The sequence below is a fragment of the Acinetobacter sp. ANC 3903 genome (genome assembly GCF_002135315.1).
In the GTDB taxonomy this organism is placed as follows: domain Bacteria; phylum Pseudomonadota; class Gammaproteobacteria; order Pseudomonadales; family Moraxellaceae; genus Acinetobacter.
Map to the genome: position 1 here is coordinate 1 of NZ_NEGA01000004.1, position 57,127 is coordinate 57,127.

Consider the following 57,127-nt stretch of genomic DNA (forward strand, 5'->3'; position numbering starts at 1 on the left):
TCGGCGTGACCCGGGCAGTCTACGTGAGCATAGTGACGAGATGGAGAATCGTATTCTACGTGTGAAGTATTAATGGTAATACCACGTGCTTTTTCTTCTGGTGCAGAGTCAATTGCTGCGTAATCTTTCGCTTCACCGCCGTAAGTTTTTGCACAAATAGTTGCAATCGCAGCAGTTAAAGTTGTTTTACCATGGTCGACGTGACCAATTGTGCCCACGTTTACGTGCGGCTTATTACGTTCGAACTTAGCCTTAGCCATGTTTATATTCCTCGTTTACGTCGAACACAATTCTGAGTAAAACTCAGCATCGACTTATCGCTTTAAAAAACCAAACACCCAATACTTGAAAAGCAGACTAATAAGCCTGCTTTTTAAAATCTTTGCAACAATGTTGCCAAACTGTATTTGGAGCTCTTATCGAGATTTGAACTCGAGACCTCTCCCTTACCAAGGGAGTGCTCTACCACTGAGCTATAAGAGCAAATTTTTGTACTTCAAAATGGAGCGGGAGACGAGGGTCGAACTCGCGACATGTAGCTTGGAAGGCTACCGCTCTACCAACTGAGCTACTCCCGCACGATGTTGGTACAATCCACTATTTGAAGTCTTAAAATTGGTGGTGAGGGAAGGATTCGAACCTTCGAAACTTTCGTAGCGGAGTTACAGTCCGCCCCCTTTGACCGCTCGGGAACCTCACCATTTTTACACTTACATCAGTGTTTGTTCTTTACTTTGTACTCTAAGATGGTGCCGGCACACGGATTCGAACTGTGGACCTACTGATTACAAGTCAGTTGCTCTACCAACTGAGCTATGCCGGCGTTTCTTAGTGTTTCGTACGTTTCGTATCGGAACGGTGTGCAGTTTAGCAAAACTTAGAATCCGTGCAAGTGTTTTTTTCAAAAAAACCGTCAAAAACTCATAAAATCAACCCGTTTGATGATAATTCAACCGCTTTGATCACTGCGCGAGCTTTTATCTGGGTTTCATTCCATTCAGATTCAGGATTTGAGTCATAAACCAGCCCTGCTCCAGCCTGAACATAGACCTTATTTTCACGAATAACACAGGTTCGAATGGCAATAGACATGTCCATTTCCCCATGCCAGCCTAAATAACCGACAGCGCCACCGAAAATTCCGCGTTTGACCGGCTCAACTTCGTCAATAATTTCCATGGCACGAATTTTTGGTGCGCCTGAAAGCGTACCAGCCGGGAAAGTGGCTTTAAATACATCCAGCGCATCGACATCATCACGCACTTCACCCTGCACATTTGAGACAATGTGCATGACATGGGAATAACGTTCGATCACCATTTTATCTGTGACCTGCACTTTCCCGATTTTTGACACACGCCCAACATCGTTACGTCCCAAGTCAATCAGCATAAGATGTTCGGCAATCTCTTTTTCGTCTGAGAGTAAATCTTGTTCAAGTGCCAAATCTTCTTCTTTGGTTTTACCGCGCGGACGTGTACCCGCCAAAGGACGCACGGTCGCAATCCCATTTTCCAGACGCGATAAAATTTCCGGTGACGACCCGACGATATGGAAGGGTTTTTTATTTTCTAAGGTCTTCCCTTGCACCAGAAACAAATAAGGCGATGGATTGAGATGACGCAGTGCACGATAAACCTGTAAAGGTTCACCATCGAAGTCCGATACCATACGATGCCCCGGAACAACCTGCATGACATCACCGGCTTTAATGTATTCCTTCACCTTGGCAATGGACTCGATAAACTTGTCGTGCCCTGTTAAAGACTCAAAATGTGGTGCTGTATGTTTTTTTGCCTGCAGGCTAATTGGGGTTGCCAGGATCTGTTCCAATTTGTCTAACTGTGCTTGAGCCTTAGCATAGGCTTCAAGATCATTAATATCTGCATGCACAATCAGGAACAAGGTATCTTTTAAGTTATCAAACACAATCACGGTTTTAGACAGCATCATCCAGATATCAGGCAAACCTACCGGATCGGCCTCAGGCACATTTTTTAGGCGCGGTTCAATATAGCGTACTGAATCATAGCCAAAATAGCCCACTAGCCCCCCGGTGAAGCTCGGTAAATCAGGCAAATCCTTTTGTGTTGGCACATGGAATTGAGTCTGAAAATCACGAATATATTGGAATGGATCGCTACATGGCTGGCTTTCAATAGAGCCATCCGCCTGCTGAATGGTTAAAACACCGCGATTGCATGAAAATACCGTGGACTCACCCAAACCGATAATGGAATAACGTGCCCAGTTTTCTCCACCTTCGACCGATTCAAATAAATAAGCTTGGCTGTGGTCTTTCAGACGCGCAAATACCGACAGGGGTGTTTCGGTATCGGCCAAACGCTGGCGATAAACTGGAATCAGGTTGTAACCGTCAGATTTTAACTGCTCGAATTGAGTTTGAGTTGTCATGAGTATGCTCTATATGTTTTCGATATGGCTGGTTTAGGTTTGTTTTGCTGTAGTCTGACTTAGTTTCGCCATCGAAAAACCATACAATCTCTCATTCCGCTATCCTTAATTTTCAATTATTGCGCAAGTAATTCCGTTAAATCATCAACCACTTGCTGTGGCTGGCAATCATGAATATCTTCACCATGATTATAGCCATAGCTAACCACAATACAATCAACTCCTGCACGTCTTGCCGCTTCCACATCATTACTGGAATCACCAATCATGAGCGTTTCTGCTGTAGTGACAGCATATTCATTCACACAAAACAGCAATTGCCGTGGATGCGGCTTGCGCTCTTGAAAACGGTCTCCGCCAATCACATCGACAAAATAGTGACTTAAACCCAGCGTTTCGACAATCGTACGTGCCGGCTGTTCAGGCTTATTGGTGACACAGATCATTTTTTTATTGTTTTTCAGCCCCCACTCCAAGAACTCAATAATGCCGTTAAAAGGCTGGGTGTCTATACAAGGATCTGCATTATAAATGCTTAAAAAGGTATCGAGTAATTGTTGATGCTGGGCTGGATCCACCTGTCCGGTTAAATATTTCAGGGTACTTTGACAAAATACCGAGGTCCCCTTGCCAATCCAGGTGCGAACCTGTTCCTCCGTCACTGCAGGTAACTGCAAGGCATTCAGACTCATGTTCATAGCCCGATACAGATCTGACGCTGAGTCAACCAAGGTGCCATCCAAGTCAAATAAAATCAGTTCACGGCTTTCCAGTTTTGCTACCGACATCTTTTCCCTCTCACGATTTACCTTAACCCACACCCAAATAACTCAAATAACCCACATAATTAAGGCATGCGATTGCATGCCTTAATTGTATGTCGCGCACAGGCTTATTTAAAGAATAACCAGGCAATGATTGCAAGAATAATCAGTACAATAATCGAGATTAAACCCAGTGATGCATTCTTCTGCTCTTCTTTGGCTTGCTCAACACGTGAAACCGGTGTTTCAACCGCTATTGGTGTTTGCTTCTCGGGAATTGCACTCAAGTCCACACTTTCAGGAATTGGTGCAGGTTTCGGGATGGCAACCCCTTGCGGCATACCATCGCGGCTCAGCTGAACATTGGCATCACGTTCAGTCAGTTCAGGCATGCCCTGATCATTCATCTGTTCGGCTGCAGTCTTTGGCGCTGGTTCAACTGGTGTTGCTGCCGCAGTTTCAGAAGCTGCAACTGCCTCTGAAGGCTGCTCGCTGGTCGGAACAATTTCCGTTTCAGCCAATGCTGGCTCAATCTCTTTAGCCGGTGCAAGTACAGAGAACTTCAAGCCTGCAAACTGAATGATATCCCCTTCTTTTAACAAGGTTTCATGCTCAATGCGCACATCATTGACGAAGGTGCCATTCGATGAATTCAAATCTTGCAGCCATAAGGCCTGGTCTTTGAGCAAAAAAACTGCATGTTTGCGTGAAATTTCCCCAGCTTGCAATACAATGTCTGCGCTCTGATGGCGACCGACCAACATATCACGGTCGATGCTAATTTCCTGTCCCGTTAATTCACCGGTAATTGCTTGTATTTTCCAAGTCATGAAATGCACTTCTCTTTGTGATTTTAAATCATCATATCACGGCAAATATTCAATTCTTTACCCACTCTGTTAAGAACCGGAACGAATCTTGGTCGTGGTGACCGTATTTCTGGTTTTTTCTACTACTGATTGCGGCACAGCTATCGCCTGTTTTTGCACAACTGGCTCAATTGCCACTGGAGTAGTAAACGTAGCTGCTTTCGGTTGTGCCTGGCTTGCCGAAGGTACAGTTTGATAATTCGGCACTTTCGGCACTGACGGTGTAACCGGAATTCGCTGCTGATAAATATCTTCTACATTTTCAGGTAATTTTGCAAAAGTACCATCCCGATCCATGGCCAATTGCAAGCTATATAACTGGCTATAGCGCTGCTGCGACAAACGGCGCACATCAGCACTATCTCCCACAATTGTGGGGTGGATAAACACCAGCAAATTGCGTTTTTCATTGGATTTGGCATCGGCACGGAATAAACGTCCCAGACCTGGGATTGCCCCCAAACCCGGTACCGACTGACGGCTATGAATCGAGTTATCGGAAATCAAACCACCCAATACAATGGTTTGTCCATGCTCTGCCAGAATCGAAGTCTTGATGGCACGTTTACTGGTAATTAAATCTTGAGCTTCACCTTTGGGTTGCACCGCAGAAACTTCCTGCTCAACTTCAAGACGAACTGAACCGCCCTCGCCAATATGCGGCACCACCTTTAAAGTGACGCCGACATCCTTACGTTCTACCGTGGTATAAGGATTGGCAACACCGGCTGCACCCGTGGATACTGAACCTGTCACAAAGGGGACGTTTTGCCCCACGACAATATAAGCCTGCTCATTATCCATGGTTACGATGGAAGGCGTAGAAAGCAAGTTGGACTTGGTTTTGCTCTTTAATGCCTGAATCAATGCACCATAAAGTTTGCGTGAACCGTTATCGCCTTCTTTATAATCCCCCAGCAACAATGAAGTGCCTGTGCCCAATTTGGCCGCAGCACCTGCTGCCCCACCCGCCACATATCCGGCAGCAAGCGAAGCGAGACTGGCCCCCGCATTGCTAAAGTTGATTAAACCAATACCGCTGTTCAGATCACCCAATGCCCATTGCACGCCCAATTGGTCGGCATCATTGCCTTCCAATTCAATGATGGCAGCTTCAATCAGTACCTGCTGACGACGGATATCCAGCTGCTGAATGGCCGATTCAATTTCACGCATCAGTTGCGGATCAGCTTTGACCACCAATGAATTTTGACTGTCATCGGCAATAATACTGACACCATTGGCATTAAAACTGGTAATGCCTTTAGTATTATTATTCGAGCTTCCACCCAAATTAATGCTTGGGGTGGAAATACTGGAAGAACTATTGCTTGAAGAACTATTGCTTGAAGAAGTACTGCTTGAGTTGTTATTACTCAAATTGCTCATCATATTATTATTGTTTGATGAGGAAGCTGATGAGCTTGATACTGATTGACCAGATACCAATCCCTGTAAAATTTCTGCAAGATTTTTGGCACTGGCATATTTTAAGCGAAAGACTTTTAAGCCCCCCAACCGATCTGCTGCCGGCACATCCAGCATTTCAATCATCTGACGGATGCGCTTGCGGGTTGCGGTATCTCCTTTAAGCACAATCCGGTTGGTTCGGGTATCAGCAATAATACGGATACGCGAGCCTTTTAAATCTCGTGCTGCACCAGTAGAGCTCATGGACTCCAATAAGCCGATCATTTCTTCAGCCTGACTGGATTGCAGGGTCACGGCTTCAATATCATTTTGCCCGGTACCATCCAGGTTACGGATGATGGTTGCCAGCTGAGCAATATTACTGGCACGGTCGGACACAATCAGCGCATTGGTTCCAGCCACAGCTGACAAATTTGCAAACTGCGGCATTAATGGACGGATTGCAGGAATCAGGTCATTCGGGTTGGTATTTTCCAGCCAGATCACTCGGGTCACGATCTGATCACCAGTCGCGCGGTGCTTGGCATCATAAGGAATACCGGAACTTTTCACATTACTGTCGGGCACTAATTTTATGGTATTGCCAGAAGGAATGGCCACCACACCATTAACGTTCAACACCCCTAGAAATAAATCGTAAACTTCGGCTTTATTTAAAGGTTTATTTGAAATAACCGTGACATTGCCGCGCACCCGTGGATCAACAGCAAAATTTTTCCCTGTAATATCGGCTACTTCATTAATAAATGCAGTTAAATCAGCATCACGTAAGTTGATTTTCCATGTTTGCGCATGAGTAGAAGTACTCACCATAGCAATAAGAGGTGCCGCTGCGAATAAAGCCCAAACTGGACGATGATGATTAAATAAAGCCATAAAGTTCCGTGCTTCCTAATCCTGTAAGGTGACGATACATCACTTAAAAATTTTGTTGTATGGTCATCACTTGATCACCACGCTTTATTTCTATTTTGACCTGACCTTCACGTCGAGCCTGTTCCAGCAACTGGGCATCACTTTGCCCCTGCCCAACAGCCTGTCCATTTAGAGACATGATCCGGTCCCCAGGTTGCAGTCCCAGCTTACTGCGCAATGCTGCTGGCGTTCTGGCGGTCACTTCATAGCCCCCACTCGCTGCATTGACCCCCATATCTTTTAAATACTGATCACGGTCTTGCTGTATCTTCTGTACCGCTTGCCCTAAAGCATTTTGTTCCTGACTGGGCATGCTCGGTGTGGTCTGATTATTTGTCATAGGTAAGCTGGTTGCTGCAGGCTGAACAATGCTTTGATCCAGACCATTTTCAATGCCTTTAAATTGTAGTTCTCGCGTCGTGCCATTGCTTTGACGCAACACCACCCGATCCCAATATACTTCAGCCAACTGATAAGAGGTGGGTGCAATACTTTCACCAACCCGATAGCGATCAGCCTGATCATTGACTTTAATCACTGCCGACGAAAATTGATTTGGATGACCAACCACCACACCTTGTAAAATCAGATTCAGATTATCTTCTGCAGCCGCTGTTCGACCTGCTTCCTGAAACAGTGCAAATGAAGAAATATTTGGCACCTGCGGCTGCTGTGAACCCAGCTCAACCCGTTCCAGCTGCATCACCTGAGGTGGTGCTACCAGCAACCAGAAAATGTTCGCCAACTTCCAGCATAAATACAAAATCAGCAGGATCAATAATAAGGGGGCTATCCGGTCTGTCTGTTTCCAATTTAATTGTTGAATTTTTTCCATCCACTGATTCATTAGAAGCCACCTTTAAACAAAGGTTGGCGCGAACTGATCACATAGGTGTCCAAACCCGCTTTACCATCATAAGAAGCAACATTCAGTAGCAGACGCTGAGTCAATTGCACATCAAGCATCAAGTTTTGATCCAGCTCCAATGCCATCAGCTTTTGATCACGCTGATCCCGAATATCAAAGACCAGCTTATTATTTTCATCCGCTAATCTTCCTTTCAATGAAGGGATATTCATCCGATCCTGGCGCTGGGCATAGGTATAAAGCAGCTCGCCACCGACCCATTGCAACTGACCTTCGGCCTGAGCAAAGCCTTGTTCTTTTTTGAAATTAAAATTTATATCCTGTAATTGAATAGCATTGGCTGGCCACTGCCATTCCACCAGATGTTTCAGGGTTTCCGGTGCAACCTGACCATTTAAATCATGAATAATTATTTTTTTGCCAAAACCATAACCGACAATACCATCTAGCTGGGTATGTCCACTATGTAACTCTATATTTGCCCCTAAACGCAGCAAAAAAAGGTCTAGGGGGCGTGTTTTCCAACTTAACGACCCGGTTAAATTTCCCTTATGCCAATCTGCTTGCCCCTGCCAGATGTTACCGCTGACATTGTGTAAAACCTGGTTGTTTTTATAAAATTTAGAAATAAGCCAAGCCGCTGGAATCTGGAGTAATATGAAAATAAAAAAAACGCTGATGGAAAAAATCCACCACGTGATGTATTTGGGTTTGTTTATCATCCCACCACGACCCACATATCAATTATTCTGCCCTAAACGCCAATATTATATTTCTACCCCCATTATGCACACTTTTTTCTCAACGCCAATTCAAAGATATAAAAAAACCAGGTCTAAAGACCTGGTTTTTTTATATTGCATCTAATTAGATGAGCATCTCATACCTATTTAAATCAGATGAGAAAATCTTCCAATTTTGCACCACTTTCAAGTTCTGCAACTAACCAGCGAGGTTGTTTACCACGACCTGTCCAGGTATCAGCTGCATTCTTTTTGCTGCGGTAACGCGGCTCTACAGATTTGCGTGTACTTTTCTTACGTTTAGTGGCGCCAAACTCTAAAATTTGTTCAATCGTTAAACCTACGTTATCGGCAATATCTAAAATTTGCTGATAAGCATCTTCAACCGCTTGATCTTTTTTAGAAGCAATTAATGCTTCAGCTTCAACTTGTAAACGCTTTAACTCTTCAACAGATAAATTACTAATGTCCGGCATCATATTAACTCCACAATAAGTTTATATTTTTTTATTTAAAACCCGCTCATAATATTTTTATTATTTAAAACATTCAATACAATTTTTTAAATAAACAACAATCTTTAAAACAGATTTCACATTTCCTTCAATTTATAGAGCATCCACTTTAAATATTTTTTAAATTAAATGATTCACACTTAATTCAGTTTTTGTCATTTTATGACGAATAATTTCAGGTATTTCCGTTTTAAGCATGGTCTCTTTATTTACACAGACAATAACCGCCTCTGCCACGGCAATATTTTGTTGTTGTGACTCACTCCATAATAAATAACTCATTCTAAATGCACTATTACGAATTTCTTCTACGCGAACACCAATTTTAAGCCGGTCTGGATAAAATAACGGACTGATATATTTGCACTGATTGGATGCAACCACTGTATAAACATCATGTTCAAAAATATTCAGGGCATCCATGTAGAATATGCGGGCACTTTCGATATAACGATAATACATCACGTTATTTACATGCCCAAAGGCATCCATATCGCCCCAAGCAACAGACTGATCATAAATGACCGGATAATCGGACAAGGTCAGCATATTTTTACCTTTATATCTTTATTTCAACAAAATTTGCATTATTTTCAAATATTAAATTTAACTGCTTAATTAAATCATCCTGACCTTTTAAAGTGGACTTAATTCTTAAATAATTCATCATTACATTATCTGGGTATAATTCAAGTAATTGATCAGCTTCAGCCGTTCTTGCAGTTGCGCTATATACATGCCATTTTGCAAATGTAAATACAGGCAAAGAAGGATATTTATTTTCCCAATAGTCAATCCGCTGCTCAACCATTAAATAATCAGGATTTTGCTTTAATAATTGCTGCTGGAACCATAAATAAAAAACGTCCTGATTAAATTGCTCATCCAGTAAATGCAACACCAATGCTTCATGCTGCTGGCTCATTTCCGGCATCCGTGATAACAGCTTTAACCATAACACCTTGGTCTCATAATCACGGCTATAAATTTGGTCTTGCAAGTCTAAATAACGCTGTTGCAAATTTTGCAAACTTTCGACATTGGCCTGATCAAAATGAAGTAATAGCTGCTGTAGCCATTCCTGCTTTTTTTCTGTCCCTAAATGTCCATATTTAGTCGAGCGTAAATACATCCAGGGAAACTGAATGGCAAACTTTTCCCATAAACTGGTTAATCTTAAATCATAGGCACTTTTCACATCGTTTAACCAGGGTGAAAGCTCATGCTGATTTAAGAATTCAAGATGGGTTAATGCCTGCTCGGCATCATTTTGTGACAGGTAAATTTCTATGCGCTGGATTTCCGCCAATTCAAATGCCATGGCATTGCTTTGATTTAAGATTGCCAAGGCTTGTGGATATTGCTGCTGGATCCAATATAGTCGCGAACCGATAATACCTTTTAATAAACCCGATTGAGAAAATACGTTTTGAATAAACTGGTGTTGGTCTTGTGCGGCTTCTAATAACCAGATGACTGCCAACTGTTCATAAGGATGCAGGTTTTTAAAATTAAATACAGTTTCTAGCTTGCGTTGTTCGCGGATTAAATAGCGTTTAATCAGTAACCACAATAGCTGAATAAATAGACTTAAACTGGCCAGAATAATAAAAATCATCCAGATATTGGTCTGAATTTGCCATTCGCGCCAATATAAATAAACATAACCCGCACCATAGCCATAACTTAAAACACTTAAGCCGGCAATAATAATTAAGCTGATAAAAGCATAGGCCAGTAAAATCTGCTTCATTAATTCATTACCCCAATAATGCGCGCGTATTTAAACCAGGCGTAGGCTTAATGCTAAATCCTTTGATCTTCTGGATATTTTGAATCAGCTGTCGCGTTTTCTCATCTGGAATCTGATTCAGTAATTGAATAATTTCTGTCAGTGATTTTTGATATTCCAAATATTGCCCCTGTTTTAAGGCCTGTTGCGCAATTAACAATCTGAGCTGTGCTTCTTTTAAAATGAGCGGACGCTGCATTAATGCTTTAGCAGGGTGTTTTGCAGGTTCAATCACCAGCCAGCGTTGCCAGAAATATTTATCCGATGCCTGGCTCGCACTTAATTGTGGCGCTTTTAATTCCTGAGCCAAAGCAGCATCAAGCTGCTGGATTAATTCATCCACTTTAATTTGCTGAGCCACCCGTTCACTAACAAACTGCTGAATCACCTGATGATCTTTGGCAATCACCTGATGCAAACTTTGCTTCAATGGCACAGCGAGAGCATAGTGTTCAATATTTTGATCTAAATAGGTTAATTTATCTAAAGCCGCCGTAAATTGTTGTTGCTTCAACATAAATTCAATCAATTCTAATTGCTGTTTAATCGCAACAATAGGATCAATACTTGCAGCTTGAATGGTTTTTAAATCCTGTGCTGCCTGTGAGCCAGCCGCCGCAGATCCATCAGTCAGCGTTACTTTGCGCTGTAAAGCGACAAATTGGTCATTTAAATTGGCATTGTTCTGTTCAATTCGATGCAGACTCGCGCTTAATTCCGTTTGTTGTGCAGTAAGATTAAAGATGTCATAACTTAATTTGGCAATCCAGAGCAGACTTAAAATAAGTAATAAAATGAGTGTTTTCTTCATGTGTTCCCTTGCACAACAACAAGCTTCTGCAAAATTGAATCTGTTTTTAAATCAGGTAGTCGCGTGATATTAAAACATGTTGCGTGATTTTTTTTATAATTCGAAACAACTTGATACAAGCGCTCACCTAAAACCAGATAATGCCCTTTTGCAATCAGCTGTTTTTGATCTTGCATGAGCTGAATCCAGTTCAACCAACCCGCTTCGCTACTGACCACCATAGCATACTGTGCTTGTTTTTCTAATAAAGATAATATGTTTGCCAATTTGCACTGAGTAAATACAGGACAATGGCGCTCGTATAAAACAAAATTTAGAATTCGTACGCCTTGCTGCTTTAACTGATCCATCATAAACAGGCGTCCCCCTTCGCCACGCCAAAAAGCCAGACACTGACCTGAATTGAGGGTTTGTAAAACAGGAAGCTGTAACATTCCTTCCGATGTTTCAACTTTAGGGACTTCAGCAGAAATACCATATTGCGCCAAAGCCTGGGCCGTGCGATCCCCGACCGCAATCCACTGAACATGCTGCAACTGATCCAGCGTTATGCAGGATTGTTTTAAATAGTCCATGCCGATTTGAACGGCAGTGGGACTGACCACCACAATCACCTGAACCGCAGGCAATTGCTGGTAAAGTTCAGATAAGTCTGCAGACCAGGGTCGAGGCAGCAATTGCAACAAAGGTAAATCCAACACCTCAATTTGAGCCATGCGTAAAGCATGACTCAATTTTTCTGCACGGTCCTGTGGGCGTGTATTGATAAACAGCATATTAATAGAGGGCTTTCAATAAATCGCCAGCGCCTTGTTCAACTAATTTTTGCGCTAAGGTTTCACCCAGTTCTACAGCCTGTTCAGGTGTTCCGCTCAGTTCAGCTTTTAATAAAGTCGCACCATCTACACTGCCGACACGACCTTCAATGTGTAATTGTCCTTCAATTAAAGTCGCATGTCCTGCAATCGGCACTTGGCAGCCTCCTTCCAGATAGGCATTGAATGCACGTTCTGCACGCACACAGACATCGGTTTCCTGATGTAACAGCGGTAAAATCAGATCCAGTACCGCCTGATCTGCCGCACGGCATTCCAAACCCAGTGCACCTTGTCCTACCGCTGGCAAACTTACTGCAGCTGGCAAGCTATGGCGAATCCGTTCCGCCAAACCTAAACGTTTCAAACCTGCACTTGCCAGAATAATGGCATCATAGAGGTCTGCATCCAGTTTGGATAAACGCGTACCGACATTGCCACGCAAGTCAATAATCTCTAAATCAGGACGGGCTTTTAGAATTTGACTTTTACGACGCAGGCTCGATGTACCCACTTTGGCACCTTGTGGCAAGGCATCAAAACTTGCATAGTGATTTGAGACAAAAGCATCCAGCGGATCTTCGCGCTCACAGATGACTGCAAGCTCAAGCCCTTCAGGCAAGGCCATTGGCACATCTTTCATTGAATGGACCGCCAGGTCTGCCCGACCATCCAGCAAGGCAGCTTCCAACTCTTTAACAAATAGTCCTTTTCCACCAATTTTAGCCAAAGGCGTATCCAAAATTTTGTCACCCTGGGTGACGAAGGTCACTAACTCAACTTTAAGATCAGCATGCAATGCCTCTAAACGGGCACGAATATGTTCCGCCTGCCATAAAGCAAGCGGGCTTTGTCGAGTTGCAATCTTCAAAATCTTCATAAATTCAAGAAACAGTTAATAAGTGCGATAGTGTAAACTTAACGTGCTGACTAGAAAATGCAAGTAAATTTGCACTGTTGTTGTCACCTAAAATTATGCCGACCAGATTTACATTTTTTGGATGCGTTCTCTTAAATTGGGCAGATGACGTCGGCTTACCGCCAGTCGCTCTTCCAGTTCACGGCAACGCACCTGATACTGCCCTGAACTGATCACTTCAAGACCATCCAGAAAATGTACTGAAACCAAGGCATTGCGATGAATTCGAACAAACTGGTCGCCAAATTCATTTTCCAGATCTTTTAAAGTTTCATCAATCAGTACACTGCCATTTTTATGCCGTACCGTGACATATTTTTGATCTGCTAAAAAATAATAAATATTTTCTACAGGAACCAGCTCTACCCCACGGTAGGTTTTTGCCACAATCTGGTGGCGTTTTATATTGAGTTCGTCCATATCTTCTTTTTGTTTTAAAGTGCTCATTTGTGCTTGAGTCAGTTTTGTTAAATGATCTAATACCTGTTGCAATTCCTGCTGCATCACCGGTTTTAGTAAATAGCCTTCTGCATGTGACTTAAATGCGTCCAGCGCATGTTCATCATAAGCCGTACAAAAAACAATGGCGGGCATAGGATCGAGCTGGCGTAAATGTTCGGCGCAGCTCAAGCCATCCATTTCAGGCATTTGAATATCTAAAAGTACTACGTCTGGCTCATAGAATTGAGTCATTTCAATTGCTTGCCGCCCATAACTTGCAGTGGCAACCACTTGGTGTCCCAGTTGCGTAACTAAACGTGACAATCGCTCTACAGCGAGAGGTTCATCATCGCAAATCAGGATGTCCATTTCTCCTCCTTCACAGTCAACATCATTTTTTTTATAGGTTAACTATGATCTTTTATTTATATCGATATTGCACAACTGTGGTAAATATTCCCTTCCCCGCATATGTCTGAAAAGTTGCCGAGCGACCATAATAAGCCTCAAGCCGCTGCTTCACATTTTCGACTGCAATACCATGTCCCTGTCTTAAGTTTATTTTATCCTGTGTATAAGGGTTAGTAATGACTATATTGACTTGATTTTGCAATATTTCAATCAATATGCTTATCGTACTCTTTGTTAGAAATTTTTCAACTCCATGAAAAATACTATTTTCCACTAAAGGTTGTAAAGTTAATAAAGGAATTTGTATCTGAGAAAAGATAACTTCATCGTCATATTTCCATTCTACCTGTAAGCGATCACCCAAGCGAATCTGTTCAATCGCCAGATAACGCTGGCACAGTTCAATTTCATCTTTTAAGCGCACCAGTTTAAGTTCTTTAAAACTGGCCCGAAATAGCTGTGATAAATTCAGTAACATTTGCTCTGCTTTATCCGGATCAATGGTAATTAAGCTAATTACAGTATTGAGGCTATTAAATAAAAAATGCGGATGGATCCGCGCCTGCATGGCCTGAATACGCGCATTCAATTCACTGTTTTGCTGCCGTGCCCACTGTTCACGCATATACAGATAGCGAAAACAAAAGCTTCCAATCAGTACCCCATAACTGAGATGTAGCACCACACCATCCAGTAAAACATCGCTGCTTAAATTGTGGATTTGAAAATTTTGCCCAAAGGAAATAAAACCGTTCAGCACCAGCGTGGTTAGTAGCACAATCATCTGTAGTAATACAAAACCCACAACCAGGCTTTGCCCAAAACTGAAGTGCTGAATTTTTTTATGCAAGCGCTCAAACAAGGCAACAAAAGCCAGCAACACCCAATCAATGAACAACATATATTGCAGCAGACGATCGACATTCAAGGCCGACCAGGATTGTGCTTCTGCCAGAGCCAGGATGACCGCCAAAATATTACTGGCAATAAATAATTCAATTAGATGTTGCCAATCCCCTATTTTCGTAAAAAAATAGGCGGAATTATTTTCCCCATCATTGGTATACGTCGAAGTTGGATCGACTTGTTTTTCGGCAAGTGATTCTGAATTTGCTATACTCTCATTCAAATTACTGCTTTTTATTTTATTGAGCCGATATGACCACATCTTCTAATTCCTCAAATCCGTCACAAGCCCAAACTTCGGGTATGTGGGGCGGTCGTTTCTCTGAAGCTACTGACGCATTTGTTGCTGAATTTACAGCATCTGTTCAATTTGACCAACGCTTTTATAAACAAGATATTGCAGGTTCTATTGCGCATGCAACCATGCTTGCCAAAGTTGGGGTTTTAACCGAACAAGAACGTGATGACATCATTAACGGTTTAAACACCATTAAAGCTGAAATTGAAGCAGGTGATTTCGAATGGCGTATTGACCTTGAAGATGTACATATGAATATTGAGTCGCGTTTGACTCAACGTATCGGCATCACAGGTAAAAAATTACATACCGGCCGTAGCCGTAACGACCAGGTAGCAACAGATATCCGTCTATACGTGCGTGATGAAATTGATGCCATTCTTCAATTATTAGAAAAACTGCAAAAAGGTATTTTGGGCTTGGCGGCTAAAAATACCAACACCATTATGCCTGGTTTTACTCATCTTCAAACGGCTCAGCCTGTGACTTTCGGTCACCACTTAATGGCCTGGTTTGAAATGCTGGTACGCGACTCAGAGCGTTTAATTGACTGCCGTAAACGTGTAAACCGTTTACCACTTGGTTCTGCTGCACTTGCGGGTACAACCTACCCAATCGAACGTGCTTACACGGCTGAACTTTTAGGTTTTGAAGCAGTATGTGAAAACTCGCTGGATGCTGTATCTGACCGTGACTTCGGCATTGAATTTAATGCTGCTGCATCTTTAATCATGATGCACTTGTCACGTATGTCTGAAGAAATGATTCTTTGGACTTCTGCTCAGTTCAAGTTCGTAAACATTCCAGACCGTTTCTGTACCGGCTCGTCAATCATGCCACAAAAGAAAAACCCGGATGTTCCTGAACTGATCCGTGGTAAGACTGGCCGTGTCTATGGCGACCTCATGAGCCTATTAACCTTAATGAAAGGTCAACCATTGGCTTATAACAAAGACAACCAGGAAGACAAAGAACCATTATTTGATGCCATCGATACCGTTCGTGGTTCACTCATGGCTTTTGCTGACATGATTCCTGCATTAGTTCCAAACATTGACATCATGCGTGAAGCTGCGCTTCGTGGTTTCTCAACTGCAACTGACCTTGCCGATTACCTGGTAAAAAATGGCGTTGCTTTCCGTGATGCGCATGAAATTGTTGGTAAAGCGGTAGCGCTTGGCGTTCAGGAATCTAAAGACTTGTCTGAATTGACACTTGAACAACTGCAACAGTTCTCTGACTTGATTCAAGCTGATGTATTTGAAAAAGCATTAACACTTGAAGCATCGGTCAATGCACGTAACCACATTGGTGGTACTGCACCAGCACAGGTGGAAGCTGCAATTGCACGTGCCTATACACGCTTAGAAAAACTTTACGCTTAAGGAAGAATGATATGTCTCGACAAGTTTTTTGCCGTAAGTATCAAACAGAAATGGAAGGTTTAGACTTTGCACCGTTCCCGGGTGCAAAGGGTCAGGAATTGTTTGAAAGTGTGTCTAAACAAGCCTGGCAGGAATGGCTTAAACACCAGACCACCTTGATCAATGAAAAACGTTTAAACGTGTTTGAACCGGATGCGAAAAAATTTCTTGAAGAACAACGTGAAAAATTCTTTAGCAATGATGAAACACTGGAAAAAGCCGAAGGCCTAAAGCCTGAGTAATGTTTAGAGCGTTGCTCTAAACATTAGGCAAGACAAGCACCGAAGGTGCGCGTAGGCAAACATTTGAAAAGCTCCTTAAATGGGGCTTTTCTTTTGTAAAGAGCACTGCTCCGCCACGCCGCAAGGCCTAAAGCTATGCTTTAGGTGAGCAAGACAAGGACGAAGTCCGCGTAAGCCGTAGTTTGAAAGAATATCTGATGAGGCTTTTTATCCTGTAGAAAAATCCGAATAAGACATTAATTCTCTATTTTATTTTTAATTTTAAAAATTCCACTTATCTCATAAATCTTTTTAACATTTAGAAATAACTGTAATTCAAAACTACATTTTTAAATAAATGTATACATTACAACACAATAAACCACATGATTTAGCCGCTTTCCTCTCCTATACTTGGTCTCAAGTAGATGGTTTCCATCTTATTACAACTATAAATATCCCCGATTTCAATCCTAGGTTTCCCCCAAAATCTAGGATTTTTTTTGTCTGCCTTTGTTGATTGTTTTTCCCAAAAAGTAGCATCTAAATAAAAAACGCCCATCAAGGACGTTTTTAAATTTTTTAAAGCTAAACTCAAGGCTGTTTTAAATAAGGCCAGGCAGCTTTTAAATAGATAAACATTGACCATAAGGTCAAAATCACCGCAGTGTAAAGCAATGCATAAGCCAACATTTCAAACGGTTGCCAATTCAGTAAAAACACCGAAATCGCAATCATCTGGAAAGCTGTTTTATATTTACCCACGGTGGATACAGCAACACTGGTACGCGCCCCCAGCTCGGCCATCCACTCACGTAAGGCAGATACTGTAATTTCACGTGAAATAATCACAATCGCTGCAAAAGCCATAGATATGCTCGGTTGCCATTGCACCAGAACAATCAGGGCAGCCGCAACCATGAGCTTATCGGCTACAGGATCTAAAAACCGGCCAAATGCAGATGTTTGGTTGAGTGAGCGCGCCAAATAGCCATCGAACCAGTCGGTTACTGCAGCAATCACAAAAATGGCCGTTAAAATAATGTGACGAGTCATATTTGTATCATGACCTACATCACCAACTGCAGGTGGCCAATATGCCACCAGCAAGAAAACGGGTATTAAAGCGATACGCGCCAAAGTCAAGATATTCGGAATATTCAGGATGCGACCTGTAGTCATAGACACCGCCAATTTTTCCCCTGTATGTACAATGAAAAACCACACATATTTTGAGGATTGATTCATCGTTAATTAGAGTCACTTTATACGAATTGCCCTAAAGTGTCACTAGGAAAACACGGTAACTGTCTGTCTGGAAATCGCAATCAGCCTATTTTCTGCATCCCAAAGATGGGCATATTCAGTGGAATAACCATCTGCGGCATAATCGGTAAATACTTTATATTTAAACCAATCTTGCAACTGATTTTTTAAAGGATGCACATAGGTCACATGCCAGGTCAGCGAACTGGCTGGCGCCATGCTGCTAAACATCGGCAGGACCCCGGGAGGCCACATATCAAAGGCCACCATCAAATCGGCAATCGTCATTTCCCGATTCTCATGCAGATCCGGATTAAACCGCATCCAGCCACTAAAATCAGGCTTCACACTTCCAGTGCATGGATACTGCCCATCTACCCAGACCAGGTCCATCTGGTCAAAACATTCCGGCGCTAGAGGATGATGTACCGCAATATTTAATTGCTCAGGTGCCGGAAACTCTGGTGCAATGCGTTCCTGTTGTACCGAAATCGCCGACTGGCGCTGGGTACCAAAACTGGCAATCAAAATACTTTGCACCACATCATCCTGCCAGAGTCGCACTTCGACCGTGGTCACAGACTTGCCTTGACGCAAGATTTCAGCGCTTAATCGAACCGGTGCCATTTGCACAGGACCAACAAAGGTTACGCTGGTGCTTAATAACTGTTTTTCCGCATCTGCAACGGCGAGCAATGCCTTGTGCATCATCATCCCGGCCACCAGTCCTCCATAAATGGTGCGCCCCTGTAACCAGCCTTCGGGAATATTGGCCCATTCATCCTGTTCAATTGCTGTAAATAATTGGCGCAGTGACATCCTTCGTCCTTTGGATTTTTTGACTGACTCTATCTTTCACTTATTTTTAAGTGTTGTGAATGATCAATGACTCAAGCGTCAGTGAGCACTTTGGCCAATTTGCCTGCATTTATTCATGCAGCACCTTATAAATTGTTCTGGCCATCACGTCTCCAAGGCCGGGTACCAGCTTCAAGTCATTTTCCGAGGCTTTCAGTACCCCCTGAATGCCGCCAAAATGAGTCAGCAGATCACGACGGCGCTTGGGGCCAAGACCCGGAATTACTTCCAGTACCGATGAGCCACGTTTCTTGTCGCGTTTGGCACGGTGTTTGGTAATGGCAAAACGGTGCGCTTCATCGCGTACCTGCTGAATCAGATGCAGCGCTTTATGGTCTTCAGGTAACTGGATTTTTGTGCCATCGGTAAAATGTAAAGTTTCCAGGCCGGGTTTACGCCCCTCGCCTTTGGATACTCCGACCATAAAGGCATCCAATCCTAGCTCCTGCATCACTTGCATCGCCATATGCAATTGCCCTTTACCGCCATCAATCAGCAGCAAATCTGGCAACATGGCTTTTTTATAGCGACGGGTCAGCGCTTGGCGCATGGCTGCATAATCATCACCGCCGGTAATATCATCAATGGAAAACTGGCGATAATCACGTTTCCGTGCACCGCCCGAATCAAATACCACACAGGACGCAATAGTGGCTTCACCCATGGTATGCGAGATATCAAAGCATTCAATCCGGTCAATCGGACGTCCCACCACCTGTTCCAGCTGATGAAAGCGTTCATTCAGTTCAAAATGGTTGGCCAGCTGCCCTTTAATGGCATGCTGCACATTCATATTGGCCAGTTCCAGCCATTCGGCCCGGGTTTCCCGAACATTGTGCTTAATCTGTACTTTCTTGCCGAATTCCTGTTGCAGTGCCTGTTCCAGCTCTTTGCGATCCGGAATTTCAACATTCACAATCAGCTCGGCAGGCACTTCATCGGCCACCTGAAAATAAAAGTTCGCCATGAAGTCAGACAGCATCTGTCCCAGATCATCACCTAACATATCCGGGAAATAACTTTTACCACCGAGCATTTTGCCATTACGTACATGCATGATTTGCACGCAAGTCACCCCGGCATGATAGGCAATGGCCAGAATATCGGCCTCGCCCTTGAGTTTATAAATCGCCTGTTGCGACTGCACATCGCGCAGCAGCGCCATACGGTCACGATAAAATACCGCTTTTTCAAATTCCAGTGCTTCTGCTGCCGCTTCCATTTTGGCAATCAGTTCTTGATTCAGCTCTTTGGTATCTCCCTGTAAAAAGCGAATCGAGTTATTGACATCTTCCTGATAATCTTCAGGCGAAATCAGCCCCACACAAGGCGCGGTACAGCGTTTAATTTGGTACTGCAAACAGGGACGTTTGCGCTGGGCAAAATAGCTGTTTTCACACTGCCGCACATTAAACAGTTTTTGCAGTACCACCAAGGTATCGCGGGCATTATAGGCACTGGGATAAGGCCCAAAAAACTTGCCCACCTGATGCTTGCCTTTGCCTCGCCCTGAAGCAATGCGCGGATAAGGCTTGTCACTGGAAACAAAGATATAAACGTAGGATTTATCATCGCGCAGCATGATGTTATAAGGCGGACGATGCAGCTTGATCAGGTTCTGTTCAAGTAATAAGGCTTCGGTTTCCGAACGCACCACCAGCGTTTCAATATCATAAATCCGCGCCACCAAAGCCTGAGTCTTGGGATGTTCAATGGTTTTCACGAAGTAGCTGGACACACGGTTTTTCAGATTTTTGGCCTTGCCGACATACAACAGTTCGCCGTCCTTACCCAACATGCGGTACACGCCCGGTAAAGTGGTCATATGGGCTAAAATCTTTTCAATATGTTCTCGTGCGTTTTCGTTCACATTCAGCCTTAGTACAATTGTCTTTGCTTTGCTACATGATGTGATGGTTTTCACGCCATTTTCAAGCCAATGCCCTGTTTTTATCGCGATCATACAAAGTTCCAGCAATCACCTGATTGCTAAAAGCTATAAGTAAATTGCACGTATTTTGCTATGCTCAAGCCATCTGAACAATTTGGATCAAACTGAATGACGACTCCCAATCACGCCATGCATATCGTCAAGCCAACTCCTTCAACGCATAGCATATCTGAAAAAGATAAACTGATTGGCAAGTCGCGTTTTCATTTTGAACCGCTTAAAGTCATGCAGCTGTTGAAGCAGCGCATTATTGGACAGGATGCGGCACTGCATGAAATTGAAAAAATGCTGCATGTGGTCAAAGCCGATTTTTCCAGTCCCGAACGTCCATTGTCCGTGACCTTAATGCTTGGTCCAACCGGTGTAGGCAAGACCGAAACGGTACGCTTAATTTCTGAGGCTATTTATGGCCGTCCGGATGCCTTTTGCCGCATCGACATGAACACTCTGGCACAGGAACATTATGCGGCAGCCATTACCGGCGCACCTCCGGGTTATGTCGGCTCGAAAGAAGGTCATAGCCTGTTTGATGAAACAGCGATTGCCGGCAGTCATACCCGCCCGGGGATTGTACTGTTTGATGAGCTGGAAAAAGCTTCCACAGAAGTGATTCGTGGCCTAATGAATGTACTCGATACTGGCAAACTGATCTTGACCTCCGGCACCAAAACCATCGACTTCCGTAACTGCATGATCTTTATGACCAGTAATGTCGGGGCACAAGCTGCGCAGCAATATCTGGACAAACTGAATTTTCTACCTCAGAAAATGCAGGATCTCTGTCTGAAAAAAGTGCCGACCAAAACCATCATTGAAAAAGTCATGTTTAGAAAATTCGATCCCGAGTTTTTAAACCGGATTGATCGCACTCTGCACTATCACGCCGTTCAGGAGAATGCCCTGCCAAAACTGGTGGAGATTGAACTGGAAAAACTCAATCAACGCTTGCAGCATCAAAAGCGTGCGGTGATTTTAACCGATGCAGCCAAAACCCACTTCTATAAAGGTCATGATATCCGTTTTGGCGCACGCCATTTAGCCCGCAGAATGCGAACTGAACTGGAACCGATTCTGGCCATTTACTTTTTAAATTATCCTGAAAAAGCTCAGCTCACGGTGAATTTTGCTGATGGTCAATTGATGATTCAAGCTGAATAAGCTTCTGAATAGCCTTCTAAATAGCCTTCTACATACCCGGCTAAACTCTCTATGCAGTCAGACATTCGGCAGCGTATTTGACTGCAAACTGCGTTCACTTTTATTTCAATGAAATACGCATCAGCGCTGCTATTTGCAATCTTTTGCTTAAAACCTTGCCACAAGCATGACTTGACTGAGCGCTAAATTTAGCTCAATTGACCTTTTTGACCAAAACAAAGCCATAAAAAACTTGAAATCCGGTACTTAGCCCGGATATAAATAGTCACGAAATTATTAAAAAATCCTAATTTAAACAAAAAGTTCATCACATTTTTACCCAGCACAGTAAAAATAAAGCTGCCCACTACAAGGGTTTGTTGAAAAAAAATTGATGACCCTTGCGTCACGGCTTGATACAACTTGTTATGTTCTTTTTGGATATAGTTATCGTAAGATTGGCGAAGCATAAATGTACGCTGAAATTGCGTACACGCTTCACAACATCAACTTAGAAGTCCTCCAAAATAAAGGAGATCAGGCATGATCCACGCTGGCAATGCCATTACCGTCCAAATGCTTTCGGACGGAATTGCAGAATTCCGCTTTGACTTACAAGGTGAGTCGGTCAACAAATTTAACCGTGCAACAATTGAAGATTTTAAAGCTGCAATTGAAGCGGTTAAAGCAAATAGCGAAGTAAAAGGTTTAATCGTTACCTCAGCTAAATCAACATTTATCGTTGGCGCTGACATCACTGAATTCGGTGAAAACTTCGCACAAGGCGAACAAGCGATTGTGGATTGGGCATTGCCTGTTCACGGCATCTTCAATGCATTTGAAGATTTAGAGATTCCTAAAGTTGCTGCAATCAATGGTATGGCATTGGGCGGCGGCTTTGAAATGTGCCTGGTGTGTGACTACCGTGTAATGTCAGAAGCGGCTCAAGTCGGTCTTCCTGAAATCAAACTCGGTATCTTCCCTGGCTTCGGTGGTACGGTTCGTTTAAGCCGTGTAATCGGTATCGACAACGCGGTTGAATGGATGGCGATGGCTAATCCTAAAAAACCTGCTGCTGCGCTGAAAGATGGTGCTGTTGATGCTGTGGTTGCTGCGGACAAACTACAAGACGCTGCGATTGACCTGGTAAAACAAGCAATTGCTGGCCGTTTGGACTGGAAAGCTAAACGCCAGGAAAAACTTGACCCTGTTAAGTTGAACATGCTTGAGCAAATGATGGCATTCAACTCAGCAAAAGGTGCGGTTCTTGCAAAAGCAAACCCTGCGCAATACCCTGCGCCTAAACTTCTTCTTGATTCATTACAGGCAGGTGCAAGCCTTCCACGTAACGAAGCATTGAAATTTGAAGCTGAAGGTTTTGCAAAAGCTGCAGTAACACCACAAGCAGGCGCGTTGATCGGTTTATTCATCAACGACCAGATCGTGAAGAAAACCTCTAAGCGCTATGAAAAAGGTGCGCATCCTGTCAACCAGGCAGCTGTACTTGGTGCAGGTATCATGGGTGGCGGTATTGCTTACCAGGCGGCAAGCAAAGGCACACCAATCATCATGAAAGACATTGGTAATCCGCAACTTGCTTTGGGTATGAAAGAAGCAAACGGTTTACTGACCAAGCAAGTTGAACGCAAGAAAATGACCCCTGCAAAAATGGGTGAAACTCTTGCGCGCATTCGCCCGACTTTAAGCTATGACGAGTTTAAAGAAGTGGACATCGTGATTGAAGCAGTAACGGAAAACCCTAAAGTGAAGGGTATCGTACTTGCTGAAACCGAGAAAAACGTTCGCGAAAACACGATCATTGCATCAAATACATCTACGATTTCAATCACACGTTTGGCTGAAAACCTGCAACGTCCTGAAAACTTCGTTGGTATGCACTTCTTTAACCCTGTTCACATGATGCCATTGGTAGAAGTGATTCGTGGTGAGAAGACTTCTGCTGAAGCGATTGCGACCACTGTTGTTCTTGCTCAGAAAATGGGTAAAACACCAATCGTAGTGAACGACTGCCCGGGCTTCCTGGTAAACCGCGTATTGTTCCCTTACTTCGGTGCATTTGACCTTCTACTTAAAGACGGTGCGGACTTCCAGCAAATCGATAAAGTGATGGAAAAATTCGGCTGGCCTATGGGTCCTGCTTACCTTATGGACGTTGTCGGTATCGACACTGGCGTTCACGGTGCAGAAGTGATGGCTGAAGGCTTCCCTGACCGTATGAAACCGGACTTCAAAGGTTCGATTCAAACCATGTACGAAGCAAAACGTCTGGGTCAAAAGAATGACGTTGGTTTCTACAAGTATGAACTTGACCGTAAAGGCAAAAAAGCCAAAGTGGTTGATCCAACTGCGTATGAGCTTGTTGCATCTGTTGCAACTGCGGAAAAACGTGAATTTGACGCTCAGGAAATTATTGACCGTATGATGCTGGCTTTCTGTAACGAAACTGTTCGTTGCCTGGAAGACAACATTGTAGCAACTGCTTCTGAAGCAGATATGGCGATGATCATGGGTGTTGGTTTCCCTCCATTCCGTGGCGGCCCTGCACGTTACATCGACCAAACAGGTGTTGCTGAATACGTTGCACTTTGCGACAAATATGCACACTTAGGTAAGGCTTATGAAGCGCCACAAATGTTGCGTGACATGGCTGCTAACAACAAAAAATTCTACGGTTAAGGAGCAACGTGAATGGCTACTTTAAATCCGCGTGACGTTGTCATCGTTGATGGCGTACGTTCAGCAATGGGTAAAACCAAAAACGGTATGTTCCGCAATGTACGTGCTGACAGCTTATCTGCTGAATTAGTTCGCACATTGGTTGCTCGTAACCAGTTTGATGTCAACGAAGTTGAAGACCTGATCTGGGGCTGTGTCAACCAGACGCTTGAACAAGGCATGAACATTGCCCGTAACATTGGCTTATTGGCTGACTTGCCTAAAACTGTGGCAGGCCAAACAGTCAACCGTCTGTGTGGTTCTTCTATGCAGGCCATCCACACGGCTGCGGCGCAAATTGCAACGAATCAGGGTGATATCTTCATCATTGGTGGTGTTGAACACATGGGCCACGTAGGTATGATGCATGGCATCGACCTTAACCCGGAAGCGTCTAAGCATTATGCGAAAGCATCTAACATGATGGGCTTAACCGCTGAAATGTTAGGTCGCATGAACGGCATTAGCCGTGAAGAACAGGATGCGTTCGGTGTTGAATCGCACCGCCGCGCTTGGGCTGCAACACAAGAAGGTCGTTTCAAAAACGAAATTATTGGTGTTGAAGGTCACGATGCAAACGGTTTCAAAATCCTGTGCGACATCGACGAAGTGATTCGTCCAGATGCCAATCTTGAAGCATTCCAGGCTTTACGTCCAGCATTTGACCCGAAAGGCGGTACGGTAACTGCTGCAACATCTTCAGCGTTGTCTGATGGTGCTTCTGCAATGTTATTGATGTCTGCTGAACGTGCGCAAGCGCTTGGTCTTAAGCCACGTGCTGTGATCCGCTCTATGGCGGTTGCAGGCTGTGATGCTGCAATCATGGGTTACGGTCCGGTTCCAGCAACGCAAAAAGCGCTTAAACGTGCTGGCTTGTCAATTTCTGATATTCAGACTTTTGAATTGAACGAAGCGTTTGCTGCACAAGGCTTGTCGGTTCTTAAAGGCTTAGGCATTTATGACCAGCAAGACCGTGTAAACCTGAACGGTGGTGCGATTGCACTGGGTCACCCATTGGGTTGTTCTGGTGCGCGTATCACGACTACTTTGCTGAACGTAATGGAACAGCAAGATACACAAATCGGTCTTGCGACTATGTGTATCGGTCTTGGTCAAGGTATCGCAACGATTATCGAACGTGTTTAATTCTTAAATACTAAGATAAAAAACCCCGCTTATTGCGGGGTTCTTTGTCTGAGAATTTCTTTAATATATAATTTATCTGTTAAATAAGTTTCAAGCTTTTGTATACAATTATCCAATATACGAATAACTAAAGCATGTCGCTCAATTATTACATTGGCAGTTTTCACATAAGCAACTGTAGGTTTTTCTCGACCATGAGCTACAGCATTCCTTTTTTCCACAATTTCATCTATAGCTATTTGATCAAGCCTATTCATTTCCAGATCTATACTAAATAAATTATAGATATCAATTAAAACCTTTGACCAACAGTTAGTAATGTTTTGATTTATATAGTCTAATTTTAGATCTAGAATTTTATCATCGTGGTGGATTTTCTCGTAAATTTTAGCAATTTTAGATAAATTATTTGATTTTGCTATTGATACCGATTTAAAAGAGTTAAGTTCATTAGTAAATATAAATGGATATAATTCACTTGAAATTTGAACATATGAAAGATCGTAACTTTTTATCGTATCGAAAAACTCATTAAATAAAACAGTTAATGTTTTTTCAATAACACCATAAAGATAAACCGGAACTAATCCTTTTAATGAATTCAAATATTCTCTTACATGCTGAACACCCTCTCTTAATGATTTATCTTCTAACTCTTTTATCTTTTGAATAAAAATTAAAGATTCATTAGAGTATTCTCTTAAGGTAGCTTTTGATTGTTCCAACATTTCGTGCAGCCTAGACTAAATTAGACAATACGTATTCAAGTCTCTTATTTAGCTTCGATTGACTATTCGTAGCACCTGTGGTGTAAGATTTTAGCTCTACATCATTTAATAAATTATTCAATTTAAATTTATCTATTGACTGTTGTGAGTGTTTCAAATGACTGGCTACTCCTACACTGATAGCCTCAAATAAAACTACGGGTGTAATAGTTTTTCTATTACCTCTTACAATCCCTTCTTCAAGTAATGAGTCAAGTATAAAAAAAGTATCTTCAAAAATTTTCTTATAAGCAACTTGGTCAAAAGTATTAGTAACTTGATATTTCATATAATCATTGAGAAAGTCTTTCACATCATGAACAAATTTATCTTTCCATTCTAAATATGCAAAAAATCTTAAAACCATTTCTTCATACATTGATTCTTTGGACTTAGCTCCTAACTTAACTACATTTCTAAAGTGGGTGTTTTTCGAACATTCTTTTAATAAATCATTAAATGGACCCTGATATACGCAATTTCGTATTTCTTGAGGTTCTAAAATAATTCCTCCTGTATTTAATCTTTCAAATAAATCATACCTTACGCCCTCATCACTTTTATCATTTAGAACAGTGACTTTGATAGGTCTATGTTTAAACATAGTTTGTATAGTAGTAGGCAACTCAGTAAAACAGAAACCATTAAACTCAGTAAGTTTTTCTAAACCTGTTAATTTTAATGGGGTATATGAAATTTTATTTTTACCTTTATTCGCTAGTAAATTTAAAGCTTCTTTATCTCCTATGAATCTAATGAGTGTTGTTAGACGTTGTAGTCCATCTACTACTTCCCAAGAAAAATCATTATTAGTAGCCATAAATAAACTTGGTACAGGGATTCCTAATAATAAAGATTCAATTAATTGAGATTGCCTTACATCATCCCAAACAAAATGTCGCTGATACTCTGGAGATATTCTTAAGGTATTCTCTTGAAACATATCAACTAATTGTCTTACAGCTAAATCATAAGTATCAAATGACACTTCCATGCGATTTTTTGATAATTGTTGTTGCATTGCTAGATCATTTTTAGCCATTCTTCTTCCAACCAAATGATTTATTTCAAAAGTAATTTTAAATTATATCTATTTAAAACTAATTCTACTAAAGAATTAACTAAGAGTAGATTTTGGAAAAAGTTATATAACAAATAGAGAAGCGGCGCATAACTGTTACTCTTTTGTAAATTTAATTGAATATTCAATCATTAAAATCCTATTCATCAGCCAGTTAAGCTCCATAGGAGTATCATATTTCTATCCCTTCCCTCCTTTTTCTCCTATTGGATTTAACATGACTAAACTACTGAAACAGCGATAAAAACTGAGAAAAAAGCTAATTTTCCTAGTTTAAAAACATCTGATTTAAATTTGGAAAGCTAGACCAAGGTAAATCTTTTATTCAACCTTCTGCGCCAACAACGTTGCAAAATGCTGTTTAATCCGGTTCCCCTGTGCATCCACACGATGCAACTCACCGACATTTTCATTGTATTTGACAATTTTCCAGCCTTCATACAAAGCACTTAGCTCCCCTGGCTTAAAGGCAAATGGAAAATCAGCCTGTGCCGGAAGGTCGTCCGTATCCATCGCACAAACAATCAGGTTATAGCCTCCCGGAACAGTCGCTTGTTGCATCTGCGCAATCAGCGGTTTCACCGTTTGGGCTTCTAAAAACATCATTACCACAGTACAGCAAATAAAGTCATAACGGCCGGTAATACTTGGGTCTGCATTTAAATCACGCTGTTGCACCTGGATATTATCAATCTGCTCGCTCTGGATAATTTGTCTTAAGGTTTGCAGGCTGTTTTCATTGACATCCCAGGCATCCACCTCAAAACCATGCTGACTTAAATACAGCGCATTACGTCCCTGTCCGCAGCCGACATCCAGGGCACGGCCACCTTGTAAATACGGCGTAGCGGCTAAAATTTCCGAATGCGTAGGTGAAAGCTGATATTTTTTGGTGAAGTAATCCTGTGGCAGACAGTAAAATTGCAGCTGACATTCAACATCATCACTGGCAGAAACAATTTTATGCCACGCTTGCGGTTCAATAAATGGAGGCTGCTGCTCTGGGCTAAACACATGTTCAGACTGTACGCTACCCGACTCATCCAGCATGGCAAAATGCAGCTCACCCTTGAATACCGTCAGTTTTGCCCAGGTGCCGGCTTTGGTATTGTGCTGATTTTTAAAACCTTGCGGAATACTCTGCTGTGTCCAGACAGGAAGTTCTTTATAACAAATAAGCTGTTGCATAAAAGACTGCGCTCCAAAGCATCGGTGGTCGGGCTGAAATCAATCAGTTGATGATCTATGTTTTTAGCATAGCCCGTTCCGCAGCAGATTGAAATAAGCCAGCGACATGCCATTCAGGCAAACCAAAAACCCTATAGAAAAGCAAAAAACTGCCCGATACGGACAGTTTTTTGGGAAACTTTAAAAAGCGAGATAAATATTTTTTTAATGCAGCAGTTGTTCGCGCAACCATTCGATATATTTTTCTTGATCCATAAAGTCGGGGGCGCTACCAGTATCCAGACTGTAATAATGCTGATTAAACTGAATCACAATCTGCTCGGTATGATGCCAGTCTTCAATCATTTTAAAGTATTGATTAAAGAAAAAACGGTTTTTACCCCAATTGTTCAGACTTTCCAGTTTCGGGTATTTTTTATTTTCAACAAATTCACTGTATACATGCTGAATATCATCAAAAACGTGTAGGGTTTTCATGACTCACCTGCCTAGATTTCATGTCGTGATCTTTGCGACTGTTTTAATCTAGCAACCGAATTTGAACGGCAAATGACAGTCCTATTGCAAAACTGTCATGTTTGAAAAAATAAGATTCCTGTGTTCAACTGCATGAGCGTTTTACCCGGTAAAGCCCAAGAAAAATCCAATCATTACAATTATTAAAAATATCAGTTTCTATTTAATCAAACCCGTATAGGACTAAGAACTCACAAAGCAGTGTAACCCATTTGCAACATCATGTTATCACTCTGTAAATTTAGTGGAATATTCATACAATCAAGCACATCCGAACCGTTCTGTTAAAACAAGTCAGTATCTTGAGCGTTAAAATAACCAGTACAAAAACCCTCTTTATTCTCACTATTGAGTTTACCAACATGAATACTATTAAAACTGCTGTAGCGATCGCTTTAGTTGCAGGTACTACATCTGCTATGGCTGCTACTGCTGTAGAAACAACTCCAGCCGCTAAAGTTGCTGCTGCAAAAGCACAAGTAAAAACAGATGCTGCAAAAACTGCGACTGCTGTTAAAACCACTGCTGTTGCGACTCAAGCAAAAACTGCTGCCGTAGCTAAAACTGCTGCTCATACAACAGTAGCTGCCAAAGATGCTGTAGTGGCAAAAGCTGCTGACGCAAAACAAGCGACTGTTGCTAAAACTGTTCAAGCAAAAGACGCTGCTGCGCACAAAACTGTAGCTGCCAAAGATGTTGTAGTCGCAAAAGCTGCTGATGCAAAACAAGCGACTGTTGCTAAAACTGTTCAAGCAAAAGACGCTGCTGCGCACAAAACTGTAGCTGCCAAAGATGCGATAGTAACTAAAACTGCTCAAGCAAAAAAAACTGCCGTAGCTAAAACCACTCAAGCAAAAGATGTAACTGTAGAAAAAACTGTAGCTGCGAAAGATGCTGTGGTAGAAAAAGCAGTTGAAGTGAAAGATGCGACTGTTACAACAACCACTGAAGCAAAAGATGCAACTGTAGAAAAAGCGACTGAAGTTAAACAAGCTGTTGCTGAAAAAGCGGATGCGGTTAAAACTGAAGTAAAAGCTGAGAAAAAATCATTCTTCTCTTGGTTTAAAAAATCTGCTGCTTAATCTTGCCTGAACGCATATGAGCGCTAAAAAAGATGCCATCTGCTGGCATCTTTTTTTATTTCAGCAGCTTTTTTTCTTTCTGGTTTAAGCAAGTCACGTATCTTAATACAGATTAAAAAATCCTGAATTAAAAACGGGTATCTCTTCCTGTTTGGTATTGTTCACACATATAGCAAAAGCCTGATTGCTTAATTTCGCCGAGTATTTTCCAACACACCCAATGAAATTTGTTCTCGAGCGATTTGTACATTCACGGCATTACGGTTTATGCCAAAAGGCTCAAGCAGTACATACAGGCCTTCTCGTGGGTCTGATGATTGCAAACCCCGGGCAATGGCCAGAACATATTGCTGTAGTGGCAATGGCAGACTGTTGATGTCTGGCATAGGGGGTTCAGGAACCAGATCTATAGTCATCACAATAGTAGGATCTACCACAAAATTCTGGGCATCCATTTGGATTTGCATAATCCGGTGCTGCAAGGCTTTCTCTCGTTGATGATCATGTGGATCATACATGACCTGTACTGTTTCGGCTTCAGCTCTTAACTCCGAATCCGTTAAGGGGCTTAATTCAGGTGCATCAGCTATATCGGCAAAAGTAGATGAAATGGAAAAACTTCCGGCAATCGCTACGATTGCACAGGACAATTTTTTTAGCAGGTTCATGGCAGTTCTACTCAACAATGAATTGAAGTAAACAAACAACCGTCGACACCTGTAATTGTATAGCGTATGCGCCTTTCAGCCAGTTAGCCCTGACTAATGGTCTTGCAGGACATTCTAACTTTCGTTAAAAAAGCTGCCCATTTCACCACTTAAAAAACAGGAGAACTGCGTCGATAAAAAAGCTCTACGCTGGATCATGTTTCTATAAATCAGATTTTTATCTTCCCTTGCTTATGCTGCCCTGCTGACATAAAAATTCCGTCATAATCTTTATTTTTCTCGCATTCCAACGCGTAAAAGTACAGGAAATGTTACATCTAAGGGTTCGGATGCAGCTTGCAAAGCCTCTGAAATCGGCTGTAATGGATCATGCGTGTTGTGATCCTGATAATGTTTCAGCGCTGACCAGGTTTTCAAATAACTGAGCAGTTGCTGTCCTGTCCACTGATAATGTAAATGCAGTTCCGGTACAGTTTGTTCCTGAAAAGGAAATGGAATGGTTTGATACAGCTCATCAATATAACGGCGTTCACTGTCCCAATAGCCTTTTAAGGTTTCAAAATACAGCTGCTGAACCAAACGGTTAATCGCAGCATCCTGTACTTCAATGAGGCCATAACCAATGGCAGCGAACACGCCTTGCGGTTTAAGCACCCGTTTAATTTCTTTATAAAATGCCTCAAAGTCAAACCAGTGAATCGCTTGTGCCACAGTCACCAAATCGAGGGACTGCTCTGGAATAGTGGTCTGCTCTGCCGCTTGTACCTGATAGCTGACATTTTCAAAATAAGGCGCTTGTTGTAACTGAGCCTCGCTAATATCTGTAGCCAGCACATGCTCGAAATATGGAGCCAGAAGCTGGGTAAACTGACCTGAGCCAGCGCCGCAATCCCAGGCAAAAGTTCGTTCTGGTACATGACGTAAAATTTCTTTGACAATTTGGATGGAATAGCTCGGACGGGCCTGCTTATAGCGCAAACTATTGCTGGAAAAAAGATCTTTCATTTAACGATGCTCAAATATTTTTATCAGTTTAATCAATAATCTGATCGATTCTAAAACTGGTCTGGGCAATGGGCACCAGCTGATCATTCAATTGATAATATTTAACATCGTATGTCCCCACTTTCCAGCCTTTTACCGGATTAAAACTGACCCAGTTCTGTTCCCGATTGGCACTGATGCGCTGCGGCATAAAAAACAGCACTTCACCTGTAGCCTGGTTGCTCCAGCGAACAAAAACCTGCTGGTTATTCGGCGTTTTTCCTAAAGTATCAAAATGGGCAAAAAGCTGTTGTCCGGCATAAATCTGTCTCGGCAGCACGTTATTGGTTATATATTGTTGCTGCGCCGTAACGTTGGCCTGACCGGTCATAGCTTCATTAGGATTATTTTTTGCATCGACAAATTCACCGACCAGACGTTTGGCAAACTCGTGCTTGTTGTGGATAGCAGATAAATCATAATCCGGAAAAGCCTGCGACAGATACTTATCGATCTGCTCGGGTGTGGCCTGATCGATAACACTATTGACTTGGGTTTTCTGTTTTTTCAGCTGTTGCTGCAATACCTGATGATTATCAGGTTGCGCTTGCGTGTTTTGCTGAATAGTCTGGATAAAATTTTCCACAGCCATATCCTGAGTATGCTCAGGAACAGATGGTTCAGATTCAGGCTTGGATGGGGCAACAAAATAGCCCAATCCAAAACACAGCATGCCAATCAGCAGTGGCATCACAAATTTCATGCGGCTTAAATACACGACTTAGTTGCAGCGAATGGTTTCAGTCAGGTTTCCGACCGTTATATTCAAGCTACCTGTAGGAAATAATGCCCCTGCAGCGACTTGCTGCCTGGTCAAATTGGTTCCTGAAAGCAGTCTTAATCCTTCCGAAGTACAAAGTCCGGTTTGGGTATCATTGGTCAGTCTTGCCACACAGCCATTTACCGTCACTTGATGGATATTTGCTCCAGGTTGAGCACATAGCTGAGTAATAACAACTGAAGAAGGTGATTCCAGCTCACAGGCTGAACAGTCCTGATTTGCGCCACCACAGGCATTGGCCGCTTTTTCACTGCGGCAAATAAAAGTTTGCGTACCAAAGGTAAAGGTTTTCTCAAAAGAAGAGTTGAAGTGATCTTCAAATCCACTACCACCACAAGCCGTGACCAACACCGATAAAAAAGTGAGTACGGGGAGCGCGATTCTTTTCATTGTGGAGTCTCCAATAGTTATTGCTTTGATTCTATAAGAAAGAAATCCTCAACCTGTGGAAATGTAAAGCGAGAAAATTATTGCATTTTCGGTGTCGGTACCACAGGTAAAGGAGGATTATTCACAGAACGTTCAAGCGTACCAATATTGATATTGTTCAGGTTAATCTGTAGATGCGTACCACGTTCGAGGGGCTGCATACTGTTGCTACGGTCTATGCCAAAGGGTTGCAACATAATATACAAGCCTTGCGTAGGATCACTCGACTGTAAACCCTGAGCAATATTCAATACATGTTGTTGCAGTAAGGGAGGTAAGGAAGTTAGGTCTGGCTGTGATTGTAAGGGCTGAATTTCAAGATTGGCAACCACATGGCTGTCTATCATAAAGTTTTGGGCTTCACGTGAATTACGAATTATTTGATGCTGTAAAGCACGGCGATTCATCTCATCATTCTGATACGGCACAATCCCTGTTTCTTTACGTAATTCTGGCTCAGCCAACACTTGCAGGGTCGGCAAGGTCACAGTGTCATCCGCATGGGCCATCATGCTTTCTATACAACCGAACATCAACACCAACGCAGAGATTTTTAGAAGATTCATAAGCTTGACTCGTAACGTAATTTCAAGGCAATGCAGCTTCACACCATGCAAGGAAAATGCTTCTCACTGCAACTGTATACGTTATAGCCTACATGAAATTCCGTTTTTGCTCACATTAACTCAGATAAACGGTGTTTTAATCACCACAATGATTAATGATATTTGATTCTTATTGCTGTTTTATCGCAGCTTGCATGCAGATATAAAAACTATACCCAACAGGCAGGCAAAAAAAATCCCCAAACAATGTTTGAGGATTTTTTGAATATGGTGGCGAGACCCAGGATCGAACTGGGGACACACGGATTTTCAATCCGTTGCTCTACCTACTGAGCTATCACGCCAATGCCGTGTATTAAGCCGTATCTGTCATCAATAGTCAATATAATTCATCACATTTTTATTTGATCGAATATTTTTTACCCAAAAAAAATCCCTGATGGGATCAGGGATTGAAATCTTAAAATAGATTTTAAATATGGTGGCGAGACCCAGGATCGAACTGGGGACACACGGATTTTCAATCCGTTGCTCTACCTACTGAGCTATCACGCCGATGCCGCGTATTAAACAGTTTAAGTGTTTTTCAGTCAAGCAAGTTTTTGGCTTTTTAAAGCAAACGTTTATTTTTACAGCAATTTGGCGTTTATTTGCTTATTTTTTATTTAAAACTCAAATCATTATTTAATAGATCTCTTTCATAAATCAAAAAATGTTCAATATTTAGATATTTTAAATCAGTACGGCCTCATTTGATTGATTTAATTTTTTTTACCTTTTCGTAGGCAATCTCTCTACTTTTGAAAGGTCAAAATGAGGATCTCAAAATATATTTTGAGTCCGCAAGAAAAACCTCTTGTTTCCCATACACGACATCCTGAGCCAGTTTTAAGCACTGCTTTAAAATGCAGCGCAAGGGATGGGAAACGTGTGGCATCCATGCCACACTCATCAATCTAATATCGACTCAAATCTATTTTCAATTTCAGCTTTACGAACAATTTTTAGTTTCTAAAATGATTTATAAAAGAAGTCTAATAGTACCCATATTTTTCCCTCATAAAAAAGCAGCCTCAAGGCTGCTTTTTTATTTGCCAGGCGGTTTTAGATTTTTTCCAGATGGGCCAGACAACGATGAATTGCTCCACAGCCCGGCTCAAATGTCTTCACGCCTTTTTCTTCTTCCATGCGGCACACTTCACTGACCAGGCGTTCTGCAACCCCGCGTCCACGGTTGGCCGGATGTACCACAATATTTTCCAGTACTCGGCTTTCGCCCTGCCCGGTACACCAAATCGCCCCAATCAATTTTGTATTAAATTCTGCTGTATAAACTAAGGTATACTGAGCCAAGTTTTGCTCTAGTTGTTCAATGGCATCCTGCCCGTCACCAAATTCCGGGCTGGTGTCATACAGTCGCTCAAGCTGGCTGCGCACTTCGTCATTTTCTAGTGAAGTATAAGCATGTACGGTAATAGGCATTGATTAACCCTCCTGAGCAATCTAATATGCGGGGACTTCGTCACCCGCGAAAAAACATTTTACATCATCATTTTTGACGTTTTTGAGGAACGTGTCTATGACGCAACGTATCAGTGAAGTGGTAAGAAACACTAACGAAACCAAAATCCGAGTTCGTGTGAATCTTGATGGTACAGGTCAAGGCACTCTCAACACAGGTGTTCCATTTTTAGATCATATGATTGATCAAATCAAGCGACATGGCTTATTTGACATTGATATTCATTGTGATGGTGACCTGGATATCGATGATCATCATACCGTAGAAGACTGCGGGATCACACTTGGACAAGCATTTGCCCAAGCCCTAGGTGACAAAAAAGGCTTAAAACGCTATGGTCATTTTTATGCCCCCCTAGATGAGTCTTTAAGTCGTGTAGTAGTCGATTTATCAGGTCGTCCGGGTCTGTTTATGGATATTCCATTTACACGTTCGATGATTGGTCGTTTTGATGTTGATCTATTCTCTGAATTTTTTCAAGGTTTTGTGAATCACGCCTTAATGACGCTGCACATTGACAACCTGAAAGGCAAAAACAGCCACCACCAGATTGAAAGCGTATTTAAAGCTTTTGCTCGCGCACTACGTATGGCATGTGAAGTTGACCCACGTGCCGAAGGTAAAGTTGCTTCAACTAAAGGTACTTTGTAATGACCCGTATTGCCCTTCTTGACTATGGTATGGGAAATTTACACTCTGCAGCCAAAGCTTTGGAACATGTCGGCGCAACTGTAGATGTAACCAATGATCCCAAACTGATTGCGCAAGCCGATAAAATCGTATTTCCGGGTGTAGGCGCAATGCGTGACTGTATGCAGGGCATGCATGAAGCAGGGATTGATGAAGTGGTACGCCATGCCGTATTTAACAAGCCTGTTCTGGCGATTTGTGTCGGTATGCAAGCCTTGATGCAACGCTCGGAAGAAAATGGCGGTTCAGATGCGCTGGGTATTTTTGTAGGTGAAGTGAAGCGCTTCCCGGAAATGACCGGTTTAAAAGTACCGCATATGGGCTGGAACCAGGTGCATCAGGCTGACCCAAGCCATCCAATGTGGAAAGACATTGAACAGGATGCACGTTTCTATTTCGTGCATAGTTTCTATGTTGAACCTCAAGATAAAAGTCTTGTGGCAGCCACTTGTGACTATGGTTTAGAATTCTGCACAGCGCTGCATAAAGAGAACCTGTTTGCAACCCAGTTCCACCCTGAAAAAAGCCATACAGCGGGTCTACAATTGCTGAAAAACTTTGTGGAATGGAAGATCTAAACCCATTGCAGTCAGTTTAAAAAAGCTCACTTCGGTGGGCTTTTTATTTATTCGGGATTTTTTCCTTTGTTTTTTGCTAAAAAATGCTTATGCTTTGACCAAATATTCAACATATTTATTTAAAAAATATAGGAAAATAATAATGAACTCCTTTTCAAATGACTCCGCCTTGAATGCTGCCGGCCGTTTTGGACGTTTATCTTATCTGGGCTGGAATGGTCTGCTATTGTTGGTCGTGATGACACTGGGCATTCTGAGCGCCATCCTGCTTCCTGGTTTTGCACCAGAACCCGGCCAAGGCATGTCAATTTTCCCCAGGTTGCTGTTAGGCATTGTCTATATTGCGATGATCTACTTCTCTTTTATTTTTGCGATTCGTCGCCTGCATGACCTGAACCAAAGTGGCTGGTTGTCTTTGCTGATGTTCATACCATTGGTCAATTTGGGTTTGGCCGTGTATTTAACCTTTGCCAAAGGTGATGAACATGAAAACCAGTTTGGTCTACCACGTAGCACAGAAACCTGGGAGAAAGTTTTAGCCTGGTTCTATGTACTGATTTTTCCACTTGGTGTCCTTACTGCAATCGCTATCCCTGCTTATCAAGACTATGTACAGCGCGCACATCAAGCACAAATAGAAATACAGCCGCAAGCAGAGCAAAACCACTCATAACTTCCGCTATACATGACTAAAGCCTGCAATATGCAGGCTTTATTTTTGCCTAAAATTTGAAAAACCATTAAGCTGAATGGCAATAAACCACGCTATCAATTGTTATGGAAGAGTCGCTGCTTCAAACCCTGCCCAGCAAAGAACAAATTCAGGACTTCCCTTTATTTCAGAATCTTCCTCAAACACAGATTCAGGTCATTCACAGCCTGGAACAATGTCATGCTTTAGCCCAAGAATTACAGCACTGTGCCTTATTCGGTTTTGATACCGAGTCCAAACCGACCTTTGAAAAAGGTGAAGTTTCCACTGGTCCGCATTTAATTCAATTGGCCAGTGCCAATAAAGCCTATTTGTTCCAGATTAATCCACAAATATTAGCGTTTTTAAAACCCATTTTTGAAAATCCGGATCAAATTAAAGTTGGCTTTGGCTTAAAAAATGATGCCCATCTATTCCGTAAAAAAGGCATCGAACTGAATAGTGTCATTGAACTGTCGAAATGCTTTTCAGCCTTCGGCTTTGCCAATCCCATGGGGCTAAAAAATGCCATGGCACTGTTGTTTCAGGTCAATTTTCCAAAAAGTAAAAAAATAAGTACCTCGAACTGGGCAAGAAAAACCCTGACTCCCCATCAAATTGAATATGCCGCTGCCGATGCCTATGCGCCGGTTTTGGTGTTTGAAGAGTTACTGCGCTTGGGCTTAATCCCGAAACATATTCCTAATACCTCATTAAAATTACGTATTCGCCCGAACAAAATAAAAGCTGCAACTGATGCTTAGAGATTTGCCAATACTTTGTTAAGATGGAACACAATGAATTCAATAAGATTTGGCAAGGAGCGAAAGCATGCTGATCATCCCTGCAATTGACCTGAAAGATGGCAAATGTGTCCGTTTAAAACAAGGCCGTATGGAAGACGATACCGTATTTTCTGACGATCCGGTTGCAACTGCACAGCATTGGGTAAATGAAGGCGCACGCCGCTTGCATCTGGTGGATTTAAACGGTGCTTTCGCAGGTACACCAATTCACAAACCTGTGGTTGAAGCCATTGCTAAAGCGCAACCAGAACTACCGATTCAAATTGGCGGTGGTATTCGCTCGCTTGAAACCATTGAACACTATTTGGATGCTGGCGTATCTTTCGTGATTATTGGTACCAAAGCAGTTCAAGATCCTGAATTTGTGGAAGAAGCCTGCAAGAAATTTGCCGGTCACATTATTGTGGGTATCGATGCCATGAATGGCATGGTGGCTACCGATGGCTGGGCAAATGTCACTGACGTAAAAGCGACCGACCTGGCAAAACGTTTTGCCGATGCCGGTGTATCCAGCATTGTCTATACTGACATCGCACGTGACGGTATGATGCAAGGTGTAAACATCGAACAGACCGTTAATCTTGCAACCTATTCAGGTTTGCCTGTAATTGCTTCTGGCGGGGTAACCAATCTGGATGATGTGCGTAAATTAAAAGGCCAGCCGGGTATTTTAGGTGCCATTACCGGTCGTGCAATTTATGAAGGCACGCTCAACCTTCGTGAAGCGCAATCACTTTGGGATGATCAATCCATTTAATATGTCGATCCATCCTTAAGAGGTCTTCGGACCTCTTTTTTATTTCAATAAATTTCTTCGCTGTATAGACATGTCAAACGCCCCTTCCTGGTTTAAAACCAAAGCTCCGCAGCTTGCCTTAATTTTAATTACCATAATTTGGGGCGGCTCATTTATCACCGTGCAATACGGTTTAAATTTTGCCAGTCCAATGTTTTTTGTCGGCTGCCGTTTTGCTGCAGCCATGTTTTTTGTCAGTTTATTGTCCTGGAAAGATTTAGGCAGAATCCAGCTCAAGGAAATTGCCGCAGGGGCTTTAATTGGTCTGGTAATTGCCTTGGGTTATGGCACGCAAACTATTGGACTGCAAAGCATCAGCAGTAGTGAGTCGGCTTTTTTAACGGCGCTGTATGTGCCTTTAGTCCCAATTTTATTATGGTTGTTGTTCCGTAAAACACCCCAAATCATGACTTGGTGTGGCGCAGCACTGGCCTTTTTAGGATTGGTCTTTTTAACTGGAAATGGTTTTGGGCAAGTACAACTGAACTCTGGACAAATGATCACCATTCTCGGTTCAATTGCCATCGCCCTTGAAATTATCCTGATCGGATTTTTTGCCGGCAAAGTGAATGTCCGTCGTGTCACCGTGATTCAACTCGGCTTTGCCTCGATCTTTGCTTTTTGCATGATGCCTTTGGCTGGTGAAAGCTGGAATCCGGTTTTTTCCTGGCCGCTGGTGATCATTTTAATTGGCTTAGGTTTTGCCAGTGCCGTCATTCAACTGGTGATGAACTGGGCGCAACGCGAAGTTGATCCATCTCAAGCAGCGATTATCTACTCGGGAGAACCAGTTTGGGCAGCGCTGATTGGCCGGATCGCAGGTGAGCGTTTGCCCTTACTGGCCATCCTTGGTGGAGTGTTGGTGGTTTTAGGAGTGATTGTCAGTGAGTGGAAACCGAAGTTTTTGAAGAAAAATAAAGAAGTGAATCCTTAAAAGATCTCTTTCTCCTAAATATTTCTCTAAAGAAAATTCCTCACCTTCCAGGAGCTGTTAGGACAGATTAATTTCAAGACCATGAGAAATTCGAATTTTTCACTGCACATTGTTGCTCTCTCCTGAATCCTCTCCCACAGGGAGAGGAAGAATCCTTCTCGGTTTTTGTGGAAGGAAAGATATTTAAAACGACACCATCTTCCCCGGATTAATCAATGCACCCAGCCCATAGGCGCTTTTTGCCACCGGAATGACTACGGGTGCCAGTGCACGACCAAACAGAATATCCTGATGATGAATACGGGTCAGCATATTGAAGTCATCCGCTTTGCCACAGAAATCATCAGCAATTGCCTTACCGATACGTACCGTTTGCGCTACGCCATGACCGCTCCAGCCCTGTACCGCATAAATTGGAAATTTATTGCCAAACTTGCGGCTATCTGCTGCACCATTCATGGTCAGGTCAGTGGTTCCGCTCCAGACAAAATCCAGCTCGACACTTTTTAACTGCGGAAACACATGTTGAATCCGGCCCAATAAATACTGATAGGTTTTTTCAGGATTCCAGCATGAACCTGTGCCCTCACCACCAAACAGCAAGCGGTTTTGAGATACACCACGGTAATAGTCAATCTGGAATTGTGTGTCATAGACCGGTGCATCTGTTGGCAATAATTCTTTTAAATCAACTTCTAATGGAGCTGTGGTACACACATAGGTATAGAACGGAATCGTGGTCTGATTGTTCTTTTGCAGCAACTTAAAGGAGGCATGATGCACCCCCATCACCACACTTTTACGGGCTTTGATCACTCCACTGGAAGTGGTGACATACACCCCATCTTCCCGCTCTTCTACTGCAGTAACTTCAGTTTGCTCATAGACTTTGCCACCATTTTTGCAGAAACCATAAATGAGGCCGCGGTTTAAAGCCAGGGGATGAATATGTCCACCCAAAGCATCCAGCAAACCACCACAATAATTGTCAGAGGCAATGTGTTCTTTCAGCTCATGCTTGCCCACCACTTGAGTATGGGCCTCACCCAAAAACTTGCGTGCATCGGCACCTTGAGTTAAACCGACCAGATGCCCTTCATGTACGGCAGCGGTGATATGTCCACGTTTACGCTGCAAGTCCAGATCGTATTGATCTGCAATCGAATCAATTAAAGCCATCGCTTCGGTTGAGGTAAAGTGCCAGAGTTTTTTGGCATCTGCATAACTGAAATGTTCAATCATTTCTGCCGCTTCCCAACGTGCCAAGCCTGGGGTAAATTGCCCGCCATTTCTTCCAGAAGCCGCACTACCAATCCGGTTTTTCTCGACCAAAACCGTCTCCACTCCCTGCTCAGACAGATGTAAGGCCGTCGAAGCCCCCAGCAAGCCGCCACCAATCACCACCACATCACATTCAATATCGGCACTCAAGGCATCAAACTGGTGCCATTGTTGCAGTGAACTTTCATAGTAATTCGCAGGATGCCCAAATGCACCATGCTTTGGATTAATCCAGTTCCATTCCTTGCCACTTTGCTGGTTTACGCTGGCTTTAAACTCTACGTCATTTAAAAATACTGGCTTTTGTATATTCATGTTCACTCTTCCCATCTTCAATTCATTTCAAAATTTGCGGCAATCTTTTAGTAGGCGTTGCCAATCACAATGTTTTGCTTTCTCAGTTTTTTGTACAGGAAGATCACAATCCCGACAGACAGCCAGCCACAACCAAACAACAGTGCTGAACGCTCCAGGTTGAACCATAAACACATGATCACGCCGACCGAAATAAACGGTAAAATCAGGTTTAAAAAGATGTTTTTCATCCCGTGGCGTTGCTGGTCACGGACATAGAATTTGACGAAAACTGAAAAATTGACTGCGGTAAAGGCAATCAAGGCCCCGAAGCTAATCATGCTCACCACAGTTGCCAGGTCAAGGGCAATGGCAGTCAGGGAAATCAAACCAACCAACAGTACTGCATAAAGCGGTGTACCTAATTTGCTGTGAACTTGCCCAAAAGTTTCTTTATGAAAAATACCATCTTTACCCATAATATGAATCAGACGGGATGCACTGGCATGGGTTGCCAGACCTGAAGCGAAGGTATTCATAATTTGTGCACACAGAAATACCGACTGGAACAGTGCTCCACCGACATACAGCACGATTTCAGGCAAGGCTTCATCCGGGTTGTTAAAACGGACATTGCTTGGAAAATAGAGTTGAATAAACCAGGATGCGGTCAGGAAAATGATGCCGCCTGCCAATGTAGTGAGCATCACCGCACGTGGAATGGTTCGTTTCGGATCTCGAGTTTCATGTGACATGGTGGTCACTGCATCAAAGCCCAGGAATGAAAAGCACAGGATGGATGCTCCTGCAATCAAGGGCAGGATGGAGCTGTCACCATTAAATAACGGCGCAAGAGTCAACACGTGCCCATACCCTTGTCCCTCACCTACACCGCGAATCACCAGATAGATGAATAGCGCCATCAGCAATAAAGGTGCGACCACAAAGACCAGACTGAGATTGGCAAGGAAATTAATGCGGAAACAGTTAATGAGTGTGACCAGGCCTGCAAACAGCGTGACCCACATCCAGTAAGGTACGCTGGGAATAACCGCTTCCAGATAAATCCCGGCCAACAAGGCATTCACTAAAGGCAGCAAGATGTAGTCGAGCAAGGAACACCAGCCCACAAAGAAGCCAGCTTTGGCCCCACAAGATTCCGCGGTGTAGGTATAGGCAGAACCAGGTTTTTCAGTTTGCCGGCTAAAGCGTGCATAGCTAAATGCAGTCAGCAGCATCGCCACCAAAGCAAAAATATAAGCCAAGGGTACCCGGCCATCGGTGATTCCGGACACAATACCAAAAGTATCAAACACCACCATTGGGGTCATATAGGCCACACCAAGGATGACGACTTGCCATAACGACATTTTTTTGAAAGAGACTTGCATTTTCTCCATAGCTGTCACCTGAACATTATTTATTTGAGTTATTTGTTCATTTGCAACGACTATGCCATATAATAAAAAATAAATATTTAATCCTGGTACGAGTAAATGCCAAAGTACAGTTTAGAAACTCGAAAATCAGCCATTCAAATGTATAAAAAAACTGATTACAAAGTTGCAGTATGCAAAGAATTCAACATTTCTCGTGTGACGCTGGATGCATGGATCAAGCTGGAAGAAGAAACCGGAGACTTACTGCCAAAACCGGCAAAAAACCGCGGCGCACCGAGTCATATTAAAGACTGGAATGAATTTCAAGTATTTGTAAAAAATACAAAATTTAAAAATATTAGCGACCTTGTAACATTATTTGAGCAACGTTTTGGCTATGCAGTTTCGTATGCGGTTTTGGTGGGCGCAATTCATGTTTTAGGACTACGCCGCCGTCGCGGGCGGTTTTATTCTTAAGCCTAAAACCAGGCTAAATTTAAATAAAAAACAGAAATTAAATTTATATAAATAACTGTACATTAATGTAAAGTAAATTTATTAAAAATGTAAACTATAAATATTAAAAAAGTAAAATTATTAAAATAAAAAAGTAAATTTTAAATATTAAAAAGGTAAAATAGATTAACTGAAAAGGTATGCTATAAAAATTAAAAAGGTAAACTGATTTTTTACAAAGGAATTAAATTAATGCATCTGTTTAAACAGATGATTCATTATAGCGCATAAAAAAGGTGGCTATTGCCACCTTCATTTTTTTAGATCTGTTGTTATTGATACATGGGCTGATTGTCATTCAGACGGATAATACCGCGAATTGCACGATACACAATCCAGACCCAGGAGACTCCCATTACCACAAGACAAAATGCACTCGCACCCAAGGCCACCCCGGTAAATACATCCATGTTTTCACCCGTGAAAAACAGGAAAACAAAGGGGATAAAGGCAATAATATTCCAGAATAAATACCACCAGAATGTTCTAATTTGCCAGCTAAAATGACTTTCAAAAATGGAACCACGTACGTCATTGCGTTTGATATAGTTAATGATCAGGGCAACAACGGCCAATAAGCCACCAGTAAAAATGGCAATGATATACAGAATATAAAGGACTAAAGTGAGGGTGCGGTTGGGATCTTGATCAAGAGAATAATTCATTGTTATACCTTATAAAGTCATTGTTCTCCTTAAAACTTCAGTACATTAAAAGGAGAAATCAGCCATAAAATCAAAAGTATGTTCAAGGCTATAGTACAAAAATAAATCTTTCTAAAGGGTTGTTTTTGTGTTTTATGGCGCAGTTTTTCCTGAGCCAGCCATGCCGTAGGCCAGCCTCCCAGAAAAGATAACAGATGCAGGGTTTGCTCGGGTACGCGGCGATTACCTTGCAAGGCAGCTTCTTTATCCTGCGCGTACATCCAGTAAGTTATGGCATTAATCACGCTAATAAATAACAACACCATGCCACTTAATAATCCGGCCATGGTAAACACGGCCAAAGCCAGAATATAACCAACACAGGCAATTTGCATCGGTTTTAATTTTTGTGCAGATTGCTTGGATTTTTTCGGCTTGCTGGTTAATTTTTGTGTTTGCGAGGCTTTAAGATAAGTCACTTGCTGGGCACGATAACGGCCATCACCATCGAGTAATACCGTATATTCAAGCGCGCAACCGACAATCGGACGTGGCCCCTGACGCATAAAATCCTTGATGTGTAAAAACACGCGATCTTTCGAGGCATCATTCGGCTGAATAAAGCCGTAGCCTTTATCATCAAACCATTCGACCAATCGCCCCTGATCACGCATTTTTATATCCTATCTCAAGCCGTCACAAATTTTAGTCGTTCCACAAGCATATTACGCATTTCCAAAGGATTTTTCTGAAGAATATCATCTCCGGTACGTCCTTGCTGTGCATTTTTTTGTGCGACTTGTAAACGCATCAGCCAAAACCGCGCAGCTGCTATAGCCAAATAAATTTCCAGACAGGATTTTTCATCCTGAGTCAGGGGGCGCACCGTTTCATAGGCTTCTAAAAAGGCTTGGGCTTTCGCTTCATTTAAATGAACCTCAGGATATTCCGTACAGAAGTCATTTAAAGTAATGGCAATATCAAACAGGAATTCATCTTTGTTGAGTTCGTAAAAATCCAGAATACCTTTTAGTTCACTACCCTCAAACAAGGTATTGTCACGGAACAAATCGGAATGAATAAAGCCTTTGGGACGGTTTGGATATACTGCCGTAAGCGCTTCATACAACCCCAGCACTTCACTAAGCAAAATAGAATCTGCCGGATTTAAAGTGGGTTTTAATTCCTTAGCCACTTGCAACCAGTAATCATGGTTACGATATTCGGCACGTTCCAAAGGGAAATCCTGTAAGGCTATATGGATTTTCGCCTGAGCAACGGCAATCGCTTGCGCCTGTTCCAACGTTGCAGGCATGGGATGTTTACCCAGCATGCGTGGCGCAATCTGCGCAGGTTTCTCTTTTAAAGTATGAATAGCCTTGCCCGCATAATTTAATGGCACTGGCACAGCTAAACCCTGTTTACCCAAATGCTCAAGTACCGGAACCAGCTCGCCTGCACCTTGCTCATCCATTTCTTCAAATACGGTCAGCACATATTGCTTTGCATTTTCACAGACTAAAAAATAGTTTGTATTCTGAATACCTCCTTGAATCGGAATCAGCTCAATCACCTCTAATCCATAAGGTGCTGCAAAAGCCTGAACTTCCTGTAAAGTCAAAGTGGTATAAACCGACATAGAAAACCTGCGAAAAAACTTACATAATTTTGATAGAATACCTGCTACAACTACCAAGGTGTAGCACCTTCGTGGCGAAGTTTCATAATCGGCTGTTATTTTTGGAAAAAATTATGCTTGCTAAACGTATTATTCCTTGCCTTGACGTAGATAATGGTCGAGTGGTGAAAGGTGTACAGTTCCTTGATATTCGTGATGCAGGCGACCCGGTTGAAGTGGCTCGCCGTTATAACGAACAAGGTGCCGATGAAATTACCTTCCTGGACATTACTGCAACCTCAAGCGGCCGCGATACCACTTACCGTACCGTTGAACGCATGGCAGAAAGCGTATTTGTACCTTTAACTGTCGGTGGCGGGGTACGTAAAGTTGAAGATATCCGCCTGTTGCTGAATGCCGGTGCCGATAAAGTCAGCATCAACTCTGCTGCAGTATTTAACCCGGAATTTGTTCAGGAAGCTTCGCAACGCTTTGGCGCCCAATGTATTGTGGTCGCGATTGATGCCAAGAAAACCGGTGACAACAAATGGGAAATTTTCACCCATGGTGGCCGTAAACCGACCGGGATTGACGCGATTGAATGGGCAGTGAAAATGGCCGATTACGGCGCTGGTGAACTGCTGATTACCTCTATGGATGCCGATGGAACCAAAGCCGGTTACGACTTGGCATTAATGCGTAATATTAATGACCGTGTGACCATTCCAACCATTGCCTCTGGTGGTGTAGGTAACTTGCAGCATTTAGCCGATGGTATTTTAAAAGGTGGTGCCGATGCGGTACTTGCAGCCTCTATTTTCCACTTTGGTCAATATACTATTCCAGAAGCAAAACAATATCTTGCAGCACAAGGGATTGAAATGCGTCTTTAAGTGATAAAGGCTTGCTCATCTCAAAAAGAGTGGTTTCCCCACTCTTTTTTTATTTATAGATCAGCTCTGAAATCAAGCCTGCACAAAAATTGCAGATAAAAAAAAGGAGTCTTCAAGACTCCCTATAAACCAAGAAAACTACAGCGCGGTTTCTTGAAAAGTAAAAACAATAAAATGACATATACAGTGACTCATCAAGTTAACTAGGCCAACCTGATTTCGAAAACAAATATATAACAAAAAAGTAACAAAAACATTGACCATTAATGCCGAAAATATTGACAAATTACGACAAAATCTCAGTAGTCGTGACTTCTGGCTATTTTATCGCGATATCTTCCTGAACAATAAAAATGACAATCCATTCTGAGAAAAGAATCATTTCTCCTGTTTTTCTACCCATTTTGCCGGAAAATAGCGATCAGTTATGCCGTTCAACAAATTTGAAACTGTGCCGGGAAGCAGAATTCCTAGGGGGTTTTTCTCCTGCAATTCTGGCGATGAAATAACCCGAGTTCCCAAAATGTAATCAAACCAAGGTTTGGTCACACACCAGTTGGCATCCTGATTGGAATTCATATGATGATCATAATGCCAGGGAATTTTTTTCATCGCCCATTCTGGCTCTAAATGGGCACGGCGGTGAATATAATAATAATTACAGGCGCTATATACCGTAGACAGTGCCATGCCTTTAGATACAGGATAAAATAGTGTACCAAACACGCCAGCAACTACTGCTAAGGAGGCAATTTCATTTTTAGTGCGCCAATTTGCAAGACCTTCGACATAGCCATGGTCATGAAATGCCGTTTTTCTGACTTCACGATGATGTTCCCAATGGGACTTCATGCTGTCGGGCACAGGGCTATAACGAGGCTTTCCACTGCGATGTGTACCATGCAAAATATATTTGTGTGCCACCCATTCAAAACCGTTAGCCACCACTAGCCCAACCAAAAAACCTTTCCACATATCTATTTTCTCCTTATTCCATATTGAATATAGATCATAAAATGTGCAAAATGCTAACTATAAAATAATATTTAATTGACAAATTACGATAATAAAAAGATCAATATGCCACATTCTAAAGACTACACAGGCTCCGTATATGGTGGACTTGGGCATTTAATTTATGCCTATAGTCAGGCCAAAGGCTTAGCTATTTCTGAAAAACTTGAACAAGTTCAGAATCTGGAACGTTTTGACTTCTGTCTCTGGCGTGATTTGCTGACAGATATAGATCAACATCTGCAAATTCCGGCATTAGGCCTGGATATTGCCGAACATGTCCAGCCTAAACATTTAGGCATCATTGCCTATATCGCCCTGTCCTGCAACACTTTGGGGGAAGCCTTATACCGTTATCATGATTTTCATCGATTGATCTATGATGGCAGTTCCTTAGAGCTCAATATACAGGATGGATATCTTGCGCTTGGCTGGGGATACATCCCCTTTCATTTGACCACGCAAATTACCCAGGAAAATGCCATTGCCCTGATGGTGCAATTTTTAAAACATTTTCTGGAATTTAAAGATATTCATATACATGAAGTGCACTTTATTCATCCTGCACCCAAAAATGTGGCCATCTATGAACAATACTTCAATTGCAAAGTCCTGTTTTCCCAGCCTAAGGCCCAAATTATTGCCCCCATTCATCAGCTGACCAAACCTATACGTCAAGGGGATCAGACCTTGCAGCATTTGCTGATGCAACAAGCCCATGCCCTATTAGATAAGCTTCCCAATTCCACCCAGCTCGATCATCGTCTGCAACAAGCCATTCTCCTCGGGCTGCAAAAAAACCAGTATCAAATCGAACCTATTGCCAAACAGTTACATATGTCGGTACGCCAACTGCAACGCCATTTGCAACAACAAGACACCACCTATCAGCAACGCATGCAAGAAGTACGACATTTATTGGCGGAGCAATATTTAAAAGACCGACATCTCAGCCTGCAAGAAATTGCCTTATTGCTCGGCTATTCCGAGCAAAGTGTCTTCCAGCGTGCGTTTAAGCAGTGGACAAGCATGACACCGCAACAATGGCGACAACAACAATATGCATAAAGCTGAACCCAGATGGTCACGTGAATGTCATGTCTGTTCATCATATTGTGATTAAGAAACAAGTAGTTTCTCAATAAATATAAAATATCTTAAAAAGTAAAAAAAAATAAATAGCAGCATCTGGAGAATAAAATAAATAGATACCTTGCCGAATTGATTGGAACATTCTAGTTAGTCTTTGGTGGTTACGGCAGTGCCGTACTTGCAACAGCCTTTCCTGACTTGAGCATTGGCTTTGCCGGTGTGTCCTTGGCTTTCGACCTGACAGGAGTGTATGCCTTAGATCATATTTCGGGAGGACACTTCAACCCCGCAGTGAGTGTAGGCTTATGGTCAGGTGGTCGTTTTGATGCCAAACACCTGATTCCTTATATTATTTCTCAAGTGATCGGCGCATCTTTAGCCGGGCTGGTATTGTATCTGATCATACAGGTTCAGGCCGGTTTTTCCGGTACAGCAGGCTTTTCCAGCAATGGTTTTGCCGAACTATCGCCTGGGCACTATTTCATGACTTCGGCACTGATCATTGAAATTGTATTGACTGCATTTTTCCTGATTGTGATTATGGGTTCTACGGATCAACGTGCACTGGCAGCTTTTGCACCACTGGCTGTTGGTCTGGCTCTAACCCTGATTCATTTAATCAGTATTCCAGTCACCAATACCTCGGTGAACCCGGCACGTAGTAACCGTGTGGCCTTTTTTGCACAAACCCCGGCTTTAAGCCAACTTTGGCTATTCTGGGTAGCCCCTATTTTTGGCGCAATTCTGGGTGCTCTCATTTATAAAATGGTGGCCCGTGAAAAAGACTAAAACTTCTAACCATAAAAAAGCTCACCGATGTGAGCTTTTTTTTATGTTCCATGTGGAACATGGGACTGCTTATAAGAATGGATTTTCAATTTCCTGCTCGTCTTGACGATCAATTTTTTCCGGAAGATCGGGTTCACTTTCCAAAGCACTGACTATGGCATTGACATAATTCTGCAACGCTTTGGCGGCCTGCAGTCCAGCCTGATCCTTGGTCAGTTGTAAATTGCCATAAATACTGACACAGTCTTCTTGATTTTCTAAAGTTAAGTCATGAATGGCGTGCGATTCATTACCATTTACAAAAGGCTTGAACATTGTATTCTCACTGATCGTTGTTGTTATTTAAAAAGTAGGATGATTGCCATCATCCTACCTAAAAAAAGCTTATTTCAACAACTGCAAAATGTACTGTAAAAGCCCTTCAATCAATTGTTTAACAATCGCATCTTGGGTATTTGGAGCGATAGTAGGCGTACTGTTCTTGTTCTCACCCGATGCTGCTTGAGTTGAAGAACTCGGATTAACCGATGAAGATTTAAACTGTTTTTGCAAAGCAGTCAGCTGATCTGTACCGACTTCCTCAGCACATTGGCTTTCTGCATCCCAATGTGAATAAGTGATTTGCTTATTGGCTTTCACAGCCGTTGCGGTTAATGGCAAATTATAAGTATTGCGCTTTTGGTCTTCGGTTAACTGCGGGAAAATATTAATTCCAGTGAGATCTTCCAAAGCACATATACTGATCACCTGAACTTTTGGTGCGGTATCCTTCAGGGTATTGTCAGCATAGTACACACCTGCCGCCCCGGTTTTAGGTATGTAGATGGCTTTGTAGGTCGCTGTTGGAACAATCACCCCCTTACCAATCATCTTCAGCTTTTTAGCCGAATATACCGGCCCAGTAACAAGATAAACATCCTGCTTTTGCTTGGTCACAATGGCACGAGTCGCCTCTTCTAGCTCTCGCCACACCTGCTGATTATTCTTCGGTGCCTGTGGCACCATGTTGGCCAACGAGAAGCTGTCAAACTGCGCCGCTTTATTCGGCATATCGGCATTCGGTGCCATGTGTCCGCGGTCATAGCCTGATGCTTTGTAATCTGACAAGGTTGCCCGATGTTCTGCTTTTACGCCGGTTTCTTCATGAAAGCTGTCTTCACGTGGAATTTTTTGGCTTAAACGCTGCGGAGTCAAGGCTTCAGCCACCCACAAAGGGGTTTTGGACACCCCCGAATACATCACATTAAAACCGTTAAAACAGAGCGGATAGGTATTTTTCTTCAGGCTTTCTTTGGCCAAATAAGGCGGAATATCACGATAAAACTGGTCCAGACAGGCCGAGTTTGATGAAGACGGCAATGAGACCAGCCGTTGAATTTTTTCCTGTCCAAAGGCAATTGCAAAACTGCTGGTCGCGACTACGCCCAAAATAATTTTTAAACTATTCTGGTTTAAAATTTGCATCAAAGATTGACCGGTTTTACGTTTCTTAATTGCCATTGTGTGACTAACACCCATTTTTCACGAGCTTAACAAGCAGAGAAAATGAAGTATATGTAGCAAAATTTATTTGCTTAACAATTAGCCTAAAACTGTTCAACAAAAGCACAGTTGTTGTAACAGTATGTCTAATTTTCTAAAGCTTTTCTAACAAGTCTTAATAGCTTTACGTATGTTTGATTGAAAAACCGAGCATGCTTATGACAAGGTAAAAATACGCAAAAATTCTAGATAATTATTTCTACGGAGTATTTTATGCATTTTAAGCTTTTAGGTTTGAGTCTAGTTACAGGAATGATGAGTGCAACGGCATTCGCAGAACCCGCCATTCAACCGGGTGATACTTTAGAAAGCCTATCTCAAGTCAAAGTTAACACTACGGTCAATGGTCAAGCCGGTTCCATTCAAGATTTAGTGGCCAGCGGTCAAATCCGTATTGTTGATGCAGGCCAAGTTGCTGCTGAACCTAACCCAGCTGGTGCTGAAACCGAATTGCAAAGCAATGCTGCTGCGGATACCACTGCAGCCCAAGCCGCTCCACAAACTGCCGAGCTCAAAACCACAGCACAAAATGCTGAGGCCACCCAAGCTGCATCTGAAACCGAAGCACAAACCACCTCCGCTTCAGATGCAACTGCAGCTCAAGGTACTGAGATGAATACCGCGGTACAAGCCGTTGACCCGGCTACAGAACAGGCAAATGCACCTGCTACCGAGCAAACCGCTCAGGCTGCATCTGAAAATGTAGATCCAATGCAACCCGATACCGAATTAGCCGCCCAACAAGCTGAACAAATGGGCAATAAAGAAGCGGCAGCTGCAACACCAGTAGATACTGCTGACGCGACTGCTACAAATGGAGCATTTGCAGCAACACCTGAAGCTACACAGCCAAATGACGCAGTACAGGCAGCACCTGAAGCTGATGCTACAGATGCACCAGTCAATGCATCTCCTGAAGTGCCAGTGGCTGACGCAATAGAGAACTAATCACACTCTTTTCAGGCTTTCATCCTCCAAATAAAAAACCAAGGATTTTCCACCTTGGTTTTTTATTGTCTACACGATCTGAAACTTATATTTCGATTTGACTACCTAATTCAACCACACGATTGGGAGGAATCCGATAAAAATCACTCACCGGACTGGTATTGCGCTGCATCGAAATAAACAGCTTTTCACGCCAAGAGGCCATACCGTCACCCACTGTACTAATAATTCGTTCACGCGAAACAAAGAAGCTGATTTGCATCAAATTATATTCGAGTTCAATCGATTGGTAGACCGCTTCGAGTGCCTGCGGAATATTCATCTCATCTTTAAAACCGTAAAATAGCTCAACCCGATAAAAATGCCGATTCATAATTTCTACTTGGAACCGATCCTGATCAGCGACGTAAGGAACATCTTGAATTTTAACCGTCAAAATAATATTTTTCTGATGCAAGACTTTATTGTGCTTCATATTATGCAACATGGCATGCGGCACCACTGTGGGAGTACCCGTGAGAAATATGGCTTCCCCTTCTACCCAATTGGCTTGCTCATCAATACTTTGCACGAATATATCTAAAGGTAAGGTATCTTGCTGGAGCTTGGCGAAGGTCAGTTCACGCCCTTCTTTCCATGTCATTAATAGAAGGAAAGCAATTCCACCAATCAACAGTGGAACCCACCCCCCAGAGAATACTTTGAGTGAGGTTGCACTCACCAACACCAAGTCCAATACCAAAAATGGAATAATCAGCAGCATCAGTTTCGGTAGGTTCCATTTCCATGTGTAACGAATAAACACAGCAATCAGTAAGGTGTCACATAACATGGTCATGGTCACAGCCAGACCATAAGCATGAGATAAGCGTGAACTGGTTTGGAAAATCAAGATCAGTACAATAATAGAGGCCAGCAAAACCCAGTTCAGTAAAGGCACATAAATTTGTCCCTGTTCTGAATCTGAGGTGTGCTTAATGGTCAGTCGTGGTAAATAACCCAATTGAATGGCTTGACGTGCTAAAGAGAACACCCCTGAAATAACAGCTTGAGAGGCAATGACCGCGGCCATCGTTGCCAAAAAAATCATGGGGTATAGGGCCCATTCAGGGACCAACAAATAGAATGGATTTTGAATTGCACTTGGATCGCGAAGTAATAATGCCCCCTGACCTGCATAGTTGATTAACAAACAAGGTAACACCACAAAAAACCATGCCAAACGAATAGGAACAGGACCAAAATGGCCCATATCGGCATACAGGGCTTCCCCGCCTGTCACGGTCAATACTACCGCGCCCATAATAAAGAAGGTCATTAAGGGATGAGTGACAATAAACTGGAAAGCCCAATGTGGACTAAACATCCCCAAAACCACAGGAGTCTGAATAATGCTGGAGATTCCCAAGAATCCGAGTGCTAAAAACCATAATAAAGTTAATGGACCAAAAAACTTCCCCACAAAGGCTGTTCCATACTTTTGCATGATGAACAATATGGTCACAATCGTAATGGCGATTGGCACAATATAAGGGTCTAAAACATTTGTAGCGATAGAAAGCCCTTCAACTGCAGATAACACTGAAATTGCGGGGGTAATGATGCCATCCCCAAAAAACAGGGAAGCACCAATAAAACCAATCGCAATTAACAGTAACTTTTTTTGATCACTAAAATTCGTATTACGCAAATTTAAGGCCAACAGCGCCATAATTCCGCCTTCGCCATTGTTATCTGCACGCATAACAATCGCGACATATTTAATGGTAATGACCAGTGTCATGGTCCAAAAAATAATCGACAAAATACCCAATACATTTTCAGGATTAATCCCCAAGCCATGTACTGTATGGAATGATTCTTTCAATGCATAGAGTGGACTGGTTCCAATATCTCCAAACACAACCCCTAATGCTGCCAGAGTAATCGCAGGCAATGCGGCTTTTTGTGCAGTACTTTGCATATTTCGTCTTCGTTTTGAACACTATTTTTTCGCAATGATATCACTGAGCAAAAACTTTTGCTCTAAATCAATTGTTTCAACTTGGCAGAAGGGCTTTTTTTCGCTATTATCGCGGCGCAATGGTGAGGTGTCCGAGTGGCTGAAGGAGCACGCCTGGAAAGTGTGTATACGTTTGCGCGTATCGAGGGTTCGAATCCCTCTCTCACCGCCAAATTCGAAAGAACTGCAATCCAAAGCAGTGAAAAAAGGCTTAAACTATAATGGTTTAGGCCTTTTTTATCGTATACCATTCAGCAAAAATACCCAGCGGTTCTAAAACCGTGAAAATAAACTGGGAAAAATCGTCAAGATTGAAGTTTTTATATTCTCTACTGCGACTTAATAAGCTCAGACCAAGCTAACGGGTGTCACATTAGGCAGCCAATTTCGCCTCTATATAATTTATATTTAAAAATGATTTAAACAGAAAAGAACTGAGCAACAGACGGTTTATATTTACTGCTTTTGAAGCCTTATTTATCTTCAAAATATTTCTGGCATCCCTGAAAAAACGCCTCGTTGAAATTCATGGACGGATCATCTTTATCATCATCGCATTGATCTACAGATTTAAGATTGTCTTGTGCATAGCGATAGCCATAGTATTGCTCTGTACCCTCCTCAAAGCCACCAAATTCCTGTTCTTTGTTGGACTGAAAATACAGCAATGCAGCAATGGCGATAAACATAAGTACCACGACAGTACTGATCATTCTGGTCCGTTTTGTCATCTTATATATTCTCCTTAAGCCTATTGACCTATTGATAAGCACCCCTCATCCGGGCACTTTGCCAGAAAAAAATCACTTATCGCTACCGATGAAATGATAAGAATGGGATTCCTCATTCAAGACCCACAGAAGATCCTTTATTTCTGTTGTCTGATTGGATTTTCAGGCTGTTCATCCGGATTTTTTTGCGGATTGGCTGTCCCGATATGCTGGTCGGGTTGGTCCGGTTGAGGGTTGGGTGGATTAGGGTGTTTCTGCTGATCAGGATGTTGAATTAAAGGAACAGGCTGTTTTTGCTGATCTGGTTGTGAATTATCTTGTTCAGTCATGTTTATCTATCCTGTGTATTGCCATTGATCACTGCGCTACATCAGCATTAATCTACGCCTTAAATTTAATCTTCCAACTCCAGCCATGTTTCAATTTCCATCATTGTAAATGTAATATCTCTAGATGATTGATCTGCAACAAACGCGATGAAATCAGCTTCACATTGATTACCAAAAGCCTGCAAAGTCTGATCTTTCATTAACATCTCACCTAAATGGCACAATTACTGCACGTTATTATTTCAAGCTCACAAGGTAAAAAAACTGTCGAGATATGATCATATAAATGCAATATTTCTATGATAACAATCATATAACAGAGCCTTAAGTCGACCTGTAACAGCACATTGAACACATAGAAAAACTGCTATTCGGGAGTAGATATGAATACCAGCAATAATTATGTCAAACAAATCAAGAATGCTAAACGTGGTGGTTATACTCCAACGATTGCCAAGGATATGAATAAACATAAAATTCAAAAAGCGATTCGACTCATTGAACAGTGGCGAAAGCTTGCCAATGAACTTAAACCACAAATGCAAATCGATATGGCTTTAACCCTGGAAGAATGTGCACAAGACCTGGATCAGATTTTAAGGAGCAAATAACCGATTCAATGACAAAAGCACATGAAGGTAAATAGCGGATGTAGAGGATGACTGAGAATTTCCAAATCCATTCACCAAATCCAACCGCTCATTTTTTGGCTTGCGTTTTCAAAAAAAATCGCTATTATTCTCTGCACGTTGCCGGCATAGCTCAGTTGGTAGAGCAACTGACTTGTAATCAGTAGGTCCACAGTTCGAATCCGTGTGCCGGCACCATTTTATACTTAGCCTCGCTTTTTAGTGAGGCTTTGTTGTTTTTAGATGATTACTTTTAAAACCTAGAATATTCAATAGCCAATTTTTTAGGGTTTGTGCGCCGTGATTTGCACATATTTGACCAGACCATCTACATACAGCTTATGACAGAGCTTTGCGGTCATGCGAATTTTAAAGGCATCCAGACCTGTACTTTGCTGGGGTAATTGCTGAATGTAATTTGCAAAGCCCTGCAAAACGGCAGGCGATAAATCCCGAATGGTTATATCGGTAAAATCATGCTGCCGGAATGTCTGTTCTAATGCCGATACCGTCATTAAATCATCTAAATGCACATCGGCAGCTTTTAACAACCATTTATATTTCTGCTTTTGCACTGCGCTTAAATTCAGCCATTGCTCAGACAACATTAAATAATGCATACCCAAGCGGCCTTTTGAATTTAAAATACTCTCCACTGAATCAAGAAATGAATTTAAATTGCAATGATAAGTAGCATCAATACATAGCACCACATCAAAGTGCTGCTTGAAAGGAATCTGTTTTAAATTTAAAAAGGATTGCTGATAGATGGCTGCAAGTTGCGGAAGATGCTGTTGAATTTGCTGCACGCAGCTGGATTGTAACTCTACTGCTTCAATATGCCGAACCTGATAGTGCTGTTGCCAGTGCAGCAGACTTGCCCCCTGCCCGCAGCCTAGATCCAGCAAACAATCATTTGCATTTAAAGCGACCGCTTGCGCCAATTGATCTGCCAACTGGGCACAAGCTTCTGGATAAGACAACGTTGCATCATCCCAATAACCCAGATTACTCCAGGCGAGTACGGCATCATCCCCTAACTGTTTTGCATTAATTGCATATTTATGTTTTGGAAACTGCTGACGAATCGCTTGAAGCCATTTCATGTTTTAGTAGCCGAGTTGTGGGGCAACCTCAACTTTAGGTTTTAATCCAACAAACGGCAATGGGGCATTAAGAATTTCCGCAATATTCATTGCTGAAGTCACTGCCGATTCTAAAAGTGGTAAACCATCACAAGACCAAGAGCCACAATAGTACACTTTACGGTTTAGATCTTTATGACGGGCTTGCAGCTCTTTATTTAAAGCCACTGTTTGTGAGTCCACCACAGCACGGGTTAAGGTCACGGATGAAATGATTTTTTTCGGGTCAATATCAGTTACCGGTTGCCAGGTTTGAAATACCGGCGATTTGCCGACCAAGCTTGGCTCAACCGAATTCAGCCATACGGTAAACTGTTGACGGGTAAATTTACGGTCCATCATATAACTGAGCACCGCCCAATCTTTACGTTTAGGTGGCATGACGGTCTGGTCGGTATGAATCACCAATTGACCCTGTTCAAATTTGAATTGCTTTAACAGTATAATATCGTCTGCAAATTGTTCATTATTTAAAAATGTTTCAATTTTA

General features: G+C 42.4%; 59 protein-coding genes, 8 tRNA genes and 1 pseudogene (1 of these 68 cut by a window edge). 20 read left to right on the top strand and 48 right to left on the bottom strand.

The features are described 5' to 3' along the window. The 19 genes from B9T29_RS03515 to B9T29_RS03605 all read right to left on the bottom strand — a co-directional run. On the bottom strand, positions 1–260 hold a 260-nt coding region (locus B9T29_RS03515), incomplete at its 3' end, for a GTP-binding protein (protein ID WP_228146555.1). 148 nt (positions 261–408) lie between these two features. Next, positions 409–483, bottom strand: a tRNA-Thr gene (locus tag B9T29_RS03520). A 19-nt stretch (positions 484–502) separates the two neighbouring features. Further along, positions 503–578, bottom strand: a tRNA-Gly gene (locus B9T29_RS03525). Between the two features lie 38 nt (positions 579–616). Continuing rightward, positions 617–700: transfer RNA gene (locus tag B9T29_RS03530), tRNA-Tyr, on the bottom strand. Between the two features lie 47 nt (positions 701–747). Continuing rightward, positions 748–823 (bottom strand) — tRNA-Thr (locus tag B9T29_RS03535). Between the two features lie 98 nt (positions 824–921). Next, complete coding sequence (gene trpE / locus B9T29_RS03540; RefSeq protein WP_086174600.1) at positions 922–2,415, bottom strand: anthranilate synthase component I; 1,494 nt, start codon at positions 2,413–2,415, stop codon at positions 922–924. Positions 2,416–2,531: 116 nt separating this feature from the next. Then, positions 2,532–3,203 (bottom strand): phosphoglycolate phosphatase, encoded by a 672-nt coding sequence (gene gph, locus B9T29_RS03545; protein ID WP_086174601.1) that lies wholly within the window; start codon positions 3,201–3,203, stop codon positions 2,532–2,534. A 104-nt stretch (positions 3,204–3,307) separates the two neighbouring features. Further along, positions 3,308–4,009 (bottom strand): FHA domain-containing protein, encoded by a 702-nt coding sequence (locus tag B9T29_RS03550; protein WP_086174602.1) that lies wholly within the window; start codon positions 4,007–4,009, stop codon positions 3,308–3,310. A 69-nt stretch (positions 4,010–4,078) separates the two neighbouring features. Next, complete coding sequence (gene gspD / locus B9T29_RS03555) at positions 4,079–6,355, bottom strand: type II secretion system secretin GspD (RefSeq protein ID WP_086174603.1); 2,277 nt, start codon at positions 6,353–6,355, stop codon at positions 4,079–4,081. Positions 6,356–6,398: 43 nt separating this feature from the next. Beyond that, the gene (locus tag B9T29_RS03560) at positions 6,399–7,241 is read right to left on the bottom strand and encodes a type II secretion system protein N (RefSeq protein ID WP_086174604.1); all 843 of its coding nucleotides are present in this window, start codon (positions 7,239–7,241) and stop codon (positions 6,399–6,401) included. Further along, a complete protein-coding gene (gene gspN, locus B9T29_RS03565; RefSeq protein WP_086174777.1) occupies positions 7,241–7,984 on the bottom strand; it encodes a type II secretion system protein N in 744 nt (247 codons plus the stop codon). Before gspN ends, B9T29_RS03560 begins: the two co-directional genes overlap by 1 nt. Positions 7,985–8,157: 173 nt before the next feature. Then, a complete protein-coding gene (locus B9T29_RS03570) occupies positions 8,158–8,484 on the bottom strand; it encodes an H-NS family nucleoid-associated regulatory protein (RefSeq protein WP_086174605.1) in 327 nt (108 codons plus the stop codon). A gap of 156 nt (positions 8,485–8,640) precedes the next feature. Next, complete coding sequence (locus B9T29_RS03575) at positions 8,641–9,069, bottom strand: acyl-CoA thioesterase (RefSeq protein ID WP_086174606.1); 429 nt, start codon at positions 9,067–9,069, stop codon at positions 8,641–8,643. A 10-nt stretch (positions 9,070–9,079) separates the two neighbouring features. Further along, positions 9,080–10,273, bottom strand: a complete 1,194-nt coding sequence (locus tag B9T29_RS03580; RefSeq protein WP_086174607.1) for a hypothetical protein — start codon at positions 10,271–10,273, stop codon at positions 9,080–9,082. Between the two features lie 7 nt (positions 10,274–10,280). Further along, entirely contained in the window at positions 10,281–11,123 is an 843-nt protein-coding gene (locus tag B9T29_RS03585) for a hypothetical protein (protein WP_086174608.1), read from the bottom strand. Next, a complete protein-coding gene (locus tag B9T29_RS03590) occupies positions 11,120–11,899 on the bottom strand; it encodes a uroporphyrinogen-III synthase (protein WP_086174609.1) in 780 nt (259 codons plus the stop codon). The genes B9T29_RS03585 and B9T29_RS03590 overlap by 4 nt, the downstream gene beginning before the upstream one ends. 1 nt (position 11,900) lies before the next feature. Continuing rightward, on the bottom strand, positions 11,901–12,818 hold the full coding sequence (hemC, locus tag B9T29_RS03595) for a hydroxymethylbilane synthase (RefSeq protein WP_086174610.1): 918 nt from the start codon (positions 12,816–12,818) through the stop codon (positions 11,901–11,903). Positions 12,819–12,926: 108 nt separating this feature from the next. Further along, positions 12,927–13,667: a LytR/AlgR family response regulator transcription factor gene (locus B9T29_RS03600; protein WP_086174611.1), complete on the bottom strand. Its 741-nt coding sequence runs from the start codon at positions 13,665–13,667 to the stop codon at positions 12,927–12,929. Positions 13,668–13,719: 52 nt separating this feature from the next. After that, entirely contained in the window at positions 13,720–14,877 is a 1,158-nt protein-coding gene (locus B9T29_RS03605) for a sensor histidine kinase (RefSeq protein ID WP_086174612.1), read from the bottom strand. On the opposite strand from B9T29_RS03605, the gene argH reads away from it, so the two are divergent. Beyond that, a complete protein-coding gene (gene argH, locus B9T29_RS03610) occupies positions 14,868–16,298 on the top strand; it encodes an argininosuccinate lyase (protein ID WP_171263972.1) in 1,431 nt (476 codons plus the stop codon). The two genes, B9T29_RS03605 and argH, sit on opposite strands and share 10 nt — an antisense overlap. A gap of 11 nt (positions 16,299–16,309) precedes the next feature. Then, the gene (locus B9T29_RS03615) at positions 16,310–16,579 is read left to right on the top strand and encodes an oxidative damage protection protein (protein ID WP_086174614.1); all 270 of its coding nucleotides are present in this window, start codon (positions 16,310–16,312) and stop codon (positions 16,577–16,579) included. A 573-nt stretch (positions 16,580–17,152) separates the two neighbouring features. Here B9T29_RS03615 and pgsA read toward each other — a convergent pair. The 3 genes from pgsA to uvrC all read right to left on the bottom strand — a co-directional run bounded on the left by pgsA (position 17,153) and on the right by uvrC (position 20,552). Beyond that, complete coding sequence (gene pgsA, locus B9T29_RS03620) at positions 17,153–17,740, bottom strand: CDP-diacylglycerol--glycerol-3-phosphate 3-phosphatidyltransferase (protein WP_086174615.1); 588 nt, start codon at positions 17,738–17,740, stop codon at positions 17,153–17,155. Between the two features lie 108 nt (positions 17,741–17,848). Then, positions 17,849–18,643 carry a thioesterase family protein gene (locus B9T29_RS03625; RefSeq protein ID WP_086174616.1) on the bottom strand — a complete coding sequence of 265 codons (795 nt, stop codon included), beginning with the start codon at positions 18,641–18,643 and terminating at the stop codon, positions 17,849–17,851. A 109-nt stretch (positions 18,644–18,752) separates the two neighbouring features. Further along, entirely contained in the window at positions 18,753–20,552 is a 1,800-nt protein-coding gene (gene uvrC, locus B9T29_RS03630; protein WP_086174778.1) for an excinuclease ABC subunit UvrC, read from the bottom strand. A 189-nt stretch (positions 20,553–20,741) separates the two neighbouring features. On the opposite strand from uvrC, the gene B9T29_RS03635 reads away from it, so the two are divergent. The 3 genes from B9T29_RS03635 to fadA all read left to right on the top strand — a co-directional run bounded on the left by B9T29_RS03635 (position 20,742) and on the right by fadA (position 25,652). After that, positions 20,742–21,791 carry an AAA family ATPase gene (locus B9T29_RS03635; protein ID WP_086174617.1) on the top strand — a complete coding sequence of 350 codons (1,050 nt, stop codon included), beginning with the start codon at positions 20,742–20,744 and terminating at the stop codon, positions 21,789–21,791. Between the two features lie 522 nt (positions 21,792–22,313). Further along, complete coding sequence (gene fadB, locus B9T29_RS03645; protein WP_086174619.1) at positions 22,314–24,467, top strand: fatty acid oxidation complex subunit alpha FadB; 2,154 nt, start codon at positions 22,314–22,316, stop codon at positions 24,465–24,467. A gap of 12 nt (positions 24,468–24,479) precedes the next feature. Further along, a complete protein-coding gene (fadA, locus tag B9T29_RS03650; RefSeq protein ID WP_086174620.1) occupies positions 24,480–25,652 on the top strand; it encodes an acetyl-CoA C-acyltransferase FadA in 1,173 nt (390 codons plus the stop codon). A 29-nt stretch (positions 25,653–25,681) separates the two neighbouring features. Here fadA and B9T29_RS03655 read toward each other — a convergent pair whose 3' ends face one another. The 4 genes from B9T29_RS03655 to B9T29_RS03670 form a co-directional block, all read right to left on the bottom strand. Continuing rightward, positions 25,682–26,380, bottom strand: coding sequence for an MAE_28990/MAE_18760 family HEPN-like nuclease (locus B9T29_RS03655; RefSeq protein WP_086174621.1), 699 nt, complete (start codon positions 26,378–26,380; stop codon positions 25,682–25,684). A gap of 10 nt (positions 26,381–26,390) precedes the next feature. Further along, positions 26,391–27,461 (bottom strand): DUF262 domain-containing protein, encoded by a 1,071-nt coding sequence (locus tag B9T29_RS03660; protein ID WP_086174622.1) that lies wholly within the window; start codon positions 27,459–27,461, stop codon positions 26,391–26,393. A 360-nt stretch (positions 27,462–27,821) separates the two neighbouring features. After that, positions 27,822–28,688, bottom strand: coding sequence for an SAM-dependent methyltransferase TehB (tehB, locus tag B9T29_RS03665; RefSeq protein ID WP_086174623.1), 867 nt, complete (start codon positions 28,686–28,688; stop codon positions 27,822–27,824). 204 nt (positions 28,689–28,892) lie between these two features. After that, positions 28,893–29,165 carry a hypothetical protein gene (locus B9T29_RS03670; RefSeq protein ID WP_086174624.1) on the bottom strand — a complete coding sequence of 91 codons (273 nt, stop codon included), beginning with the start codon at positions 29,163–29,165 and terminating at the stop codon, positions 28,893–28,895. Between the two features lie 401 nt (positions 29,166–29,566). Here B9T29_RS03670 and B9T29_RS03675 point away from each other — a divergent pair, with 401 nt between their 5' ends. After that, complete coding sequence (locus tag B9T29_RS03675; protein ID WP_086174625.1) at positions 29,567–30,286, top strand: hypothetical protein; 720 nt, start codon at positions 29,567–29,569, stop codon at positions 30,284–30,286. Positions 30,287–30,474: 188 nt separating this feature from the next. Here the strand turns inward: B9T29_RS03675 and B9T29_RS03680 are convergent, their stop codons facing one another. From B9T29_RS03680 to B9T29_RS03715, 8 genes are all read right to left on the bottom strand, one after another. Next, a complete protein-coding gene (locus B9T29_RS03680) occupies positions 30,475–30,954 on the bottom strand; it encodes a hypothetical protein (protein ID WP_086174626.1) in 480 nt (159 codons plus the stop codon). A gap of 270 nt (positions 30,955–31,224) precedes the next feature. Beyond that, entirely contained in the window at positions 31,225–31,959 is a 735-nt protein-coding gene (locus tag B9T29_RS03685) for a class I SAM-dependent methyltransferase (RefSeq protein WP_086174627.1), read from the bottom strand. Positions 31,960–31,987: 28 nt separating this feature from the next. Further along, complete coding sequence (locus tag B9T29_RS03690) at positions 31,988–32,689, bottom strand: hypothetical protein (protein WP_086174628.1); 702 nt, start codon at positions 32,687–32,689, stop codon at positions 31,988–31,990. Between the two features lie 30 nt (positions 32,690–32,719). Beyond that, positions 32,720–33,169 carry a hypothetical protein gene (locus B9T29_RS03695; RefSeq protein ID WP_086174629.1) on the bottom strand — a complete coding sequence of 150 codons (450 nt, stop codon included), beginning with the start codon at positions 33,167–33,169 and terminating at the stop codon, positions 32,720–32,722. A 77-nt stretch (positions 33,170–33,246) separates the two neighbouring features. Further along, positions 33,247–33,774, bottom strand: coding sequence for a hypothetical protein (locus B9T29_RS03700; RefSeq protein ID WP_086174630.1), 528 nt, complete (start codon positions 33,772–33,774; stop codon positions 33,247–33,249). A gap of 268 nt (positions 33,775–34,042) precedes the next feature. Further along, a tRNA-Phe gene (locus tag B9T29_RS03705) sits at positions 34,043–34,118 on the bottom strand. A 135-nt stretch (positions 34,119–34,253) separates the two neighbouring features. Further along, positions 34,254–34,329 (bottom strand) — tRNA-Phe (locus tag B9T29_RS03710). A 549-nt stretch (positions 34,330–34,878) separates the two neighbouring features. Next, the gene (locus B9T29_RS03715) at positions 34,879–35,256 is read right to left on the bottom strand and encodes a GNAT family N-acetyltransferase (protein WP_086174631.1); all 378 of its coding nucleotides are present in this window, start codon (positions 35,254–35,256) and stop codon (positions 34,879–34,881) included. Positions 35,257–35,353: 97 nt separating this feature from the next. Here B9T29_RS03715 and hisB point away from each other — a divergent pair, with 97 nt between their 5' ends. The 6 genes from hisB (at position 35,354) to B9T29_RS03745 (ending at position 39,791) form a co-directional block, all read left to right on the top strand. After that, a complete protein-coding gene (gene hisB / locus B9T29_RS03720) occupies positions 35,354–35,947 on the top strand; it encodes an imidazoleglycerol-phosphate dehydratase HisB (protein WP_086174632.1) in 594 nt (197 codons plus the stop codon). Continuing rightward, positions 35,947–36,564: an imidazole glycerol phosphate synthase subunit HisH gene (gene hisH / locus B9T29_RS03725; RefSeq protein WP_086174633.1), complete on the top strand. Its 618-nt coding sequence runs from the start codon at positions 35,947–35,949 to the stop codon at positions 36,562–36,564. The genes hisB and hisH overlap by 1 nt, the downstream gene beginning before the upstream one ends. 142 nt (positions 36,565–36,706) lie before the next feature. Continuing rightward, positions 36,707–37,237, top strand: coding sequence for a DUF805 domain-containing protein (locus tag B9T29_RS03730; RefSeq protein WP_086174634.1), 531 nt, complete (start codon positions 36,707–36,709; stop codon positions 37,235–37,237). A 104-nt stretch (positions 37,238–37,341) separates the two neighbouring features. Continuing rightward, complete coding sequence (locus tag B9T29_RS03735) at positions 37,342–38,019, top strand: 3'-5' exonuclease (protein WP_086174635.1); 678 nt, start codon at positions 37,342–37,344, stop codon at positions 38,017–38,019. 67 nt (positions 38,020–38,086) lie between these two features. After that, positions 38,087–38,818, top strand: a complete 732-nt coding sequence (gene hisA, locus B9T29_RS03740; RefSeq protein WP_086174636.1) for a 1-(5-phosphoribosyl)-5-[(5-phosphoribosylamino)methylideneamino]imidazole-4-carboxamide isomerase — start codon at positions 38,087–38,089, stop codon at positions 38,816–38,818. Between the two features lie 70 nt (positions 38,819–38,888). Next, a complete protein-coding gene (locus B9T29_RS03745) occupies positions 38,889–39,791 on the top strand; it encodes a DMT family transporter (RefSeq protein ID WP_086174637.1) in 903 nt (300 codons plus the stop codon). Positions 39,792–39,974: 183 nt separating this feature from the next. Here the strand turns inward: B9T29_RS03745 and B9T29_RS03750 are convergent, their stop codons facing one another. Together B9T29_RS03750 and B9T29_RS03755 are read right to left on the bottom strand one after the other, a co-directional pair. Next, positions 39,975–41,387, bottom strand: a complete 1,413-nt coding sequence (locus B9T29_RS03750; RefSeq protein ID WP_086174638.1) for an NAD(P)/FAD-dependent oxidoreductase — start codon at positions 41,385–41,387, stop codon at positions 39,975–39,977. Positions 41,388–41,434: 47 nt separating this feature from the next. Continuing rightward, positions 41,435–42,766 carry an APC family permease gene (locus tag B9T29_RS03755; RefSeq protein WP_086174639.1) on the bottom strand — a complete coding sequence of 444 codons (1,332 nt, stop codon included), beginning with the start codon at positions 42,764–42,766 and terminating at the stop codon, positions 41,435–41,437. Positions 42,767–42,862: 96 nt separating this feature from the next. Here B9T29_RS03755 and B9T29_RS03760 point away from each other — a divergent pair, with 96 nt between their 5' ends. Next, the gene (locus tag B9T29_RS03760) at positions 42,863–43,222 is read left to right on the top strand and encodes a helix-turn-helix domain-containing protein (protein ID WP_086174640.1); all 360 of its coding nucleotides are present in this window, start codon (positions 42,863–42,865) and stop codon (positions 43,220–43,222) included. A 311-nt stretch (positions 43,223–43,533) separates the two neighbouring features. Here the strand turns inward: B9T29_RS03760 and B9T29_RS03765 are convergent, their stop codons facing one another. The 3 genes from B9T29_RS03765 to B9T29_RS03775 are packed head-to-tail and all read right to left on the bottom strand — an operon-like array spanning position 43,534 to position 45,544. Then, positions 43,534–43,926: a DUF4870 family protein gene (locus B9T29_RS03765; RefSeq protein WP_086174641.1), complete on the bottom strand. Its 393-nt coding sequence runs from the start codon at positions 43,924–43,926 to the stop codon at positions 43,534–43,536. Positions 43,927–43,955: 29 nt separating this feature from the next. Continuing rightward, complete coding sequence (locus tag B9T29_RS03770) at positions 43,956–44,579, bottom strand: DUF1294 domain-containing protein (RefSeq protein ID WP_086174642.1); 624 nt, start codon at positions 44,577–44,579, stop codon at positions 43,956–43,958. Between the two features lie 14 nt (positions 44,580–44,593). Next, positions 44,594–45,544, bottom strand: coding sequence for a homoserine kinase (locus tag B9T29_RS03775; protein ID WP_086174643.1), 951 nt, complete (start codon positions 45,542–45,544; stop codon positions 44,594–44,596). A 110-nt stretch (positions 45,545–45,654) separates the two neighbouring features. Here B9T29_RS03775 and hisF point away from each other — a divergent pair, with 110 nt between their 5' ends. After that, positions 45,655–46,416 carry an imidazole glycerol phosphate synthase subunit HisF gene (hisF, locus tag B9T29_RS03780; RefSeq protein ID WP_300043432.1) on the top strand — a complete coding sequence of 254 codons (762 nt, stop codon included), beginning with the start codon at positions 45,655–45,657 and terminating at the stop codon, positions 46,414–46,416. A 378-nt stretch (positions 46,417–46,794) separates the two neighbouring features. Here the strand turns inward: hisF and B9T29_RS03785 are convergent, their stop codons facing one another. Further along, entirely contained in the window at positions 46,795–47,391 is a 597-nt protein-coding gene (locus B9T29_RS03785) for a sterol desaturase family protein (RefSeq protein ID WP_086174645.1), read from the bottom strand. Between the two features lie 105 nt (positions 47,392–47,496). Here B9T29_RS03785 and B9T29_RS03790 point away from each other — a divergent pair, with 105 nt between their 5' ends. Together B9T29_RS03790 and aqpZ are read left to right on the top strand one after the other, a co-directional pair. Beyond that, positions 47,497–48,498, top strand: a complete 1,002-nt coding sequence (locus B9T29_RS03790) for an AraC family transcriptional regulator (RefSeq protein WP_086174646.1) — start codon at positions 47,497–47,499, stop codon at positions 48,496–48,498. Between the two features lie 132 nt (positions 48,499–48,630). Then, positions 48,631–49,311, top strand: a pseudogene (gene aqpZ / locus B9T29_RS03795) (aquaporin Z). A 69-nt stretch (positions 49,312–49,380) separates the two neighbouring features. Here aqpZ and B9T29_RS03800 read toward each other — a convergent pair. Beyond that, positions 49,381–49,626 carry a hypothetical protein gene (locus tag B9T29_RS03800; protein ID WP_086174647.1) on the bottom strand — a complete coding sequence of 82 codons (246 nt, stop codon included), beginning with the start codon at positions 49,624–49,626 and terminating at the stop codon, positions 49,381–49,383. Positions 49,627–49,695: 69 nt separating this feature from the next. After that, positions 49,696–50,811, bottom strand: a complete 1,116-nt coding sequence (locus B9T29_RS03805) for a DNA/RNA non-specific endonuclease (RefSeq protein ID WP_086174648.1) — start codon at positions 50,809–50,811, stop codon at positions 49,696–49,698. Positions 50,812–51,066: 255 nt separating this feature from the next. Here B9T29_RS03805 and B9T29_RS03810 point away from each other — a divergent pair, with 255 nt between their 5' ends. Continuing rightward, positions 51,067–51,801, top strand: a complete 735-nt coding sequence (locus B9T29_RS03810; RefSeq protein WP_086174649.1) for a hypothetical protein — start codon at positions 51,067–51,069, stop codon at positions 51,799–51,801. 85 nt (positions 51,802–51,886) lie between these two features. On the opposite strand, the gene B9T29_RS03815 is transcribed toward B9T29_RS03810, so the two are convergent. Next, on the bottom strand, positions 51,887–53,764 hold the full coding sequence (locus B9T29_RS03815; protein WP_086174650.1) for a potassium transporter Kup: 1,878 nt from the start codon (positions 53,762–53,764) through the stop codon (positions 51,887–51,889). A 121-nt stretch (positions 53,765–53,885) separates the two neighbouring features. Here B9T29_RS03815 and B9T29_RS03820 point away from each other — a divergent pair. Then, positions 53,886–53,975: transfer RNA gene (locus B9T29_RS03820), tRNA-Ser, on the top strand. A 301-nt stretch (positions 53,976–54,276) separates the two neighbouring features. Here the strand turns inward: B9T29_RS03820 and B9T29_RS03825 are convergent. The 3 genes from B9T29_RS03825 to B9T29_RS16715 all read right to left on the bottom strand — a co-directional run bounded on the left by B9T29_RS03825 (position 54,277) and on the right by B9T29_RS16715 (position 55,063). After that, positions 54,277–54,534, bottom strand: coding sequence for a hypothetical protein (locus B9T29_RS03825; protein ID WP_086174651.1), 258 nt, complete (start codon positions 54,532–54,534; stop codon positions 54,277–54,279). A gap of 137 nt (positions 54,535–54,671) precedes the next feature. After that, positions 54,672–54,863 carry a hypothetical protein gene (locus tag B9T29_RS03830; RefSeq protein WP_086174652.1) on the bottom strand — a complete coding sequence of 64 codons (192 nt, stop codon included), beginning with the start codon at positions 54,861–54,863 and terminating at the stop codon, positions 54,672–54,674. Positions 54,864–54,928: 65 nt separating this feature from the next. Beyond that, positions 54,929–55,063, bottom strand: a complete 135-nt coding sequence (locus tag B9T29_RS16715) for a hypothetical protein (RefSeq protein WP_265733359.1) — start codon at positions 55,061–55,063, stop codon at positions 54,929–54,931. A 183-nt stretch (positions 55,064–55,246) separates the two neighbouring features. On the opposite strand from B9T29_RS16715, the gene B9T29_RS03835 reads away from it, so the two are divergent. After that, positions 55,247–55,474, top strand: coding sequence for a hypothetical protein (locus B9T29_RS03835; protein ID WP_086174653.1), 228 nt, complete (start codon positions 55,247–55,249; stop codon positions 55,472–55,474). 140 nt (positions 55,475–55,614) lie between these two features. After that, positions 55,615–55,690: transfer RNA gene (locus tag B9T29_RS03840), tRNA-Thr, on the top strand. 86 nt (positions 55,691–55,776) lie between these two features. Here the strand turns inward: B9T29_RS03840 and B9T29_RS03845 are convergent. Together B9T29_RS03845 and B9T29_RS03850 are read right to left on the bottom strand one after the other, a co-directional pair. Then, positions 55,777–56,598 carry an SAM-dependent methyltransferase gene (locus B9T29_RS03845; protein ID WP_086174654.1) on the bottom strand — a complete coding sequence of 274 codons (822 nt, stop codon included), beginning with the start codon at positions 56,596–56,598 and terminating at the stop codon, positions 55,777–55,779. Between the two features lie 3 nt (positions 56,599–56,601). Further along, a protein-coding gene (locus tag B9T29_RS03850; protein WP_213033295.1) for an FAD-dependent oxidoreductase crosses the window boundary here: on the bottom strand, positions 56,602–57,127 show its final stretch. The gene runs 773 nt beyond the window's last position; only the last 526 of its 1,299 coding nucleotides appear in the window; its start codon lies beyond the right edge, outside the window — the gene reads right to left on this strand; the stop codon is at positions 56,602–56,604.

Coding starts and splice junctions, on each gene's coding strand:
- trpE (WP_086174600.1), bottom strand. CDS start 2,415: ATGACAACTCAAACTCAATTCGAGCAGTTAAAATCTGACGGTTACAAC.
- gph (WP_086174601.1), bottom strand. CDS start 3,203: ATGTCGGTAGCAAAACTGGAAAGCCGTGAACTGATTTTATTTGACTTG.
- B9T29_RS03550 (WP_086174602.1), bottom strand. CDS start 4,009: ATGACTTGGAAAATACAAGCAATTACCGGTGAATTAACGGGACAGGAA.
- gspD (WP_086174603.1), bottom strand. CDS start 6,355: ATGGCTTTATTTAATCATCATCGTCCAGTTTGGGCTTTATTCGCAGCG.
- B9T29_RS03560 (WP_086174604.1), bottom strand. CDS start 7,241: ATGAATCAGTGGATGGAAAAAATTCAACAATTAAATTGGAAACAGACA.
- gspN (WP_086174777.1), bottom strand. CDS start 7,984: ATGATAAACAAACCCAAATACATCACGTGGTGGATTTTTTCCATCAGC.
- B9T29_RS03570 (WP_086174605.1), bottom strand. CDS start 8,484: ATGATGCCGGACATTAGTAATTTATCTGTTGAAGAGTTAAAGCGTTTA.
- B9T29_RS03575 (WP_086174606.1), bottom strand. CDS start 9,069: ATGCTGACCTTGTCCGATTATCCGGTCATTTATGATCAGTCTGTTGCT.
- B9T29_RS03580 (WP_086174607.1), bottom strand. CDS start 10,273: ATGAAGCAGATTTTACTGGCCTATGCTTTTATCAGCTTAATTATTATT.
- B9T29_RS03585 (WP_086174608.1), bottom strand. CDS start 11,123: ATGAAGAAAACACTCATTTTATTACTTATTTTAAGTCTGCTCTGGATT.
- B9T29_RS03590 (WP_086174609.1), bottom strand. CDS start 11,899: ATGCTGTTTATCAATACACGCCCACAGGACCGTGCAGAAAAATTGAGT.
- hemC (WP_086174610.1), bottom strand. CDS start 12,818: ATGAAGATTTTGAAGATTGCAACTCGACAAAGCCCGCTTGCTTTATGG.
- B9T29_RS03600 (WP_086174611.1), bottom strand. CDS start 13,667: ATGGACATCCTGATTTGCGATGATGAACCTCTCGCTGTAGAGCGATTG.
- argH (WP_171263972.1), top strand. CDS start 14,868: ATGACCACATCTTCTAATTCCTCAAATCCGTCACAAGCCCAAACTTCG.
- B9T29_RS03605 (WP_086174612.1), bottom strand. CDS start 14,877: ATGTGGTCATATCGGCTCAATAAAATAAAAAGCAGTAATTTGAATGAG.
- B9T29_RS03615 (WP_086174614.1), top strand. CDS start 16,310: ATGTCTCGACAAGTTTTTTGCCGTAAGTATCAAACAGAAATGGAAGGT.
- pgsA (WP_086174615.1), bottom strand. CDS start 17,740: ATGACTACAGGTCGCATCCTGAATATTCCGAATATCTTGACTTTGGCG.
- B9T29_RS03625 (WP_086174616.1), bottom strand. CDS start 18,643: ATGTCACTGCGCCAATTATTTACAGCAATTGAACAGGATGAATGGGCC.
- B9T29_RS03635 (WP_086174617.1), top strand. CDS start 20,742: ATGACGACTCCCAATCACGCCATGCATATCGTCAAGCCAACTCCTTCA.
- fadB (WP_086174619.1), top strand. CDS start 22,314: ATGATCCACGCTGGCAATGCCATTACCGTCCAAATGCTTTCGGACGGA.
- fadA (WP_086174620.1), top strand. CDS start 24,480: ATGGCTACTTTAAATCCGCGTGACGTTGTCATCGTTGATGGCGTACGT.
- B9T29_RS03655 (WP_086174621.1), bottom strand. CDS start 26,380: ATGTTGGAACAATCAAAAGCTACCTTAAGAGAATACTCTAATGAATCT.
- B9T29_RS03660 (WP_086174622.1), bottom strand. CDS start 27,461: ATGGCTAAAAATGATCTAGCAATGCAACAACAATTATCAAAAAATCGC.
- tehB (WP_086174623.1), bottom strand. CDS start 28,688: ATGCAACAGCTTATTTGTTATAAAGAACTTCCTGTCTGGACACAGCAG.
- B9T29_RS03670 (WP_086174624.1), bottom strand. CDS start 29,165: ATGAAAACCCTACACGTTTTTGATGATATTCAGCATGTATACAGTGAA.
- B9T29_RS03675 (WP_086174625.1), top strand. CDS start 29,567: ATGAATACTATTAAAACTGCTGTAGCGATCGCTTTAGTTGCAGGTACT.
- B9T29_RS03680 (WP_086174626.1), bottom strand. CDS start 30,954: ATGAACCTGCTAAAAAAATTGTCCTGTGCAATCGTAGCGATTGCCGGA.
- B9T29_RS03685 (WP_086174627.1), bottom strand. CDS start 31,959: ATGAAAGATCTTTTTTCCAGCAATAGTTTGCGCTATAAGCAGGCCCGT.
- B9T29_RS03690 (WP_086174628.1), bottom strand. CDS start 32,689: ATGCCACTGCTGATTGGCATGCTGTGTTTTGGATTGGGCTATTTTGTT.
- B9T29_RS03695 (WP_086174629.1), bottom strand. CDS start 33,169: ATGAAAAGAATCGCGCTCCCCGTACTCACTTTTTTATCGGTGTTGGTC.
- B9T29_RS03700 (WP_086174630.1), bottom strand. CDS start 33,774: ATGAATCTTCTAAAAATCTCTGCGTTGGTGTTGATGTTCGGTTGTATA.
- B9T29_RS03715 (WP_086174631.1), bottom strand. CDS start 35,256: ATGCCTATTACCGTACATGCTTATACTTCACTAGAAAATGACGAAGTG.
- hisB (WP_086174632.1), top strand. CDS start 35,354: ATGACGCAACGTATCAGTGAAGTGGTAAGAAACACTAACGAAACCAAA.
- hisH (WP_086174633.1), top strand. CDS start 35,947: ATGACCCGTATTGCCCTTCTTGACTATGGTATGGGAAATTTACACTCT.
- B9T29_RS03730 (WP_086174634.1), top strand. CDS start 36,707: ATGAACTCCTTTTCAAATGACTCCGCCTTGAATGCTGCCGGCCGTTTT.
- B9T29_RS03735 (WP_086174635.1), top strand. CDS start 37,342: ATGGAAGAGTCGCTGCTTCAAACCCTGCCCAGCAAAGAACAAATTCAG.
- hisA (WP_086174636.1), top strand. CDS start 38,087: ATGCTGATCATCCCTGCAATTGACCTGAAAGATGGCAAATGTGTCCGT.
- B9T29_RS03745 (WP_086174637.1), top strand. CDS start 38,889: ATGTCAAACGCCCCTTCCTGGTTTAAAACCAAAGCTCCGCAGCTTGCC.
- B9T29_RS03750 (WP_086174638.1), bottom strand. CDS start 41,387: ATGAATATACAAAAGCCAGTATTTTTAAATGACGTAGAGTTTAAAGCC.
- B9T29_RS03755 (WP_086174639.1), bottom strand. CDS start 42,766: ATGGAGAAAATGCAAGTCTCTTTCAAAAAAATGTCGTTATGGCAAGTC.
- B9T29_RS03760 (WP_086174640.1), top strand. CDS start 42,863: ATGCCAAAGTACAGTTTAGAAACTCGAAAATCAGCCATTCAAATGTAT.
- B9T29_RS03765 (WP_086174641.1), bottom strand. CDS start 43,926: ATGAATTATTCTCTTGATCAAGATCCCAACCGCACCCTCACTTTAGTC.
- B9T29_RS03770 (WP_086174642.1), bottom strand. CDS start 44,579: ATGCGTGATCAGGGGCGATTGGTCGAATGGTTTGATGATAAAGGCTAC.
- B9T29_RS03775 (WP_086174643.1), bottom strand. CDS start 45,544: ATGTCGGTTTATACCACTTTGACTTTACAGGAAGTTCAGGCTTTTGCA.
- B9T29_RS03785 (WP_086174645.1), bottom strand. CDS start 47,391: ATGTGGAAAGGTTTTTTGGTTGGGCTAGTGGTGGCTAACGGTTTTGAA.
- B9T29_RS03790 (WP_086174646.1), top strand. CDS start 47,497: ATGCCACATTCTAAAGACTACACAGGCTCCGTATATGGTGGACTTGGG.
- B9T29_RS03800 (WP_086174647.1), bottom strand. CDS start 49,626: ATGTTCAAGCCTTTTGTAAATGGTAATGAATCGCACGCCATTCATGAC.
- B9T29_RS03805 (WP_086174648.1), bottom strand. CDS start 50,811: ATGGCAATTAAGAAACGTAAAACCGGTCAATCTTTGATGCAAATTTTA.
- B9T29_RS03810 (WP_086174649.1), top strand. CDS start 51,067: ATGCATTTTAAGCTTTTAGGTTTGAGTCTAGTTACAGGAATGATGAGT.
- B9T29_RS03815 (WP_086174650.1), bottom strand. CDS start 53,764: ATGCAAAGTACTGCACAAAAAGCCGCATTGCCTGCGATTACTCTGGCA.
- B9T29_RS03825 (WP_086174651.1), bottom strand. CDS start 54,534: ATGACAAAACGGACCAGAATGATCAGTACTGTCGTGGTACTTATGTTT.
- B9T29_RS03830 (WP_086174652.1), bottom strand. CDS start 54,863: ATGACTGAACAAGATAATTCACAACCAGATCAGCAAAAACAGCCTGTT.
- B9T29_RS16715 (WP_265733359.1), bottom strand. CDS start 55,063: ATGAAAGATCAGACTTTGCAGGCTTTTGGTAATCAATGTGAAGCTGAT.
- B9T29_RS03835 (WP_086174653.1), top strand. CDS start 55,247: ATGAATACCAGCAATAATTATGTCAAACAAATCAAGAATGCTAAACGT.
- B9T29_RS03845 (WP_086174654.1), bottom strand. CDS start 56,598: ATGAAATGGCTTCAAGCGATTCGTCAGCAGTTTCCAAAACATAAATAT.